Raw genomic sequence first — 54720 nt, forward strand, 5'->3', positions numbered from 1 at the left:
GGTGCGCACCGACGACCCGGAGAGCCGTTTCGCCCCGGGATCCGCTCTTTCCACCGACCCGGCGTCCGCCGGCCCGCTCGTCGTGGAGTCCCGGCGCCGGCACGCGGGGATCCTGCTGGTGAAGTTCCTGGGCGTGGCCGACCGCGACCGGGCCGAGGAGCTTCGCGGCACCATGCTCGTCATCGACTCGGAGGAGATCCCGCCGCCCGAGGACCCCGACGAGTTCTACGACCACCAGCTCATCGGCCTCGCGGTGGTCACCCCCGACCGGGAGCGGGTCGGCGAGGTGACCGACGTGCTGCACCACGGCCAGGACCTCCTGGTGGTGCGGCGCGACTTCGGCGAGGTCTACGTCCCGTTCGTCAAGGCGCTCGTCCCGGTGGTCGACCTGGACGAGGGTTTCCTGGTCGTGGACGCCCCCGAGGGCCTGCTCGACCCCGACGCGGCCGTCTGACGGCCATCCGAACATGCGCATCGACATCATCTCGATCTTCCCCGAGTACTTCGCCCCGCTCGGCGTCTCCCTCATCGGCAAGGCGCGCGAGCGCGGCATCCTCGACGTCCACCTCCACCAGCTCCGCGACTGGGCCCACGACGTGCACCGCACCGTCGACGACACGCCGTACGGCGGCGGCCCCGGCATGGTCATGAAGCCCGAGCCGTGGGGGGAGGCCATCGACGCCGTCCTCGCCGCCGACCAGGACGCGCGGCCCAGGATCATCGTGCCGACCCCCAGCGGGGTGCCGTTCACCCAGCGCCTGGCGATGGAGTACGCCGCCGAGCCCTGGCTGCTGTTCACCCCGGCCCGCTACGAGGGCATCGACTCCCGCGTCATGGCCGAGTACGGCTCCCGCCTGCGCGTGGACGAGGTCAGCATCGGCGACTACGTGCTGGCCGGCGGCGAGGCGGCGGTGCTGGTGATGGTCGAGGCCGTCGGCCGGCTGCTGCCCGGCGTGCTGGGCAACGCGCGCTCGGCCGTGGACGACTCCTTCGCGCCCGGGGAGATGGAGAACCTCCTCGAAGGTCCCGTCTACACCAAGCCGCCGGAGTGGCGGGGGCACGAGGTCCCGGAGATCCTGCTCTCCGGGCACCACGGGAAGATCGCCCGGTGGCGGCGGGACGAGGCGCTGCGCCGTACCGCACGGAACCGGGCCGAACTGCTGGCGGCGCTCGACCCGGCGACCCTCGACAAGCACGACCGGCGGCTTCTGGCGGAGCTCGGCCTGCTCCCCTGAGGGGCCGCGGCCGGTTCCCCGGGCGTGTTCCGCGTGGTCCGCCCGCGCGGCGGGCGGTTCCGCGTGGTCCGCCCGCGCGGCGGGCGGTTCCGCGTGCCGGTTCCCGCTGCCGGCTCCGCCCGGTCCGTTCCGCGTGGCCGTTCCGCGTGGCCGTTTCGTGTGGTCAGGGTGGTTGATTTCCGGTCGGTCGCCGGGATATGGCAGACTGAAGCGTTGCCGCCGACTGCCTGCAGGCCGGCGCGCTGTCGGGCAGACGGGTCCGGCTCCGCGGAAACAGGCGTGGAGGCGGGCACAGACGCATCCATTCCAGCACGCGTGTCCACCGCGACGCCGCCTCACCGTGGCCGGGTGAACCTCCGCGTGCTCGCTCAGATGAGGTACCACTGTCATGCACACGCTGATCAGCGAGCTTGAGAAGTCCACGCTCCGTTCCGACGTCCCGGCCTTCCGCCCCGGTGACACGCTCGAGGTTCACGTCCGAGTGATCGAGGGCAACCGCTCCCGTGTCCAGGTCTTCAAGGGCTTCGTCCTGCGCCGCCAGGGCGGCGGCGCCCGCGAGACCTTCACCGTCCGCAAGGTCAGCTACGGTGTCGGCGTCGAGCGCACCTTCCCGGTGCACAGCCCGGTCATCGAGAAGATCGTCCTGGTGACCCGCGGTGATGTCCGTCGCGCCAAGCTGTACTACATGCGCGACCTGCGCGGCAAGGCCGCCCGCATCCGCGAGAAGCGCGAGAGCCGCTGACGCCCTTCCGCGTCCCGGCGCATCCGGCCCGCGTCCCCTCCCGGGGAGGCGGGCCGTTCGCGTCCGTACAGGCTTGACCGCCTTTGAGGAAACGCATGGCATGAGGTAACCGGACTGGCGAACGTCCGGTCCCCTCCATCATTTAGGCTCATCACCGATGAGTAGCGAAGACCGGGAGTCCGGCGCAGCCTCGCGTCGACCTGTCGAGGACGAGGTGCACGTGGTCGCCGAAGACACTCAGAAGACCGCCAAGGGTGACGAGGGTAAGAAGAAGGGCTCCTTCTGGAAGGAGTTGCCCGTCCTGGTCGTCGTCGCGCTGGTCCTCGCACTGGTGATCAAGACCTTCGTGGTCCAGGCGTTCTACATCCCCTCGGAGTCGATGGAGAACACCCTCCTGGTCAACGACCGCGTCCTGGTGAACAAGCCGGTCTACCGGATCCGCGACATCGAGCGGGGCGACGTGGTGGTGTTCTCGGGCGTCGACTCCTGGGACGGCGAGGTGGAGATCCCCGAGCCGTCCAACCCCGTCTCCGGGTTCTTCCACTGGGTCGGCGGCGTGTTCGGCATGGTGCCGAACGAGAAGGACTACATCAAGCGCGTCATCGGCGTCGGCGGCGACACGGTCGAGTGCTGCGACGTCAAGGGCCGGGTGACGGTCAACGGCGTCCCGCTGGACGAGACGTCCTACCTCTACCCCGGCGACGTGCCCTCGCGGGAGCCCTTCAAGATCAAGGTCCCCGAGGGGCGGCTGTGGGTGATGGGCGACCACCGCTCGGTCTCCCTCGACTCCCGTTCCCACATGGGCGACCCCGGCGGCGGGACGATCCCGGTGGACAAGGTGATCGGCCGCGCGTTCGTGATCGTCTGGCCGTTCTCCAGAGCGAAGATCATCTCTATTCCGGACACCTTCGGCCAGAAGGGCCTCCAGCCCGCCGCCGCGGCGGCCGTCGGGGCCGCCCCGCTCCTGGGTGGGTTCGCGCTGGCCACGCCGCTGGTGCTCTGGCGTCGGCGCAGGCGCTCCCGGGGCTGACGGCCTCTCCGGCGCGGGGGACCGTACGGAGGCCGTACGGGGCCCGGACACCGGCGGCCCGGCGACGACGGCCTTTCCGGGCGGGAAAGCCGCGCCGTACCGGGCGCCGGTGGCCTTACCCTCATGGGTGTGGAACCTGACAGTAAAGCGGCGGAGCCCGGAGAAGGCGCACCCGGGGAAGACGCGGCCGGGGACAGCCCGGTCGTGAAGGGCGCGGCCGGGGACGGTGCGGCCGAGGAGGGCACGGCCGGGGACGGCGCGAAGGGCGAGAAGAAGTCCTCCGGCAAGGGCGGCGGTCTGCGCGAGTCGGTCCTCCTGGTCGTGTCCGGCGTGGTGGCGGCGCTGCTGCTGAACATGTTCGTCATCCAGTCCTTCGACATCCCGTCGGAGTCGATGGAGAACACCCTGAAGCGTGACGACAAGGTGATCGTCAACAAGCTGCACGGCGAGACCGAGCGCGGCGACGTCGTCGTCTTCACCGGCTGGCGGGACGAATACACGATCAAGCGGGTCATCGCGGTCGGCGGGGACACCGTCAAGTGCTGTGACGCCCAGGGGCGGATCACCGTCAACGGCGTCCCGCTCGACGAGAAGCCCTACCTGCACCCCGACGACTTCCCCTCGGGGGACAAGTTCGAGAAGGTCGTCCCGAAGGGGCGCCTGTGGGTGATGGGCGACCACCGCTCCGCCTCGGCCGACTCCCGCGCCCACGAGGAGCAGGAGGGTGAAGGCACGATCTCCGAGGACCAGGTCATCGGCCGGGCCTTCGCGATCTACTGGCCGTTCTCCAGGGCCACCGTGCTGTCGACCCCCGACACCTTGGCCCGGACCTTCGCCAACACGCGATAGCGGTACCGAACGGGCCGCACAGGGCGTAACCTCTGCCCATGGTCGCTATGTCTGCCGTGGTGCCGTGACGGGCACGTTCCGTCCCACGCCCTGCGTGGTCCGGCGCGACTCGGGGCTGTACGGCTACGAGCGGGCCCTGGCACGCCGCGGGCTGGGGCCGGTGGCCGGGGCCGACGAGGCGGGCCGGGGCGCCTGCGCGGGGCCCCTGGTGGTCGCCGCCGTGGTGCTCGGCCGCCGGATCGAGGGCCTGGGCGACTCCAAGCTCCTGACCGCCGCCCGCCGGGAGTTCCTCTACGAGCGCATCACGGCGACCGCGAAGGCGCTCAGCGTGGTGGTGATCCCGCCGGCCGAGATCGACGCGCGCGGCCTTCACCGCTCCAACATCGACGGCATGCGCCGCGCCGTCGCGCGGTTGCCGTGCGCTCCCGGTTACGTGCTCGTCGACGGCTTCGCCGTACCCGGCCTGCCCGCGCCGTCCCTGGCCGTGTGGAAGGGCGACCAGGTGGCGGCCTGCGTCGCGGCCGCCTCGATCGTGGCGAAGGTGACGCGTGACAGGATGATGATCGCCCTGCACGAACGTCACCCGGATTACGGTTTCGCCGCGCACAAGGGGTATGGGACCGTGAGCCATCGCAGGGCGCTGGAGAGACACGGCCCGTGCCCGGAGCACCGGTTCTCCTTCGTCACGGTGGCGAGGGCGGGGCCGGGGCCGGTGATGGGTGAGAATGAAATGGGGGCCGGTGTCGCCTGATCGGGCGGGCCGGGCAAGGCCTTTAACAGGAGGACCGGTATGAGCGCAGAGGATCTCGAGAAATACGAGGCCGAGATGGAGCTGCAGCTTTACCGCGAGTACCGCGACGTCGTCGGGCTGTTCACCTACGTCGTCGAGACCGAACGGCGCTTCTATCTCACCAACTCCGTCGACCTGGACGTCCGCACCGCCGAGAACGGCGACGTGTTCTTCGACGTGAAGATGCAGGACGCCTGGGTGTGGGACATGTACCGCCCGGCGAGGTTCGTCAAGAACGTCCGCGTGGTCACCTTCAAGGACGTCAACGTCGAGGAGCTCGCCAAGGCGGACCTGGAGATGCCCAAGGAGGGTTTCTCCGGCTGATCCCCGGCCGTCCCGGCTGATCCCCGGCTGTTTTCCGGCTGCCTCCCGGTGCTCCGCCGTCCATCCGCGGGCGGCGTGCCGTCCGGTCCGCGGGCGGTGTGCCGTCCACCCGCGGGCGGCCCGTCCCGCGGTCGTGATGCGGTTTCGTGGTTCGACCGCGGTGGTGATCCGGGTCCGCGGTCCGTCCCGCGGACGCGCCTCCGGCCCCGGGGCTCGTCCACAGGCATGCTCGGCTCTCGCCGTCTGTCCACAGAACCGCGTTCGGCTCTCCGGGACGGGGCCGGTCTGGGCGAAGGTCTGGGACCGGAGGTGGTTCCATGGCCGCGAAACACGAGCTGGGCCGGTACGGCGAGCAGGTCGCCGTCGACTATCTGCTGGCTCAGGGCATGCAGATCCTTGACCGCAACTGGCGGTGCCCGGACGGAGAGATCGACGTGGTCGCCCAGGAGGGGCGGACGCTCGTCGTGGTGGAGGTGAAGACCCGCTCCGGCCAGAGCCACGGCACCGCCTTCGAGGCGGTGACCGAGGCCAAGCTGGCCCGTCTGCGCCTGCTGGCGGTCAGATGGCTGGGGGCCCGGCACCGGCGGTTCGACGCGATCCGCGTCGACGTCGTGGCCCTGGAGCGGTTCGCCGGAGACTTCGCCATCCGGCACGAGCGGGGGGTGTGCTAGATGCGCGCCACGCCGTCGCGCGCCGCCCGCCACCGGGGGGTGGTGTGAGTGGCCGTCGCGCGCACCCGCTGCGTCGCCCTGATCGGGGTGAGCGGTCATCCCGTCGACGTCGAGGCCGACGTCGGAGCCGGTGTGGCGGGGCTGCACCTGATCGGCATGCTGGACACCGCGCTGAGCGAGGCGCGCGACCGCGTCCGCTCCGCCGTGGTCAACAGCCGGCATCCCTGGCCCGACACGCGGATCACCGTCAGCCTGTTCCCCGCGAGCCTGCCCAAACGCGGGAGTCTGTTCGATCTCGCGATCGCGGTCGCACTCCTCGCGGCGGCGGGAGTCGTGCCGGCCGCCAAGGTGGCCGAGCCGTTCTTCCTCGGCGAGCTCGGCCTTGACGGCTCGGTGCGGCCGGTGCGGGGCGTGCTGCCCGCCGTGCTGGCGGCGGTCGCCGCCGGGGCCCGCACCGTCGTCGTCCCCGCGCGCAACATCGCCGAGGCGTCCCTCGTGCCGGACGTGACGGTGGTTCCAGCCGTCACCCTGTCCGACCTGGTGAGCCGGCTTCGCCACGACGGGCCGGCGCCTCCCGGCGGCCCGCCCGGCCCGGCCGGTCTGATCGGTCCGGCCGTTCCGTACGGCTCACCCGGCTCGCCCGCGGACGGAGCCGGAGCCGGAGTGGGAACGGGAGCGGGAGCCATCGAGGGCGAGGTGGCGGCCGGACCGGGAGGCGCCACAGGCGATGGGGCGGGCGGGGCGGAGGGCATCACGGGCATCAGAGGCATCACAGACGACGCGGGCGCCACGGCCGACGGGGCGGGAGGCGCCGTTCCCGATCTGGCCGACGTGGCCGGTCAGCCCTTCGCCCGCCGCGCCCTGGAGATCTGCGCGGCCGGAGGGCACAACTTCTGGATGCTCGGCCCTCCGGGCACCGGCAAGACGATGCTCGCCGAGCGGCTGCCCACCCTGCTGCCGCCGCTGGAGCGCGACCAGGCGCTGGAGGTGACCGCCATCCACTCCGTGGCGGGCGTCCTGCCTCCCGACCGTCCCCTGCTGACCCGCCCGCCCTTCGTCGCGCCCCACCACACCGCGACCGTCGCGGCCATCGTGGGCGGGGGAAGCGGGGCGGTCCGCCCGGGCGCCGTCTCGCTCGCCCACCGCGGCGTTCTGTTCCTCGACGAGGCCCCCGAATATCCCGCGAGCGTTCTCGACTCGCTCAGGCAGCCTCTCGAATCGGGCCGGGTGACGGTCTCCAGGGCGCAGGGCACGGTCACGTTCCCGGCCCGGTTCGTGCTCGTACTGGCCGCCAACCGCTGTCCGTGCGCGCGGCCGTCCCGGCCGGACGACCCGTGCCGGTGCTCACCGGCGGCCCGCCGTCGCTACCTCGCCAGGCTCTCGGGCCCGCTGCTGGACCGCGTTGACGTCAAGGTCACCCTTTACCCCTCGACCCGGCGGGAGTTGCTCGCCGACCGGCGGTTCATCGAGCCGAGCCGGGTGGTGGCCGAGAGGGTGCTGCTCGCCCGCGAGCGCGCGGCCAGGCGGCTGGCGGGCACACCCTGGCGGTGCAACGCGGAGATCCCCGCCCGGGCGCTGCACACCGTCTACCGTCCGCCGTCCCGGGCGATGGCCCCGCTGCTCACCTGCCTGGACGTCGGCGCGTTGAGCGCGCGGGGGCTGGACCGGGTGCTCCGGCTGGCCTGGACGCTCGCCGACCTCGCCGGGAAGGCCGGTCCCGAGGTCGCGGAGACCAACGCCGCTCTCGGCCTGTGGCTGGGGGAGGAGCGGTGAACGACCGGCTCGCGCGGCTCGCGCTGATGCGGTCGGCGGAACCCGGCGACGCGTTGATGGGCGGGCTGGTGGCCTCCCTCGGCGCGCAGGCCATGGTGGAGCGGGTGCGCGCCGGTCGTCCCGACCCGGCGCTCGTCCGTCTGCTGACCGGGAGCGACGACGATGACGGTGGCGGCACCGGCGGGGAGGGCGGCGGTGCCGTTGTGAACGGTGGCGGTGTCGGCGGTGCCGTTGGGGACGGTGGTGCCGACGGGAACGGCTGTGGCGGTCATGGCGGTCGCGGGGCCGGTGAGGGTGGTCACGACGCCGGTGGAGGCGGTGCGGGCGGGTCACGGGAGGAGCGGATCGCGGGCCGGCTCCGGCGTGCGTTCGCCTCCTGGTCGGCCCGGCTGGAGCAGGCCGATCCCCGGCGGGACCTGACAGAGGGCGAGCGGAACGGGGCCCGGCTGGTGATCCCCGGAGATCCGGAGTGGCCCACCCAGCTCGACGACCTGGGGCGGGCCCGCCCCTACGCCCTCTGGCTCCACGGCGACGCCGACCTGCGATTCTCCTGCCTGCGCTCCGTCGCGCTCGTGGGCTCACGGGCCGCCACGCCGTACGGCGCGCACGTGGCGGCGGAGTTCGGCGCCGGGCTGAGCGGGCGCGGCTGGACCGTCGTCTCGGGAGGCGCCTACGGCGTCGACGGCGCGGCCCATCGGGGGGCCCTCGCCGGGGACGCGCCGACCGTCGCGGTGCTCGCCTGCGGTGTCGACGTCGCGTACCCCAGCGCGCACCACCAGCTCTTCGCCGCCGTGCGCGGCCACGGCGTGCTGGTGAGCGAGTGCCCCATGGGCTCGCATCCGACCCGGCCGCGTTTCCTGATCCGCAACCGGCTCATCGCCGCGCTGTCCAGGGGCACGGTGGTCGTGGAGGCGGCCGTGCGCAGCGGGGCGCTCAGCACCGCGAGGCACGCGCTGTCACTGAACCGCGTCCTCGGGGCGGTGCCCGGGCCGGTGACGTCGGAGACGTCGGCCGGATGCCACCGGCTGATCCGCCAGGGGGCGGCCGTCTGTGTCACCACCCCCGAGGAGACGATCGAGCTCACCGGCGCGCTGGGAGCCGACCTCGCCCGCGAGTCGCGCGGCCCGGTGCTGCCGCGTGACGAGCTGGAGCCCGAGACCCGCCGGGTGCTGGAGGCCGTGCCGGCCAGGGGTGGGGCGGGGCCGGCGGCGATAGCGGTGGTGGCGGGCGTCGGCATGGACACCGCGCTGGCCTGCCTCGGCGGTCTGGCCGCCGCCGGTTACATCGAGCGGGTCTCCCGAGGCTGGCGCCTGCGCCCGGAGGGACCGCGGAGCCCCTCCGGGCGGTGACTCCGCCACCAGGCCGCCTTGAGGGCGGGCCGGAGTACAGAGCGTTGACGCCGCGGGTCGCCTCGGTGACGGCCGCGGCGTCCCGCAGATCGACGTCGCGGGCGTCGACGAGGCCGCCTCAGCTCGCGCGGGTCTGTCCGGGGTGGCGGCTCAGCAGCCGCGGGCGGACACCGGCGCGGACGAGGTGCCCGACCAGGAAGCGGCCGACATCGCCGACGGTGCGGTGACAGCGATCTTCATATTTCGACCGTGCGCGGAGACGAGATCGGATCCTGCCCGCGATAGCGGCCGACGCGGCGGGGTCATCGGTCCCGGCGCGCCGGCCGGGAGGGCAGCAGCCGTACCTGCCCCCGGCCCAGCAGGAGCAACGGGTCGAGGTACAGCCGGTCGCGGAGCAGCCCCCAGTGCAGGCAGCCGGCGGGGCAGTGGCCGGGGACGTCCTGGAGGGCGCCGATCACCTGGTTCCGCTCCACGGCCTGGCCGCGCCGTACCGAGGGGGTGACGGGAAGGTAGGTCGTCCGCAGGCCGTCGTCGTGGAGAACGGTGACCACGTCTCGCCCGGCGAGCGGCCCGGCGTAGCCGACCGTGCCGGCGCCGGCGGCGCGGACCTCCGTGCCGGGCGGTGCGGCGAGGTCGGTTCCCCGGTGCCCGGCCAGCCAGGGCCGCGCCGGGGGCGCGAACCCACGGAGCACATGGAGCCGTCCGGTGAGCGGTGGATCCCACCGGGGGGAGGGTCCGGTGACCCGGGGATGAGGCGGGAGCTCCGCCTCGGAGTGCGGCGGGGACGCGGCTTCCGGGTGCGGGGAGGGCCGGCGGGGGCCGGGATGGAGAGATCCGGGCCGGGGGACGACGGTTTCCGGGCGGCCCGTCGGGTCTTCCCGATCCCGGTCCGGGGCGCCCGCGGCTCCCGGTGCGGTCATCAGCAGTGCCGGTAGCAGGAGATGCGTCCCGAGGGTGCGGAAGGAGCTCATCCGCCCAGCATGGGGATCGCGGCGCGGGCCGGGCCGAGCCGAACGCGGTTCTGTGGATGGCCGGCGCGACATCGCGGACGGCACGCGCCCCCGGAAAGCGGCGTGACGTCAGGGCGGCACGTGTCACCGGGGAGACGGCGTGACGTCAGGGGCGGCACGTGTCACCGAGGAGACGGCGTGGGGGAGTGGCGCAGCGGGGAGAGCCAGACCAGCGGGACGGTGAGGAGCGCGATGCCCGCCGCGCCGCACCACAGCACCGGGCGCAGGCCGAACAGCTCGCCGGCCACGCCGCCCGCCAGGCCGCCCGCGGCGACGACGCCGTGGATCCCGAAGGTCATCGTGGCGTTGACCCGGCCCCGCAGTTCGGTGGGGGCCTCCCTGAGGGTGATGGCTCCCATGCAGGTGGCGAAGGCGACGATCGCCACGCCGCTGACGAGCCCGCTGGCCGCCATGACGGCGAACCGGGCCCAGATCGGGCCGGAGGCGAGCGCCGTCACCACGTAGTCGAGCGGGAACAGCAGTACCGCGTAGCGGAGCATGCGGTTCTCTCCCATCCGCCCGATGAGGCGCGTCGTGGCCAGGGCGCCGAGCAGGCCGCCCACGCCGAAGCACGCGCTGACCGCGCCGACCATCCCGGCGGGCAGGTCGAGGACGGTGACGGCGTAGAGGACGAAGATCGCCATGTACGCGCCGCCGAAGAAGTTGATCGTCATCCCGGAGCCGCAGAGCGCGCGGAGCGTCGGGGCCGCCACCACGGCGCGCAGTCCCTCGCGGATCTCGGTCCACATGCCGCGCGGGGCCGCGGGCACGTGCTTCTCCGGGGCCCGGATGCCGCGGATCAGGAACGCCGAGGCGAGGAAGGACAGCGCGTCGGCGAGCAGCGCGAACGGCGCGGTGAAGATCTGGACGAGCAGGCCGGACAGGCTCGGCCCGCCGATGACCGCCAGGGAGTTCGCCGTCTGGAAGCCGGCCAGGGCCTGGGGCCGCTGGCTCTCGTCGACCACGGCGGCGATATGCGGGAAGCTGCAGGCCCGGAAGAGCACCGAGCAGAGGCCGACGGTGAACGTCACGGCGATCAGCCACGGCACGGTCAGCCATCCGGCGAGCCAGGCCACCGGGACGGTGGCGGTCGCCGCCGCCGCGGTCAGCTCGCAGCCGATCATGACGGGCCGGTGCCGCCGCATCCGGTCGGCCAGCGCGCCCGCCTGGAGCCCGGCCAGCAGGTAGGGGAGGGCGCCGGCGGCGGAGAGGACGCCCATCTGCGCGGGGGAGGCGCCGAGGAGGGCGGCGGCGGTCAGCGGCACGGCCAGCCGGGAGACCTCGGCGCCGGTCTCGGAGACGGCGCGCGCCGACAGCAGCAGCCGGTAGTCACGCTGCCGGCGGAGGGGGACGGGGCGGGTCTCGGAGACGGCGTCGTCGGTCTGAAGGGAATGCTTCACATATATGAAAGTATCCCTTCACAGATCTGAAGGCAATCTTTCAGAGCTGAGCGGGTACGGTTTCCCCATGACCCAGGAGGCGCGCAGGCAGCTCACCGACCCCGTGGCGATGCGGGCGCTCGCCCACCCCGCGCGGCTGGCGATCCTGAACCGGCTGCAGGCCGAGGGGCCGGCCACCGCGACCGAGGTGGCCGAGGTCGTCGGCATCACGCCCAGCGCCGCCAGCTACCACCTGCGGATGCTCGCCAAGTACGGCTTCGCGGAGGACGCGCCCGCGCGCGGCGACGCCCGGGAGCGCATGTGGCGGCACAGCTCCGGAGGCATGGTCATCAGCCCTGAGGCCGGTGACCCGCCGGAGGTGCGGGCCGCCAAGGAACTGCTCATCAAGGCGGTGCGCGACCACGCCGCCGACGAGGCGACGCGCGCGCTGGCGAACTTCGACCGCGAGCCCGCCGAATGGCAGGAGGCGTCGGTCTTCTACCGGGCCGCCCTGCTGGTGAGCGCCGAGGAGCTCAAGGAGCTGCACCGGCGGATCGACGAACTGCTGGACCCCTACTCGATCAACCGGCGCGACCGGGCGGGGGTCCCGCTCGGCGCCCGGGTCGCGGAGGCGCATGTGAACCTCTTCCCCCGCGCCGAGCGACGCCCGCACGGGCTCCCGCAGGAGGGCACGCACCCCGGCCCCCTCGACGGGTAGGCATTTCCGCCTCCCCCGTCGGCGGGGCGCCGTTCCCCCGCGGGCGGAGGGCGGTTCCCCCCGCCGGCCCGGGGACGGTTTCCTCGCGTGCGGTCAGGATGGCTGACGCGCCGGGGTCGGGCGAAGGTCCGGCTGAGGGTACACTTTTCGATGGCCTGCACCGCGCGGGCCGACTTCGCATGTCCCGCTGAGAACCATCTCCCTCGGTCCGGGCGAGAGCCCGGCTGGAGCCGGTTCGGGGCATCAGGGCGGTGGCCGAGGGCCGCCGCGTCAACCGAGAACAGCGCCCAGCGATGGGCGCCCCGACCTGGAGGACAATCACATGTCCACCCCCGTCGTCACCATGCGACAGCTGCTCGAGAGCGGCGTTCACTTCGGCCACCAGACTCGTCGCTGGAACCCGAAGATGAAGCGCTTCATCTTCACCGAGCGCAACGGCATCTACATCATCGACCTCCAGAAGTCGCTGTCCTACATCGACCGGGCCTACGACTTCGTCAAGGAGACCGTCGCCCACGGCGGCACGATCATGTTCATCGGCACGAAGAAGCAGGCGCAGGAGGCCATCGCCGAGCAGGCGTCCCGCGTCGGCATGCCGTACGTCAACCAGCGCTGGCTGGGCGGCATGCTCACCAACTTCTCCACCGTGCACAAGAGGCTCCAGCGTCTGAAGGAGCTCGAGGAGCTCGACTTCGACAACGTCGCCGGCTCGGGGCTCACCAAGAAGGAGCTCCTCATGCGCCGCCGCGAGAAGGAGAAGCTGGAGCGCACCCTCGGCGGTATCCGCGACATGGCCCGTGTTCCGAGCGCGGTGTGGGTCGTCGACACCAAGAAGGAGCACATCGGGATCAGCGAGGCCCGCAAGCTCAACATCCCGGTCGTCGCGATCCTCGACACCAACTGCGACCCGGACGAGGTCGACTACCCGATCCCGGGTAACGACGACGCCATCCGCGCCGTCGACCTGCTGACCCGCGTCGTGGCCGACGCCGTCGCCGCCGGTCTCATGGCCCGCGCCGGCGCCAACCGCGGTGACGACAAGCCGGCCGTCGCCGGTGGCGCCGAGCCGCTCGCCGAGTGGGAGCAGGAGCTGCTCGCCGGTTCCGAGAACGAGGCCAAGGCCGAGGCCGCCCCGGCTGAGGCTCCGGCCGCTGACGCCGCCCCGGCCGCCGAGGCCGCCCCGGCTGAGGCTCCGGCCGCCGAGGGCGACGACCAGCAGGCCTAGTCCTCATCTCGTACGGCTCGCCGTACGAACCCGCAAGGCTCTTTTTCGGGTGGGTACGCCTCTTGGAGGGGCGTACCCACCCGGTCCACGACGATTCCGACGAGGAAAAGACAATGGCTTCCGTGAACATGGCCGACGTCAAGCGGCTTCGCGAGCTGACCGCCGCCGGCATGATGGACTGCAAGAAGGCCCTGGAGGAGTCCGAGGGCGACTTCGACCGCGCCATCGAGATCCTGCGACTCAAGGGCGCCAAGGACGTCGGCAAGCGCGAGGCCCGCACCGCCTCCAACGGCCTGATCGCCCTGAAGCAGGACGGCGACTCGGCCGCCGCGCTGCTGGAGCTCAACTGCGAGACCGACTTCGTGGCCAAGGGCGAGCGCTTCCAGGAGCTGGCCGCCCAGGTCGTCGAGCACATCCTGGCGACCCGTCCGGCCGACGTCCCGGCCCTGCTGGAGTCGGAGTTCGACGGCAAGACCGTCAAGACCCACCTCGACGAGGCCAACGCCGCGCTGGGTGAGAAGATCGAGATCCGCCGCTTCGCGGTCCTCGAGGGCGGCTACATCGGCGCCTACATGCACAAGACCGACCCGCAGCTCCCGCCGGCGGTCGGCGTGCTCGTGCAGCTCGACGCCGCGAACGCCGAGGTCGCCAAGGACATCGCCCAGCACGCCGCCGCGATGGCTCCGAAGTACCTCAACCCGGACGCCGTCCCCGCCGACGTCATCGAGAAGGAGCGCGCGCTCTTCGAGGAGATGACCCGCGAGGAGGGCAAGCCCGAGGCCGCCATCGGCAAGATCGTCGACGGCCGCATCAACGGCTGGTTCCGTGACTTCACCCTGCTGCAGCAGGCGTTCGTCAAGGACAACAAGAAGTCCATCGGCAAGTACGCCGACGAGAACGGTGTCAAGGTCGAGGCCTTCGTCCGCTTCAAGGTCGGCCAGGCTTAGTCTTAACCCAGCTTCTCTCAGCCACAGCACTACAACGAGGAGGCCGCCGTCGTGCAGGAGAACTCAGAATCCGCTACGCCGGCGGTTTCTTCGTACTCGGGCCCGCTTCGCTGGAAGCGGGTCATGTTGAAGCTGTCGGGCGAGGCGTTCGCCGGCGGAGAGCCGCTGGGCATCGACCCCGGGGTCGTCGGCCACCTGGCCGACTCGATCGCCGAGGCCGTCCGCAAGGGCGTGCAGGTCGCGGTCGTGGTCGGCGGCGGCAACATGTTCCGCGGCGCCGCCCTGTCCGAGCGCGGCATGGACCGCGCCCGGGCCGACTACATGGGCATGCTCGGCACGGTGATCAACTGCCTGGCCCTCCAGGACTTCCTGGAGAAGCGGGGCATCGACACCCGCGTCCAGACGGCGATCACCATGCAGCAGGTCGCCGAGCCCTTCCTGCCCCGTCGCGCCATCCGTCACCTGGAGAAGGGGCGCGTGGTCATCTTCGGGGCCGGGCTCGGCTCGCCGTTCTTCTCCACCGACACCTGCGCCGCGCAGCGCGCGCTGGAGATCGGTGCCGAGGCGCTGCTCAAGGGCACCCAGGTGGACGGCGTCTACGACGACGATCCCCGGAAGAACCCCGACGCCGTACGGTTCGACCACCTCGAATATGGTGAGGTCCTGACCCGTGGCCTCGGTGTGATGGACGCCACGGCCATCAGCCTCTGCATGGACAACGGCCTGCCCATCGTGGTCTTCGACCTCATGGGTGAGGGCAACATCCTGCGGGCGGTGCGTGGTGAGAAGATCGGCACGCTGGTGAGTCCGGCAGGGAAATAGGGAGCGAGCCTGACGAGCGAGCGGAGCGGTGCGCGACGTAGGAGTGTCCCGCGAAGTGAGTGAGGATGGTGAGCGACCCATGAGCGGGGAGCGAGCCTGACGAGCGAGCGGAGCGGTGCGCGACGTAGGAGTGTCCCGCGAAGTGAGTGAGGATGGTGAGCGACCGAGAAGAAGGAGTCGCTGTGATCGACGATACCCTCCTCGAAGCCGAGGAAAAGATGGACAAGGCCGTGTCGGTGGCGAGGGACGATCTCGCCGGCATCCGTACGGGCCGCGTCACCCCGTCGATGTTCAACAAGATCACCGCTGAGTACTACGGGACGCCCACTCCCATTCAGCAGCTGGCCTCGTTCCATGTTCCCGAGGCTCGCATGGTCATCATCCAGCCCTTCGACAAGGGCTCGATGGCCGCGATCGAGAAGGCGATCCGCAACTCCGACCTCGGTGTCAACCCCGGTAACGACGGTCAGGTCATCCGCGTGGCCTTCCCCGAGCTGTCGGAGGAGCGCCGCAAGGAGTATGTGAAGGTCGCCCGGAACAAGGCGGAGCAGGCCAAGGTCTCCACCCGCAACATCCGCCGCCACGCCAAGGAGACGCTCGACAAGCTGATCAAGGACGGCGAGGCGGGCGAGGACGAGGTGCGTCGCGCGGAGAAGGAGCTCGACGAGCTCACCCAGAAGCACGTCGCTAAGATCGATGAGCTGCTCCGGCAGAAGGAAGCCGAGCTGCTCGAAGTCTGATTCGTGGTCCTTGTCCCGTCCGGGTCTCCGGTACGGGACAAGGATTTTGTGTACGGAAGTGGGACCCCTTGGAAGCTGCGGCGGGCGGTAGCCGTACCGGCCGGAATCTCCCCGCCGCCATCGCGGTGGGCGTCGGCCTGGGAGCGGCCGTCATCGGCTCCCTCTACTTCGTCAAGGTGCTCTTCCTCGCCGTGGTGATCGCGGCGGTGGGCGTCGGTGTGACGGAGCTGGTCAGGTCGTTCGCGCAGAGGGACATCCGGGTTCCGCTGATCCCGTCGATCGCCGGGATGGCCGCCATACTCGTCGGCGCCTACTACGGCGGGCCCGCCTGGATGATCGGCCTCTTCGCGGCGACGGTCCTGGTGCTGATGGTCTGGCGGATGTTCCAGGGCACCGAGGGGTACGTCCGCGACGTCTCCGCCACCGTCCTGGTCACGGTCTATCCGTCGTTCCTCGTCGCGTTCGTGGCACTGCTGCTCAGCCACCCGGTCGACGGCCCGGACCGGGTGATCACCTTCATCGCCACGACGGTCGCGAGCGACATCGGCGGGTACGCCGCGGGAGTCCTCTTCGGCAAGCACAAGATGTCCCCGCTGATCAGCCCGAAGAAGACCTGGGAGGGCTTCGCCGGCTCGGCGCTCGCCTGCATGGCCGTGGGCGGCTGGCTGGTCTCCTGGCTGCTGGAGGCCGAGATCTGGAAGGGCGTCCTGATCGGCGCGGTGGTCGTGGTGTTCGCCACGCTCGGGGACCTCGTCGAGTCGGTGATCAAGCGGGACCTCGGCGTCAAGGACATGGGAAGCGTGCTGCCGGGCCACGGCGGCCTGATGGACCGGCTCGACTCTCTCCTCGCCGCGCTCATCCCGGTCTGGGCGCTGCTCACCCTGCTGATCTGACCGCCCGGTGCCCGGGCGGGCCGCGCCGGCCGGGAAACCGGACGCCGGGTCAGCCCGTCCGGGTGATCCGGTCGGCCGGCAGCCGGGGCAGCAGCGCGCGGTAGCCGTTCGCGGCGGACAGGCGCAGCTCGTCGTCGGTGAGCGGCACCAGCCAGAGCCACCGTACGGCGTCGCCGCCGAAGGTGAAGCCCGACAGGTCCGGCAGGCCGGGCGGCCCGGCGAGCATGATGACGCCGTTGTAGGCGGAGCCGAGCGGGAACGTCTCCGGCCGGTGATACCACTTCGCCGTGTGCCCGTGACCCAGCCAGGTGACCGAGTGCCAGGGGTACTGCGCCAGCCACAGGAACAGCCGGGCCGCCTCCCGGGCGTCGCCCCGGGTCGCGACGGCGAGCTCCACCCGGGCGTAGGCCTCCGGCCGGTCGATGTACTGCTCCACCGTGGGCATCCGCTGGCAGCTCATCCCCACCGTGGACAGGATCGTGTGCTCCCGGTCCCGCTCCGGCGGCCGCTCGGTGATGCCGACCGTGGGCAGCCGTCCGCCGCCGGCGTCCCAGAACCTCCCCGCGGTGCCGACCGCCCGGTCCAGGTGGCCCATCACGAACTGCTGGAAGGTGGCCCAGGAGCCTTCACTCCCGCGCCACTCCCAGTAGGAGCGGGCCTTGGCCAGCCGCGGGGCCAGGGCTTCCATCGCGTCCTCCAGGGACCAGGCGAACGGCGACTCGCCCACCGCGTCGCGGGAGTATCCCGGCATGCCGCGGCTCACGTCGGCCCAGCCAGGAATGACCGCCAGCAGCTCGTCGTTCTCGTACAGGGCGACGCCGTCGCCCTCCTCGAACCACAGCGACCGCAGGGTGCCCAGCGGTCGCCTGCCGCCGGGGTGCCGGGTGTTCGCGCGGACGGCCACCGGCGGGAGTTCGGAGTTCAGCCGATCCAGGTCGGTCGTCTCCGGGGCCGGAACGTGGTTGGCCAGCCACACCGCTCCGTGGACCTCGCCCTTCGGCCCGCACAGGTAAGCTACCGAGGAAGTCTCGTCGCGTTCGACCACCAGGGTGCGGCTTCCGTAGGGGCTGGCGTCGCTGAGCAGGATCTCGATGCCGTCTCCCCGCTCACCCGCGGACCGGATTGTCGCCATATCTCCGGACTTTAGATCAGAGTCGAGTGTCGCTTCGAGTAACCGTTGAGAGAAGGCGTTGGACGTGTCGACTGCCAGCCAGCCCGGGACCCCCGCACCCGGCCAGCTCACCTTCGTGGCGCCCCGCAGGGCCAAGCCCGCGCGCCACCTGGCCGATCTGACCATGGCCGAGCGCCGCGAGGCCGTCGCCGAGCTCGGCGAGAAGCCGTTCCGGGCCGACCAGCTCTCCCGGCACTACTTCGAGCGGCTCACCGCCGACCCGAGCCTGATGACCGACCTGCCGGCCGCGGCGCGCGACAGGTTCGCCGCCGCGCTGTTCCCCACGCTGCTCACCCCCGTCCGGGAGCTGACCACCGACGGCGGCACCACCCGCAAGACGTTGTGGCGGCTGTTCGACGGCGCGCTGGTCGAGTCGGTCCTCATGCGCTACCCCGACCGCGCCACCATGTGCGTCTCCTCCCAGGCCGGCTGCGGCATGAACTGCCCGTTCTGCGCCACCGGCCAGGCCGGCCTGACCCGCAACATGAGCACCGCCGAGATCGTCGAGCAGGTCGTCGCCGGGGCGCGGGCCCTGGCCGCCGGCGAGGTCCCGGGCGGCCCCGGCCGGGTCAGCAACGTGGTCTTCATGGGAATGGGCGAGCCGCTGGCCAATTACCGGGCCGTGGTCGGCGCCGTGCGCCGGCTGGTCGAGCCCGCCCCGGGCGGCCTGGGCATCTCCGCCCGCGGCGTCACCGTCTCCACCGTCGGGCTGGTCCCCGCGATCGGCAAGCTCGCCGACGAGGGCCTGCCGGTGACGCTGGCGCTGTCCCTGCACGCTCCCGACGACGAGCTCCGCGACACCCTGGTGCCGATCAACACCCGGTGGAAGGTCGCCGAGGTCCTCGACGCGGCCTGGGACTACGCCGCCCGGACCAAGCGCCGCGTCTCCATCGAGTACGCGCTGATCAAGGACGTCAACGACCAGGAGTGGCGGGCCGACCTGCTCGGCAAGCTCGTCCGGAACAAGCTCGTGCACGTCAACCTGATCCCGCTCAACCCCACCCCGGGGTCGAAGTGGACGGCCTCGCGCCCGGAGGACGAGCGGGCCTTCGTCCGCCGTCTGCAGTTCCACGGTGTCCCGGTGACCGTCCGCGACACCCGCGGCCGTGAGATCGACGGCGCCTGCGGCCAGCTCGCCGCCGCCGAGTAGCACCCGCCCGGCAGGCCGCGATCGCCGGCCTCGCGGGGTTCGTCGCGTTTCCGGATCTCATGGTGATCGATGAGATCCAGCGGGCGCCGAACCTACGGTCTGGTACGGCGGAGCCGTACGTAGGCTGCCAGGCCCGCGGCGGACCAGAAGAGGGCCGCGGCGGTGACGGGGAGCAGGACCGTGTCGAGGGCGCCGTCGTTGGCCGCCCGCATCCACGGCATGACCGGCACCGTGAACCGGCCCACCGGGGTCAGGCTGACCAGCAGCAGGGCCACGTAGCCGCCGAACAGCGTCAGCATCGAGGCGGCCGGGGACTGCATGATCGGATGGCTGGTCAGCGCGCCCAGCGCCGTGCCCGCGCTCAGACCCAGCAGGTGCAGGACGGCGCCGCGCGCCACGTCGCCGGGCGCGGGGGTGGCGGCGAAGCCGTGCAGCAGCGGCGTGACGACCGCGATCGCCGCGAACATGAGGTTGACCGTGAACGCGGCCAGCAGCCCCGCGCCGATCTCCCTGCCCGGCCCGTCGGCCGCCGTCATCGAGACCAGCCGCTGCGCCGCCGGTTCGGTGTCGAGCAGGCTGCGCGCGGCCCAGGCGAAGACGACGATCAGCAGGCCGGCCGAGTCGGCGTAGGCGGACAGCTCCTTGCCGGGCGGCGTCAGCGTCGAGTAGAAGACGCCCAGCATCAGGAGCAGCCCGATCGCCGGCTGGAACAGCCGGTGGGAGCGGGCGTAGGCGCTCAGCTTGAACCGGGTCAGACGCGTCAACGGTGCCTCCCGCCGTACGGCATGCTCTCGGGGGTCACAGGATCCGCCGGGCGGTGTAGCCGTCGGCGCGGAGCTTCTGCTCGACCTCGTCGGCCTCGTCGGGGTCCACCAGCACCTCGATGACCGCCCGGCGGTCCGTGGCGGGCCCCTGCCCGGCTGCCCGCCCGGCGTCCCGTTCGGAACCGGAACCGGAACCCAAACCGGCACCGGAGCCGGAGCCGGAGCCGGGGTCGGGATCCGGTTCTGCCGGTCGCCCGAGCACCCACTCGGTGTCCCGTTCGGAGCCGGGTCCGGGGTCCGGTTCGGAGCCGGGTCCGGGGTCCTGTTCGGCCGGCCGGGCGGCGGGGTGGACGGTGACCGCGCGGTCGGCGACGAGACAGTGGTCGGCGCCGGGGAACTCCCGGAGCTGGTTCTGGTGGTCGCTGACCACGACAATGCCGCCGCGGGCGGCGATCTCGCCGATGACGGCGGGGAGTTCGGCGCGGGTCTGCTCGTCCAGCCCGGCGAACGGCTCGTCCAGGATCAGCAGGTCCGGCGGGCCGAGCAGCGACTGGATCAGCCCCACCTTCTGCGCGCTGCCCTTGGACAGGTCGCCGAGCGGCAGGTCGAGCAGGTGGACGGCGTTCAGCCGCCGCGCGAGGTCGCCGGCCGCGGCGGGGGAGGCGCCCCGGACGCGGGTCATGTGGGCCAGGTAGGCGGAGACGGTGAAGGGCTGGCCGGTGGGGAAGACGTCGGGGGCGTAGCCGACGACGCGGGGCCGACCGGAGACCGAGCCGCGGGTCGGCGGGACGAACCCGGCGAGCAGTCGCAGCAGCGTGGACTTGCCGGCGCCGTTGCGGCCGGTGACCTCGACGACGGACCCCGGGCGGAGCGCGAGCTCGACGTCCTCAAGGATCCAGGGGCCGCGGCGGGAGTACCGGAAGGACACCTGGGAGAGCCGCATGCACCGCACCCTACCGGGATCATCCTCGCCACGTCCCCGCCGCCGGAATCCGCCCCGGTCGCGGGCCGGCGAGTCCGGGCGGCTCGAAGCCGTCCGGGCGGCCCGGCCCTCCGTTGAGATCACGGGCCGGTGAGGCCGCGCCGCCCGGGGGCGTGCGGTCGGCCGGTGGGGGCGGGTGGCCCGGGGGCGTCCGGTCAGCCGGTGAGGCCGAGCTGCCCGGCGGCCCGGACTGCCAGCCACACCTCGGCGAACGCCCCCGTGGACGAAAGATCCCGGCCGGTGAGCGCGGTGAACCGGCGCAGCCGGTAGGCCAGCGTGTTGGGGTGGACGTGCAGCGCCGCCGCCGCGTCCTCGGTGCGGCGGTCCCGCTCCATCCAGGTGCGGACCGAGGCCAGCAGGTGGGAGTCGTGGGCGGCGTCGTACCGGATCACCTCGCCGAGCACGTGCTCGACCAGCGCCGAGAGCACCGCGGGGTCCTCCGGCAGCCACCGCCCGGCGGTGTCGTCGCCGTAGCGGACGAGCGCCTGGCCCGACTCGGCCGCCCGGGAGACGGCCCACACCGCCTCCCTGCGGGCCACCCGCAGGGACGTCCCGGCGGCGAACGGCCTGCTCATCCCGGCCGCGACGCCCGGTACCCCGGCGACGGCGGCGGCCGCCTCGGCGGTGCCGAGGACGTAGCGGTCGTCGCCCCTGCCGAGCATGAGGAACGGGCGGTCGTCCAGGGCGCGCAGCAGGCCGTCGTCGGACACGCCGCGGACGGCCAGCAGGACCAGCTCGTCGTCGGGCAGGCCCAGCCGGATCAGCCGCCGCCGGGCCGTGGCCGGGTCGAGCACGTCCTGCAGCAGCTCGGCCAGGATCTCCGCGCCCTCGCGGCGCAGGGTCTCGCGCTCGTGGCGGGTCATGGCGACCTGGAGCGCGGCGACGGTGGCGATGTGCTGGGCCACCGCCAGCCCGGCCGGGCGGGCGCCCTCCCGCTCCAGGGCGACGAGGAAGCCGGCCGGGCCGCCCGGGGCGGGCACCGGGAGGACGAACCCGCCGGGGATCGTCGGGGGCGCCTCCGCCGTCCTGGGCAGCAGACCCGGGTCGGGCACGGGGACGCCGGGCAGCAGCGGGCGGCCCTGCGGCGTGCACAGGTACACCGTGTAGCCGCTGAGCCGTTCCAGGCGGCGGAACAGTGTCGCGGTGCCGAGGTCCTCGGAGGTCATCCAGCGCAGCGCGCCGAAGACCTGGAGCTGCGCGCCGAGCCGCTGGCGGGCGTCCTCCTGTACGGCCGCGGCGACCTCCTGGGCGACGGCGATGAACGGGACGGCCAGCGGCACCTCCAGGACCGGCATGCCGCGTTCCTCGGCGGCGGCGAGGAACGCCCGGTGCAGCGGCGGCACGTGGAGCTGGGCCGACAGGGCCAGCGCGGACACCCCGGCGTCGTCGAGCCGCTCCAGGTAGGCCCGCTGGCGGGCGGCGGAGCGGGGGATCGCGATTCCGGTCGTCATGATCAGTTCGGCGCCCAGCAGCCAGGGCGTGGGGTCGTCCAGCTCGCTGACGTGCGCCCAGGACACCGAGCGGCCGAGCCCGGCGTGCCCGGCGAGGACGCGCAGCTGCAGGGCCGGGAAGCGGATCAGCTCCTCGACGGTGAGCCGGTCGGCGGAACCGGCGGTGTGATTGTGGTCGGCCACAGGAAACCCCGTCGTAGTTCGTTCTCCCCACAGTACCTAAACCGTCACAAAGCTCCCAGACTGTACGGATAGCCTGCTCAGAGCCGGGTTCTCCGCGCCCGGCCCCCACCACCCCACGCCTCCCGAAAGGACGGTGCGGCATGACCGAACCCCGGGGTCCCGTCGACTCCTCCCGCGTCCCCCGCTTCGCGGGACCGGCGACGTTCGCACGGCTGCCGCGCCTGGACGAGGTCGGGCGCTGCGACGTGGCCGTGGTGGGGGTGCCGTTCGACAGCGGCGTCTCCTACCGCCCCGGCGCCCGCTTCGGCCCCTCGGCGGTCCGCGAGGCCAGCCGCCTGCTCCGGCCGTACCACCCCGGCCTGGACGTCTCGCCGTTCGCCGCGGTGCAGGTGGCCGACGCCGGCGACATCGCCTGCAACCCGTTCAACATCGGCGAGGCCGTCGAGACGATCGAGGACGCCGCGACCCGGCTCCAGGAGGACGGCGCCCGCCTGGTCACCATCGGCGGCGACCACACGATCGCGCTGCCGCTGCTGCGCTCCCTGGCCAGGCGGCACGGCCCGGTGGCCATGCTGCACTTCGACGCCCACCTCGACACCTGGGACACCTACTTCGGCGCCGAGTACACCCACGGCACGCCGTTCCGCCGGGCCGTGGAGGAGGGCATCCTCGACACCGAGGCGGTCGGCCACGTCGGCACGCGCGGCCCGCTGTACGGCAAGCAGGACCTCGACGACGACCGGCGCCTCGGCTTCGGCATCATGACCTCGGCCGACGTGATGCGCCGCGGCGTGGACGAGATCGTCGACGCGCTCCGGCAGCGGATCGGCGACCGGCCGCTCTACCTGTCGATCGACATCGACGTGCTCGACCCCGCGCACGCCCCCGGCACCGGAACCCCCGAGGCGGGCGGCCTCACCAGCCGCGAGCTGCTGGAGATCCTGCGCGGTCTGGCCGGATGCAACCTGGTCGGCGCCGACGTGGTCGAGGTGGCCCCCGCCTACGACCACGCGGAGATCACCGCGGTGGCCGCCTCCCACGTCGCCTACGACCTGGTCAGCCTGCTGGCGCTGTCCGGCCCCGCGCGGGAGGCCCGGTGAGCCGGGCGGATCACGCCGCGGCGGGCGCCTCCGACCGCGCGCCGTCCGTCATCGAGGTCGAGCAGCACGGCGTCGAACGCATCCCGGACGCCGACCGCACCGCCCGCCCGCTGGACCTGTTCCGGCTGGCCTTCGGCGGCGCGAACACCTTCGCCACGTGCGTGCTGGGCTCGTTCCCCATCCTGTTCGGGCTCTCCTTCTGGCAGGGGCTCGCCGCGACGGGGCTCGGCCTGGTGGTCGGCGCGCTGATCCTGGCGCCGCTGGCCGTCTTCGGCCCGGTGAACGGCACGAACAACGCCGTCTCCTCCTCGGCCCACCTGGGCGTGCACGGCCGGGTCGTCGGCTCGTTCCTGTCCCTGCTCACCGCGATCGCGTTCTTCTCGATCTCGGTGTGGTCCTCCGGCGACGCGCTGGTCGGCGGCGCCCACCGGCTGGCCGGGCTGCCGGAGTCGAACCTGTCGTACAGCGTGGCCTACGCGCTGTTCGCCGTGCTGGTCCTGGTGGTCTGCGTCTACGGCTTCCGCTTCATGCTGCTGGTCAACAAGATCGCGGTGGCCGCGGCCTCGCTGCTGTTCGTGCTGGGCGCGTTCGCCTTCGCCGGGGACTTCGACCCCTCCTACGCCGGGGCGTTCGCCTCCACGGCCGCGCCGGGGTTCTGGCCGTCGTTCATCGGCGCCGCCCTGATCGTGCTGTCCAACCCGATCTCCTTCGGCGCCTTCCTCGGCGACTGGTCCCGCTACATCCCGGCGGAAACCCCGCGCGTCCGGGTGATGGGCGCGGCCTTCCTGGCCCAGCTCGCCACGATCCTGCCGTTCCTGTTCGGCCTGACCACCGCGTCGATCATCGCCGCCAAGGCGTCGGAGTACGTCGACCCGGCCGCCCCCAACTACGTCGGCGGGCTGCTCGCGGTCTCCCCGGCGTGGTACTTCCTGCCGGTCTGCCTGATCGCGCTGATCGGCGGCATGTCCACCGGCACGACCGCCCTCTACGGCACCGGCCTGGACTTCTCCAGCGTCTTCCCGCGCTTCAACCGGGTCCAGGCGACGGTGTTCATCGGCGTGCTGTCGATCGGCTTCATCTTCCTCGGCCGCTTCACCCTGAACCTGACGCAGAGCATCTCCACGTTCGCCACGCTGATCGTCACCTGCACCGCCCCCTGGATGGTGATCATGATGCTCGGCTACGTGACCCGGCGCGGCTGGTACGACGCCGAGGCGCTGCAGGTCTTCAACCGCCGCCAGCGCGGGGGCCGCTACTGGTTCACCCACGGCTGGAACTGGCGCGGGATGGCCTCCTGGCTGCTGGCCGCGATGACGGCGATCCTGTTCGTCAACATCCCCGGCCAGTTCGTCGGGCCGCTCGGCGGCCTCGCCGGGGGCACGGACATCTCGCTGCCGCTGGGCCTGGCCGTCGCGGCCGTGCTCTACCTGGCCATGCTGGCGGCCTTCCCCGAGCCGCGCGGCGTCTTCGGCCCGGAGGGGCCGCGCCTGGTCCGCTCCCGCGACGTCCCGGTCCCGCCCATCGAGGGACCGGGCGCCACCGCCGCGCCCGCCGCGGCGACGACCGCCCGGGTGTGATCCGTCCGGGCGTGCTCAGGCGTCCGCCCGCCGTACGGCCCGGACCGGCCGTACGGCGGGCGAGCGCCGGCGGGCGAGCGCGGGGGTGCACCGGGGGATGATCCCGGAGGGCGTCAGCGGGTGCCCCAGGAGTAGGTCTGCTTGTGCAGCTTGAGGTAGACGAACGTCTCGGTGGCGCGGACCGTGGGGATGGCCCGGATCTTGCCGAGGATGTCCAGCAGGTGCGTGTCGCTCTCGCAGACCACCTCGACCATGATGTCCACCGAGCCGGCGGTCAGCACGACGTAGTCGATCTCCTTGATGGCCGACAGCTCGTCGGCCACCATCTCCAGATCGCCCTCGCACTTGATGCCGATCATCGCCTGGCGGGAGAATCCGAGGGTGAGCGGGTCGGTGACCCCGACGATCTGCATGACCCCGGCGTCGAGCAGGCGCTGGACCCGCTGGCGGACGGCGGCCTCGGACAACCCCACCGCCTTGCCGATGGCGGCGTAGGGCTTGCGGCCGTCCGCCTGCAGCTGTTCGATGATCTGTTTGGAGATCTCGTCGAGGACGACCGTCCCGTGCTTCGCGTCGTTGTCGCGGCGTACCTTGGGCGGCGTCGTCATCCGCGCTCCCTGGCGTCGGTGTTACGGGGTCTGTTACGGGGTCGTCGCGGGCATCTCACGCCCTGCCGACATGTTGCGGCTCGCTGCGACATGCTGTCAGTTTTTACTGCTCTGTCAAGCGATTTCGTCGCGATTTGGTATCTTAACAACGAAATCCCTTGTCGCGTAGGCTCTCCTCTGTAAGAGTCCCCATAACCAAGCCACCTCACAGGAGGTCAACGGTGACCACCCGTCTGCAGAACTATGTCAACGGTGAGTTCGTGGACGCCAAGAGCGGCCGTTTCTCCGACGTCATCGACCCCTGCACCGGAGAGGCCTACCTGCAGGCGCCGATCTCCGGGGCGGAGGACGTCGACGCCGCCTACGCCGCCGCGGCCGCCGCGTTCGAGTCGTGGAGTCTGCTGACCCCCGGCGAGCGGGCCAATCTGCTGCTCAAGGTCGCGGACGCCATCGACGCGCGCGCCGACGAGATCAACGAGGCCGAGTGCCGCAACACCGGCAAGCCCCGTGCCCGGATGGCCGAGGACGAGACCCCGATCGCGGCCGACCACTTCCGGTTCTTCGCCGGAGCCGCCCGCACCCTGGAGGGGCCGACGTCGGGTGAGTTCCTCGCCGACCACACCTCCGTGATCCGGCACGAGCCGATCGGCGTCATCGGCCAGGTCACCCCCTGGAACTACCCGATGATGATGGCGGTCTGGAAGATCGCCCCCGCGCTCGCCGCGGGCAACACCATCGTGCTCAAGCCGTCCGACACCACCCCGGTCTCCACCCTCAAGATGGCCGAGATCCTCGGTGAGGTCCTGCCGAAGGGCGTCTTCAACGTCGTCACCGGCGACCGCGAGACCGGCGCGCTCGTGGTGGGCCACCCGACCGCCCAGATGGTCGCGATCACCGGCTCGGTCGGCGCCGGCATGGCCGTGGCCAAGACCGCCGCCGAGGACGTCAAGCGGGTCCACCTGGAGCTCGGCGGTAAGGCCCCCGTCATCGTCTTCGACGACGTCAAGGATCTGAAGGCCGCTGCCGAGGCGATCGCCACGGGCGGCTTCTACAACGCCGGCCAGGACTGCACCGCGGCCTGCCGGGTGCTGGTCCACGAGGACGCCCACGACGAGTTCGTGGCGGCCCTCGTCGAGGCGGCCACCGCCACCGTGACCGGCGACCTGTCCAACGAGGACGCCCTCTACGGTCCGCTCAACAACGCGGACCAGCTGGCGCGGGTGACCGGCTTCATCGAGCGGGTGCCCGGCCACGCCAAGGTCCTGACCGGCGGGCAGCGGGTCGGCGACACGGGGTACTTCTTCGCCCCGACCGTCGTCGACGGCCTCCAGCAGGATGACGAGATGGTGCAGAACGAGGTCTTCGGGCCCGTCATCACCGTCCAGACCTTCTCCGACGAGGCCGACGCCGTGGCCAAGGCCAACGGCGTCCGGTACGGCCTCGCCAGCTCGGTGTGGACCTCCGACCACGGCCGGGCGATGCGGGTGTCGAGGCGACTCGACTTCGGCGTCGTGTGGGTCAACACCCACATCCCCTTCGTGTCCGAGATGCCGCACGGAGGCTTCAAGCACTCCGGCTACGGCAAGGACCTGTCGGTCTTCGGGCTCCACGACTACCTCCGCGTCAAGCACGTCATGCACTACATCGGCGAATAGCCGCGAAACAAGAGGGATAGCCTGGTATGACCGAAACCCAGGCGGATGTGGAGGCGGTGGCCCCCGCCGCCTCCGGCCCGCCTCCGGTGCCCGCCATCGAACTCGACGGAGTCGTCAAGGAGTACCTCGCCCACGGTGAGGTCGTCCAGGCGGTCAAGGGCGTCACCCTGACCATCGCCGAGGGCGAGTTCTTCTCGCTCCTCGGCCCCTCGGGGTGTGGCAAGACCACCACCATGCGCATGATCGCCGGGTTCGAGGACCCGTCGCGCGGCACGGTGCGGCTGCACGGCCAGGACGTGACCGACGTCCCCCCCAACAAACGCGACGTGAACATGGTGTTCCAGTCGTACGCGCTCTTCCCCCACATGAACGTCTGGGAGAACGTCGCCTTCGGTCTGCGGCGCAAGAAGGTGCCCGACGCCGAGATCAGACGCCGCGTCGGTGAGATGCTGGAGATCGTGGACCTCGGCGGGCGCGAGAAGCGCCGCCCCCGCGAGATGTCCGGCGGCCAGCAGCAGCGGGTGGCCCTGGCCCGGGCCCTGGTCAACCGGCCCCGCGCCCTCCTGCTGGACGAGCCGCTGGGCGCCCTCGACCTCAAGCTGCGCCAGGCCATGCAGATCGAGCTCAAGCGCATCCAGCGCGAGGTCGGCATCACGTTCGTCTACGTCACCCACGACCAGAGCGAGGCGCTCACCATGAGCGACCGCATCGCCGTCATGAACGACGGCCTGGTCGAGCAGCTCGCCTCCCCCCGCGAGATCTACGAGCGCCCCGCCACCGCGTTCGTCGCCGGGTTCATCGGCACCTCCAACCTGATCAGCGGGACGGTGGACCGGGTCGAGGACGGCTGCGCCGTACTGCGGCTCGGAGACGACGGCCGGGTCCTCGCCGAGGAGGGCGCGCACCGGGCCGGGGACGCGATCGCGGTCACCGTACGCCCGGAGAAGGTCATGATCTCCACCGACGAGCCCGCGGCGGGCCTCAGCGCCGTGCGCGGCACCGTCGCCGAGGTCGTCTACCTGGGTCTGTACAACAGCTACGCGGTGCGCCTGCCCGGCGGCACCGAGGTCACCGTCTTCCAGCAGAACGCGCTCGACAGCACGAGCACGGCCGAGCGCGGCGACGCGGTCTGGCTGTCGTGGCGGCCGCAGCATTCTTACGTGATCGGAAGTTGAGCCACCCCATGCACCAGGACTCCTCCCTCGACGCCGCCCTGCTGCGCGGCATGACCCGGCCCCGCTCGGTGACCCGCCGCGACGCCTTCCGCCTCGCCGGCCTGTCGGCCGCCGGGCTCGCCCTGACCGCCTGCGGCGTGCAGGGCAAGAAGGCCGCCCCGCCCCAGAAGGACGCCGTCGCCGACTACTGGGCGTCCAAGAAGAAGAACGGCACGCTGCGGTTCGCCAACTGGACGCTGTACATCGACAAGGAGGACGGGCGCTCCCCCTCCCTGGAGAAGTTCACCGCCGACACCGGCATCAAGGTGACCTACACCGAGGCCATCCAGGACACCCCCTCCTTCTTCGGCAAGATCCAGCCGCTGCTCGCCTCCGGCACCGACATCGGCTACGACGTGATGATCATCACCAACGGCATCCACCTCAGCAAGGCCATCGCGCTGGGCTACCTGGTGCCGCTCGACCACTCCAAGCTGCCCAACTTCGCGGCCAACGCGGCGGAGAAGGTCAAGAACCCCACCTGGGACCCGAACAACACCTACACGATCCCCTGGACGGCGGGCCTGACCGGCATCGCCTACAACCCCAAGTACGTGGACGAGGTCACCAGCGTCAACGACCTGTGGAACCCCAAGTACAAGGGCAAGGTCGGCATGATGCTCGACCCGCAGGAGGTCGCGAACTTCGGGATGTTCGCCGAGGGCATCGACCCGGACAAGTCCACCGAGGCCGACTGGCGCAAGGCCGCCGCCCGGCTGCAGAAGCAGCGCGACGACGGCCTGGTGCGCAAGTACTACGAGAACGACTACGTCGACGCGCTGGCCCGGGGCGACATCTGGATCACCATGGCCTGGTCGGGCGACATCTTCCAGCAGGTCGCCGAGGGCAAGGACATCAAGTTCGTGGTCCCCCAGGAGGGCGGCACGATCTGGACCGACAACCTGTGCATCCCCAAGACCGCGCAGAACCCCCTCGACGCGCTCACCTACATGGACTACGTCTACCAGCCGAAGATCGCCACGATGCTGGTGGAGGCCATCAACTACATCACCCCGGTGCCGGCCACCAAGGACCTCGTCCTGGCCGACGCCGCCAAGGCGAGCGGCGACGACAAGAAGTCGCTGGAGCAGCTCGCGAGCAGCCCGATGGTCTACCCCGCCGAGGCCGACATGGCCAGGCTGCGGTCCTACCGGGCCCTCACCACGGCCGAGGAGAAGGTCTTCGAGTCCATCTTCCAGCCCATCACCCAGGGGTAGGCGAGCGATGAAGCGCTTCGCCCCCTACCTGCTGATCCTCCCCGGCGGGCTGTGGCTGGCGATCTTCCTGGTGGTGCCGATGGTCTTCATGGCCTCGGTGTCCACCCAGGAGGGCGACGTGGTCAACGGCTTCGTCCAGACGTTCAACCTGTCGATCTACGGCGACGTCCTGTCGCAGTACGGCACGCAGTTCCTGCGCTCGGCCGGGTACGGCCTGGTCGCCACGGTCGTCTCCATCGTGCTGGCCTACCCGATGGCCTACTGGATCGCCTTCAGGGGCGGCTCCCGCAAGTCGACCTACCTGCTGCTGGTGCTGCTGCCGTTCTTCGTGTCGTTCGTGCTGCGCACCGTGTCATGGAAGTTCCTGCTGGCCGACAACGGGCTGCTGCTGTCGCCGCTGAAGTCCCTGGGTCTGGTGCCCGCGGACTTCCACGTGCTGCAGACGACCGTGGCGGTGATCGGCGGCCTGGTCTACAACTACCTGCCGTTCATGATCCTGCCGATCTACGTGGCCCTGGAGCGGGTGGACCCCCGGGTCGTGGAGGCCGCGCAGGACCTGTACGCGGCCCGGCGGCAGGCCTTCACCAAGGTCGTGCTGCCGCTGTCGCTGCCCGGCGTGTTCGCCGGGGTGCTGATGACGTTCGTCCCGATGACCGCCGACTACGTCAACGCCGAGATCCTCGGCGGCCCGGCGAACACGATGATCGGCAACATCATCCAGTCCAGGTTCCTGGTCAACAACGACTACCCGTCGGCCGCGGCGCTGTCGTTCGCGCTGATGGCGGCGATGCTGATCGGCATCTTCGCCTACGCCAGGGCGCTGGGCACCGAGAACGTGCTGGAGGCGGCGGCCCGATGAGCACTGCCACCACGTCCGCGCCCGTCACGGCGCCGTCCGCCGGCGCCCCGGCGCCCGCCCGGCCTCGCCGCCGCCTCCTCGACCGGCTGCTCAAGGTCTACGTCTGGCTGATCCTCGCCTGGCTGTTCCTGCCGATCGTGGTCATGATCATCTTCGGCTTCAACGACACCAAGAGCAAGTCGAACGTGACCTGGCAGGGCTTCACCTTCAAGTGGTGGGGCATGCTCGACCAGGACCCCAAGCTGATCGAGGCGGTCGTCAACTCCCTGGAGATCGCCGTGCTCGCCACGGTGATCACCACGGTGATCGGCACCCTCATGGGCCTGGCGATGGGCCGCTACAGGTTCCGCGGGCTGGGCGCCGTCAACCTGGTGCTCTTCGCCGCCATCGCCTCGCCCGAGCTGGTCATGGGCTCCTCGCTGCTGTCGCTGTTCGTCAGCGCCGGGGTGCAGCCCGGCTTCGTGACCGTGGTCATCGCGCACGTGCTGTTCTCCCTGTCGTTCGTGGCGATCACCGTACGGGCCCGGGTCGTCGGCCTCGACCCCTCGATCGAGGAGGCGGCGCGCGACCTCGGGGCGTCCACCTGGGTGACGTTCTGGCGCGTCACGTTCCCGATGATCCTGCCCGGCGTCATCTCGGGCGCGCTGCTGGCGTTCGCGCTGTCCATCGACGACTTCGTGATCACCCAGTTCACCAGCGGCGCCCTCCAGACGTTCCCGCTGTGGATCTGGGGCGCCACCCGGATCGGGGTGCCGCCACAGGTCAACATTCTCGGAACCCTTATATTCGCGGTAGGCGTGGTGATCGCCGTGGTGAACACGGTGACCGCCCGCCGCCGGACCTAGCGTCGTCAGGCCCCGTCCCGCCCGCGGTGGGTGGAACGGGGCTTCGGCGTACCCGAAAGAGATCTCCGGCACAGAACAGGGAGGCGAGATCGGATTCAGGCGGGGGGAACCCGCGTGTGACCACCGAGGTCACGCAATACCTACACAACGAATTTTTTGACTCACCGTAGGGAAGTGAGATTTGTGGATCCGCTGAAGGCTCTTGCTGACGCGGAGCGCAAGCCGTACTGGCTCGACAGTCCGGCGAAACCCGAGCCGCTGCCGCGGCTCCTCAAGGACACGACCGCCGATCTCGCGGTGGTCGGCGGAGGCTTCTCGGGGCTGTGGGCCGCCCTGATGGCCAAGGAACGCGACCCGTCCCTCGACGTGGTCCTGCTGGAAGGACGCGGGATCGGCTGGGCGGCCTCCGGCCGCAACGGCGGGTTCGCGGTGGCGTCGCTCACCCACGGCCTCGCCAACGGGCTGGAACGCTGGCCCGAGGAGATCACCACCCTGGAACGGCTGGGCCGGGCGAACCTCGACGAGATCGGCGAGGCCGTCAGGCGCTACGGCATCGACTGCGCCTACGAGCGCACCGGCGAACTGCACGTCGCCACCGAGCCCTGGCAGCTCGACGAGATGCGCGAGAGCGTCCGGGCGGCGCGGGAACTGGGCCTGGGCTACGACGTCCTCGACCGCGACGAGGTCCGGGCGGAGGTGAACTCGCCCACCTACGTCGGCGGCTACTGGGAACGCGACGGCTGCGCCATGATCGACCCCGCCCGGCTGGCCTGGGGGCTCCGGCGGGCCTGCCTGGAGCTGGGCGTGCGCGTCTACGAGGGCACGCCGGTCCGCCACATCAGGGACAGCCGGGCCACCATGGACCTGGTCACCCCGCGCGGCACCGTCAGGGCCGCGAAGGTCGCGCTCGGCACCGGCGTGTTCCAGCCGCTGCTGCGCAGGCTGAAGCACTTCCTGGTGCCGGTCTACGACTACGCCCTGATGACCGAGCCGCTGTCGGAGGAGCAGCTCGCCTCCGTCGGCTGGCGCAACCGCCAGGGCGTGGGCGACTCGGCCAACCAGTTCCACTACTACCGGCTGACCGCCGACAACCGCATCCTGTGGGGCGGCTACGACGCGGTCTACTACAACGGCGGCCGCATCAGGCCGGAGTACGAGCAGCGCGACGAGACCTTCGCCAAGCTGGCGGAGCACTTCTTCACCACCTTCCCGCAGCTCGACGGGGTGCGCTTCACCCACCGGTGGGGCGGCGTCATCGACACCTGCAGCAGGTTCAGCGCCTTCTACGGCCACGCCCACGGCGGGCGGCTCGCCTACGCCGTCGGCTACACCGGCCTGGGGGTCGCCGCCACCCGCTTCGGGGCCAACGTCATGCTCGACCTGCTCGCCGGGGAGCCGACGGAGCGGACCGAGCTGCGGATGGTCCGGGAGAAGCCGATCCCCTTCCCGCCGGAGCCGGTCCGCTCTGCGGGGATCCAGATGACGCGCTGGTCGCTCGCCCGGGCCGACCTCCACGAGGGCCGCCGCAACCTGTGGCTGCGCACCCTGGACCGGATGGGCCTCGGTTTCGACTCCTGAGGCGTCTTCTGGGGCGTCTTCTGAGGCGTCCCGTCCCGCGGGAACGCGGCCGGTCCCGGCCCCTCTCCCGCGGGACGCGGAGTCCGGAGCGGCTCCTCGGTGAGGCGTCGCCGGCCGGTAATCCGATTGCGGCGCCCGGCCGGTCCGGCGCAGGGTGGGCGGATGATCGTTCGCCGTGAGACCCCCGCCGACATCGACGCCGTCCACCAGGTGACGGCCGCCGCCTTCGCCAAGCCCGACCGGCCCGGCGAGACCCCCGTCGAGGACACCCTGCTGCGCGAGCTGCGCGACTGCGACGGATGGATGCCCGCGCTGTCCCTCGTCGCGACCGGCCCGGACGGGCAGGTCGTCGGGCACGTGCTGGGCAGCCGCGGCCACGTCGAGGGGACTCCCGTCGTCGCCGTCGGCCCGGTGAGCGTCCGCCCCGCCCACCAGCGGCGCGGCGTCGGCCTCGCCCTGGTGCACACCCTCCTCGGCGCCGCGGACGCCACGGGCGAGCCGATGGCGGTGCTGGTCGGCTCGCCCGCCTACTACTCGCGCTTCGGCTTCCGGTCCGGCGCGGAGTACGGCGTCGTGCCCCCGGTGCCGGAGTGGGAGGTGTTCTTCCAGGTCCGCACCCTGTCGGCGTACGACCCGGGCGACCCGCGCCTCCGCGGCGCGTTCGCCTACGCCGAGCCCTTCAACCGGGTCTGACCCCTCCCGCCGGGCCAGGGGCGTTCCGTCGGGGCCGCCCCGGACCTTTCCCGGCCCTTTCCCGGCCCTTTCCCGGCTCATCCCGAGTCACCGGACGGGCTCGCATCGCCGGGCCGGCCGTTCTATCGGGCCGGGTCCGTCCCGCCGGGCATTCCGCCGGCCTCCCTGAGCCGGGCGAGCGCGGCGGCGTCCATGTAGTCGCGGCAGTGGACCACGCGGCCGTCCCTGACCCGCAGGACCAGCAGGCCCGGGACCGTGAAGGGGCGTCCGGTCGTGCCCAGGGTCCCGGCGGTCTCGTGCTCGACCACCACCACCTCGGGGTCGGCGGTCTCGTGGACGACCACGCCGCGGATCTCCTCCACCCGCACCGGACTCGCGTCCCACATGGCCCGGTATCCAGCGCGGATCGCCTCGCGGCCCGTGAGATCCGGGAGGAAGCCCGGGACGGCGAAGGGGAACTCGTGGACGGCGTCCTCGGCGTAGAGGTCGGCGAGGGCGTCGGCCGACTTGCCGCGCATCGCGTCGTGGTAACGAGCGACGATCGCACTCGGGCGCATGGCTGCTCCATTCATCTCGTTCAAATCGCTCAACGATTGTTGAGTGTACGGCGCGGCCCATGTTCGATCAACGGTTGTAGAGCGAAAGGGCGGCCACCGTCCGCGCCGGTAAAGTGACCGGATGACCATCACCCGCGCCGAGCGCCGTCTCCGCTCCGAGCGGCGCATCCTCGACGCGGCCCGCGCGCTGTTCGCCGATCGGGGCTTCGAGCGCACCACCATCCGCGCGGTCGCGGCGGCGGCGGGCGTCGACCCGGCGCTCGTCATGCAGTACTTCGGATCCAAGCAGGAGCTGTTCAGCCGGGCCGTACAGGCCGTTCCCACCAAGGAGGGGGAGCCCGGCGAGGCCCGCGATCTGGCCGGGCGGATGCTGGAGACGCTAGGGATGAAGCTGGGCGGCCTTTCACCGGCCTCGCTGGCCATGCTGCGCTCCATGCTCACCCACCCCGAGGCCGCCGACGCCGCCCGGACCGCGCTCGGCGGACAGATCGATCGGGTCGGCGCCGAGCTGCCCGGCGACGACGCCCGGCTGCGCGCCGCGCTGGCCACCTCGGTCCTGCTCGGCGTCACCGTCGGCCACCAGCTCCTCGGCCTGGACCCGCTGCGCGACGCGCCCCGGGAAGAGATCGATCGCCTGCTGCGCCCCGCGCTGCTCGCGCTCCTGGGCGAGAGGGAGTGACGCCGCCGCCCTGGGGCGGGGCTCCGGCAGGCGCGGTGCCGACGGGTCGTACGGCCCCCTTTCCAGAGCCGGCGCTCCACTCCGATGAGAGCGGGCCGGAGGAGTGGCCGCCCGCCTGGTTCGGGTCCGTGACCACCGATCGGGATGACATCGCCGAACGCACCGAAGAGATCTTTCGCGATGGCCGTGGCCACGAATCGGGATCGTTCAGGGGCGGGAGTCGTCCAGACTGGGACGCATGACCGAGAGGGTTGAGTTCGAGGCCGACGGGATCACGCTCGTCGGCGACCTGCGGGCGCCGGACGGTCCCGGCCCGCACCCGGCGCTGGTCCTCACCGGGCCGTTCACCGGCACCCGCGACCAGGTGACCGGGCTGTACGCCGAACGGCTGGCCGCCGCCGGATACGTGACGCTGGCCTTCGACCACCGCAACTGGGGGGAGTCCGGCGGGACGCCGCGCCGGCACGAGGACCCCCAGGGCAAGCTGCACGACCTGCGGGCGGCGGTCTCGCTGCTGCGCTCGCGGCCCGAGGCCGACGGCGCCAGGATCGGTGCGGTCGGGATCTGCCTGGGCGCCGGCTACGCGCTGAAGTTCGCCGCCTTCGACCCCCGGGTGCGGGTCTTCGCCGGGATCGCCGGCGCCTACAACGACCCCTACACCGCGCGTGCCCGGATGTCACCGGCCGGGTACGAGGAGGCGCTGGCCTCCTTCGCCGAGGTCCTGGAGCGCCAGGACCTCGGCGGCGAGGTCGAGTACGTCCCCGCCGTGGCGACGGAGGGGGAGGCGGCCATGCCGGGTGACGAGCCGTACGCCTACTACGGCACCGGACGCGGCGCGTCCCCGCACTGGCGCAACCAGGTCACCCGGGCCTCCGTCCGCGAGCTGGTCACCATGGACAACATGACCGGCGCCGACTTCCTGTCGCCCAAGCCCGGCCTGGTGGTGCACGGCGTCGTGGACCGCCTCTGCTCCCCGGAGGGCGCGGAGGAGGTCTACAAGCGGATGGACGAGCCCAAGCGGCTCGTCTGGCTGGACACCCGGCTCCACATCGACCTGTACGACGCCGAACCGCACGTGAGCCGGGCCGTGGAGGCCGTCACCGCCTTCCTCACCGAGCACCTCTGACGTCCCGGCGTCATTCCGGTTCCACGTGCATGGCGGCCTCCTCGGCGGTGTAGCCGCCGAAGTCAGGGCCGACGTCCTCGGCGATCATGTCGGGCTCGGTGTCGGTCGCGGCGCCCTGGTCGGGCTCGACCAGCCGGCCCGCCTGGCGCGGCTCGTCGCCGCCGTACCCGCCGACCGGCCCCGACGGCTGCGACTGGTAGCCGACGTCGGTGTCCTCGTCACGCTCGTAGTCGGTGTTGAGGTCCGAGCCCACGCCGAGGCCGCTGGTCTCGGTCACCTGCTCGTCGAGGTTGTCCGGGATGTCCGGGTCGAGGCCGTCCTCGCCGGTGGCCGCCTCGTCCTCGCCGCGGCCGGTCCCCTCTCCCTCCTCCACGCCGAACACCGGCTGGGGCTCGGGCTCCTCGCGGCTGAGACGGCCGTCGAGGGGTTCCCCGGCGCTCCACTCCTCGGCCGTGGTCCCGTAGTCGTCCAGCGCGCCCGGCTGGTCGGCGGGCAGGGGCTCCTCCTGCGGGTCCACCGCCCACTGCTGTTCCGGTGTCCCCTCCTGCAGGTCCGGGATCCCCTCGTCCTCGAACCGCGAATACGGATCGTCCGGCGTGTTCCGCCTGTCCACAGCGATCCCCCTCCGATCATCTCGCCGTCCTTGCGGTGTTCCTCCTGCCACCCGTGCCCACCTCGTCGCGGACATAACAGGACGCATTCCCCCGTCCTTCACCTTTACCTGACCGCTGGGAAACCCCTCCCTGACCGTGGGGACGGACCGGGCGCGGTCAGGGGCGGCGGGTGGAGCCGCGCCGGACCAGCCGCCAGTGAGGAGGCTCGGCGTCCCCGGCCGCGGGGGGCGCGCCGAGAGCCACCCGCGCGCAGCGCGCACCCTGGTCGCGCAGGGACTGGGCGATGGTGGTCAGCTCCGCGGCGGCGGCCGCCTCGGTGTCGTCCCACCCGGTGACCGCGAGGTCGCCGGGGACGTCCACCCCCAGGCGCGCCGCGGCGCGGAGGGCGCCCAGGGCCAGCTCGTCGCTCATCGCCGCGATCGCGTCGCAGGGGTCCGGGCCGGTCAGCAACCCGGTCGCGAGCGCGTCCGCCTCGCGGGCGTTGTTGGTGGAGCAGACAGCCACCCTGACCTGCTCCCACGGCTCGCCGGTGGCGGTCCAGGCGTCCCGGAAGCCGTGCAGGCGCTGCCTCGTGACACGGAAGGTCGCGGCGGCGGGGGCGATGCCGGGGAAGACGCCGGTGGCCCTGGTGCGGTCGAGCGGGAAACCGAGCACCGCGGGCCGGTGGGCGCCGGAGAACGCCTCGCGCCCCGCCGTCTCGGCGGCGGCCCGGTCGTCCGCGGCCACGAAGGGGAGGTCGTCCCGGAACGGGCCGCCGTGCACCACCGCCGGCAGCCCCAGGGCGGCGATGGCGTCGATGACGGGGTCGTCGTCCGCGGTGGTCCAGACGACGAAGCCGTCGACGGCCGCTTCGGCGACGCGGTTCGCGTCCCCCGGTCCTCCGGTCACCGGGACGAGGGTCAGCCCCATGCCGTGGTCGGCGCAGACCTGGGCGACTCCCGCGAGGAAGCGGGCCGCCTGCGGGTCGTCGAAGGCGTAGGTGAGGTGCTCGCCGAGGACGACGCCCAGATTGCCGGTGCGGCCGCGGCGCAGCGACCGCGCCCCGGGGTGCGGGCCCGGGTAGCCGAGACGTTCGGCGGCCTCGCGGACCCTGGCCCGCGTGTCGGCCGAGACCCGGTCGGGGCGGCCGTAGGCATAGGAGACGGTCATCACCGACACCCCCGCCTCGCGGGCGACCTCGGCCATGGTCGCCCGCCGTCCGCCTGCCGTTCCCGCCATGGGGGAAGGATACCTGTGTAACGATACACATCTCTTGTGTATCGTTACACACATGTCGGGTTCCGAAATCGTCTCCGGGCGGCGGGCCGCCTACGCGGGCTTCGTGGTCTTCGGCGCGTTCTGGGGAGCCTGGGGGGCGTCGGTGCCCGCCATCCGCGACCAGGCGGGTCTGGACGACGGCCGGCTGGGCCTCGCCCTGCTGTTCGTCGGCGCCGGGGCGCTGCCCGCCATGCCCGCCGCGGGCGTGGCCGTCGACCGCTGGGGACGCCGGCCGGCCGCCTTGCTGCTCGTGCTGCTCGGCGCGGTGGGAACGGCGGTGGCGCTCACCGCGCGCGACCTGTGGAGCCTGTCGGCGGGCCTCGCCCTGCTCGGCGCGGCCTCCGGGGCGGCGGACGTGGCGATCAACGCGGCCGCCGGGGCGGCGGAGCAGGCCGCGGGACGGCCCGTCATCACCCGCGCGCACGGGTTCTTCTCCGCGTCCGTCGTGCTCGCGAGCCTCTCCACCGGGCTGCTGGCCGGCGCGGGGGCGCCGGCCTTCCTGCCGTTCCTGCTGGTCGCCCTGGTCGCCGCGGGACTGGCACCGGTGATCGCGGCGGGCGGGCGGGCCGGCGCGGCCGATCGTGCGGCACGGCGTGGTACGGGCACGCCGGGGGAGCGGGCGGACGGGGGCGGCGGTCCGGCGCGGGCACGGCCGGCGGGGGAGGCGGCTCCGGAAGGACGCGCGGGGCGGCCCGCCGTACGTCTCGCGCCGCTCCTGCTGTTCGGCGGGCTGGGCGCGCTGGCCTTCGCCGCCGAGAACGCCCACCAGAGCTGGGGGGCGGTCTACCTGGCCGACGTGCTCGGCGCCGGGCCGGTGCTCGCCGCGGCCGCCCCGGCGGTCTTCGCGGCCGTCGTCGCCGTCACCCGTTTCTCCGCCGGCCGGGTGGCGTCCTGGCGCGCCGCGACCGTGCTCGTCTGCGGCGCCGTGACCGCCGCCGCCGGGAGCTCGGCGGTGGCCGCCGCTCCCTCCGCACCCGTGGCGCTGGCCGGGCTCGTCCTGGCCGCGGCGGGGACCGCGGTGCTGTTCCCCACATTGCTGGCCGCGGCGAACGACGGTGTCGGTCACGCCGTGCGCGGCCGGGCGACGTCCGTGGTGACGGGCGTCGCCTACCTGGGCTTCCTCGCCGGGCCCGTCTACGTCGGATGGTGGGCCGACGCGACCGGCCTGCCGGGGGCCATGGGCGCCGTGGCGGCGCTGTCGCTCGCCCTCGCGCTTGCGGCCTGGCCGGTCCTGCGGGCGGTCCGCAGGCCGACGGGAAATAAGGGATGCACCTTTTAGGGTAAATTGTCTGCTTGGTGTGCCCGAAAGGGCGCGCCCGTAATGACCGCACGGCGGCCGCGATCCCGCGGTATCTACCCCGGTCGAAGCCCACCACGACGGTGCGGCTCGCCCCGGCCGGGCGATGCCCTCCGTCTGGACCCTGGACGGAGACCCGTTGAAGTCCTACCTCGCCGTTCTCGGCCTGCCGGGAGCCTGGCGCTTCCTCGCCCCCGCGTTCGTCGCCCGCCTGCCGTACGCCATGCTGCAGATCGGCATCCTGCTCCTGGTGCAGTGGTCCACCGGCTCGTACGGCGCGGCGGGGATCGCCTCGGCCGCCGCCGCCGTCGCCCAGGCGCTCGTCGGCCCGCAGACCGGACGGCTGGCCGACCGTCACGGCCAGCCCAAGGTGCTCGTCCCGCAGGTCGTCCTGCACGCCGCCGCGCTGGGCACGCTGCTGGCGCTGGCCGCCTCGCACGCCTCGCCCGTCACGCTCACCGCTGTGTCGGCGCTGGCCGGCGGGTCGATGCCGCAGGTCGGCTCGATGGTGCGGGCCCGCTGGGCGCACGTGCTGGGCGGCTCCGGCAGGCTGGGCACGGCCTTCGCGCTGGAGTCCATGACCGACGAGCTGACCTTCACCCTCGCGCCCATGCTCCTGGTCGCCCTGTCCACCGGCTTCTCGCCCGTCTGGGCGCTGCTCGCGGCCCTGGTCATGGTGGTGGTCGGCACGCTCGTGTTCGCCGGGGTCCGCGAGGGCGCCCCCGAGCCGGTACCGGTCCACGCGCGCTCCCGGGGCGGGGTGCTGCGGCTGCGGGGCGTGGCCCTGCTGGCCGTCGCCTTCGTCGCGCTCGGCACCGTCTTCGGCAGCCTCCAGGTCGGCATCACCTCCTCGACGGCCGCGCTCGGCCAGTCCGCCGCGGCCGGGCCGGTCTACGCGACCTTCTCCGCCGCCAGCCTCGCCGGCGGGCTCCTCTACGGCGTCGTCCGCTGGCGGGTCGGCGCCCCGGCCCGGCTGGCCGCCGCCCTGACCCTGCTCTCGGCGGCCACCGTCGCACTGTGCTTCGCCGGGTCCGTCCCCATGCTGTACGGCGGAGCCGCCGCGGCCGGCCTCCTCATCGCCCCGGCCGTCATCACCGGCTACACCCTCGCCGAGGGCCTCGTCCCGGCCGAGGTGCGGACCGAGGCGTTCACCTGGCTCAACGGCGGGATCGGCCTGGGCATCGCGACCGGCGCCGCCGTGGCGGGCCAGCTCGTGGACCGCTTCGGCGCGTCCCTGGCCTTCCTCGTCCCGCCGGTCACCACGGGCCTGGCCGCCCTGCTGGTGCTGCTCTCCCTGCGCCGGCTGCGGCCCGCCCCCGACCCCGCCCTTCCCCGCGAGCCGGCCCTGACGGCCTGAGCCTCCGTCCGGCGATCCGTACCGGCCGGGCGCCCGCGAACGGCCGGTACGGGTGACCGCCCGGGAACTCCGGAGAACCCGGCCGGCCGGTACGGCTGTTCGGACACGGATCATGCGGCTGATCGGACACGGGAGGTACGGCTGATCGGACACGGATCATGCGGCTGATCGGACACGAACCGCCCCTCCAGCCGGTCGGCCAGTGGCATCATTGAGGTATGTCTGAGCCGGTCACGCCACTCGGAAAGGTGATCCGCCGCAACGCGGAGCGTCTGGTCCGTGAAGCACTCGCCGACACCCGCGTAGTCCTCGTCAACGGAGCTCGTCAGTCAGGCAAGAGCACGCTGACCGCTCTCATCGCGAGCGGTCACGAGAACTCCCTCACCCGGAACCTCGACCGTCCGGACGTGCTCGCCGCCGCACAGGAGGATCCGAACACTTTCGTGAAGCATCCCGGCCTGCTCGTCATCGACGAGATCCAGTACGCGCCGGGGCTCCTGCTTCCCATCAAGTACCAGGTGGACACCGACCCTCGTCCCGGGCGCTTCCTGCTGACCGGATCGGCGAGAGTGCTGGGCCTGAAGTCCCTACCCGACGCGCTGCCCGGGCGGATGGAGACCATCGAGCTGTGGCCTTTCTCGCAGGGAGAGCTCGAAGGCGCGGTGGACGGCTTCGTCGACTCCGTCTTCCGCCTGGCGGACAGCCCGCTCCCGGCCCTGCCCGGCGACAGCCGACGGGCCCTGGCTCTGCGCATCGTGCGAGGGGGCTTCCCGGAGGCGATCGCCCGTTCTGATCCGCGACGCAGGCGGCGTTTTCTCGGGTCGTACGTCAACACGTTGATCGAGCGGGACATCCGGGATCTGGCCGACATCTCCAAGCCCGCGGATCTGAAACGGCTGCTCCAGATCGTGGCGGCACGGACGGGGCAGCTGCTCGTCGCGGCGAACATGGCTTCGGAGCTGAGCGTGTCGGCCAGGACGGTGCAGCGGTACCTCGATCTCTGCGAGGAGATATTCCTGATCAAACGGATTCCCGCCTGGTCGGGTAACCTCGCCACTCGCGCGGTCGCGACCCCGAAGGTCGCGTGTGTGGATTCGGGGATCGCCGCTTACCTCCTCGGGCTCGACGAGAACAGGCTGGCGACGGGTGGGGACCTGTTCGGCCCGCTGCTGGAAGGTTTCGTGCTGATGGAGCTGTCACGGCAGCTCAGCTGGGCAGAGGAGGACATCCGCCTCTTCCACTACAGGACCAGGGACCAGGTGGAGGTCGATGCCGTGCTCGAGACCGCCGACGGGCGCGTCGCCGGTGTCGAGGTGAAGGCGAGCGCCACGGTCAGAAGCGAGGACTTCCGGGGACTCCGGCTGCTGGAACGCCAGACGGGTGACGCGTTCGCCGCGGGCGTCGTCCTCTACACCGGTGATCAGTCGCTGAGTTTCGGTCCCAGGCTGAAGGCATTGCCGATCAGCGCGCTCTGGCGGATGCGGTTCTGACAGACGGTCCATGAGACCGTGCTCCGGCGCTCTTTCGGGAAGACGGCCCGGGTCCGCCGGACTCTCCACCGCCGAAGAACGTCATCCGGCCACGGACGGCCCCGGAGGTCCGGCGGTTCCGTGGCCGTCCCGCGGTCCGGGGCGGCCACGGACGGAAGGCGTCAGGCGTCGGCGGCCTCGCGGGCGCGGCGGGCCTCGCGGCGCTCGACGAAGCGCGAGGCGGTCACCTCAAGGCGGTCGAGGAACTCCACCAGCTCCTCGCGGGCCTTGTCGCCCTCGGCGCCCAGGCCCCCCCGCTCGAACACCGACCACTGCCGCAGGACCGGCATGATGACGTCGTCGAGGTGCAGGCGCAGGTCGTAGATGCCGGCGTGGGCGATGGCCATCGCCTTGCGGCTGAAGCCCTGGATGCCGGTGCCGGGCATCTGGAAGGTGGTCACCACGTCGGTGACGGCGCGCATGGTCTGGTCCGGGTTCAGCTCGAAGGCCGCGCCGAGCAGGTTGCGGTAGAAGAGCATGTGCAGGTTCTCGTCGGCGGCGATCCTGGCGAGCAGCCGCTCGCAGTTCGGGTCTCCCGAGACCTTGCCGGTGTTGCGGTGGGCGATGCGGGTGGCCAGCTCCTGGAAGGAGACGTAGGCCAGCGAGTGCAGCACGCCCTCGTAGGAGTTGCTGAACCCCTCCTCCATGTGCGACATCCGGGCCCGCTCCAGGGCGACCGGGTCGACCGCCCGGGTGACCGTCAGGTAGTCGCGGATGGCGGTGCCGTGACGGGCCTCCTCGGCGGTCCAGCGGTGCACCCAGGTGCCCCAGGCGGCGTCACGGCCGAAGGCCGTGGCGATCTCGTAGTGGTAGCTGGGGAGGTTGTCCTCGGTCAACAGGTTGACGATGAGGGAGGTCCGCGCCACCTCGGGAATCGTGGAGTCGGTCTCGGACCAGGCCTCGCCGCCGAAGATCCCGTCGTAGTCGCGGCCCTCGGACCACGGCACGTATTCGTGCGGGAACCACTCCTTGGCCATTTTGTGGTGCCGGTCCAGTTCTCCGGCGACGACGGGCTCGAGTTCGAGCAGCAGCTCGGTCTGGCTGAACTCCCGCATAGGACCTCTTCCTCACTCTCTACGGTTCCGTAACCTACGTTAGCGTAGGTAAGGACGGGTCCCGCAGTAGGGATATGTCTCTTTTGTTACTGTCCGGTAGGTTTCATTTCGCGCTCAAGAAGGACCGGCCCCGCTTCGAAGGAAGCGCCCAGCGGCCGGGTGGCGCGAGCCGGGGCGTCCCGCCCGTCCGCGCACCGGGCCGCCAGGAGGACCACGGCCATGTCGGCCAGCAGCGCCAGCCGCTCCAGCAGGCCGTGGTAGCCCGAGCCGCCGACGATCTCCGCGACCGGCGATCCCGGGCGAGCCGCGAGGAACGCCACCAGCGCCGCCACCGACAGGCCGGCCGCCAGCGACAGCGCCGGCTCGCCGAACCGGCGCCCGAGCAGGCGGCCCGCGCAGGGCAGCGCGGTGAGGACCACGGCCGCCGCCCAGTGGTGAACCTCCCCGCCGCCGGAGGTGACCCCGGGCGGCGCGTCGGTGGGGAACACCGCGGTGAGCAGCAGTCCCAGCGCCGCCGCGACGAGCAGGACGCGCGCCGCGGCGCTGCGCGCCGGGTCCACCCGGGTCAGGCCGTAGGCCGTCCACACGCAGCTCACCGCCAGCGCGATCGCGGCGACGGCCATCGCCCAGCCGCTCGGGCCGAACAGGGCGTAACGGCTGGTCAGCTCGGTCATCGGGTCAACCGAACCGGTCGCCGCCAGATGGGCGTAGGCCATCGCCGCCGCCGCGACGCCCACGCAGGCCATCGCGGGCCGGCGCCACACCGTGCCCTCTCCGTCCGCGCCGTCCGCACTGTCCGCGCCGTCCGCTCCCACCGGGGCCTCCCTCATCGCGCCGCTCCTGCCCGCGGCGCTCTTCCCGCCGCAACGCTTCCTTCGCCGGGTCGCACCCGGACGTGCGCCTCCAGGTCCGGACCTTCCCGGACGGAGCCCCTCCTCACCGCGCGGTCCTCCGCCGGCCGCGCCGCACTGTCCCCCGGCCGTCCCACCGCGTGGCCCCCCGGGGTCCTCACCACGCGGTCTCCCGGTGACCTCGCCGGGCGACCTCCCGGTAGATCGCCTCGAACCGGGCGAGGGACACCTGGTGGTCGTGGGTGAGCGCGATCATCCGGCTCGCCGCGCCCATGGCGGCCCGCCGCTCGGGCGCGCCCAGCACGTCGCCCAGGCGGCGCGCCAGTTCCCTCACGTCCCCGGGCCGGTACAGGTGGCCGTTCCCGCCGGGCCGTACCAGGTGGGGCAGGGCCATCGCGTCGGCGGCGACGACCGGCAGCCCGGACGCCATGGCCTCCAGCGTCGCGATGCTCTGCAGTTCCGCGACACCCGGCATGGCGAAGACGTCGGCGGCGGCGTAGGCGTCCGGGAGCGTCTCGTCCGGGACGAAGCCGAGGAAGACGACCCGGTCACCGACCCCGATCCGGTGCGCCAGCCGGGTGAGCGGCTCGCGCTGCCCGCCCGTGCCGGCCAGCGCGACCTGCACGTCGTGGTCGTTGAGCATGTACGGCAGCGCCCGGATGAGCTCGTCCAGCCGCTTCTCCTCGTCCAGCCGCCCGACGAACAGCACCGTGTGGCGGTCCGGCAGGCCGAGCGCCTCGCGCGCCAGCGACCTGAGACCGCCGCGCGGCTGGAACCGGCGCAGGTCGATGCCGCACGAGACCGGCTCCACCGGGTGGGCGAAGCCCTTGCCCGCCAGCAGCTCGGCGGCGATCCGGGTCGGCGTGGTCACCCGGTCGGCCCGGGAGAAGACGCGCCGGAAGTCCCGCCACGCCAGTTCGCCCACCCGGTCGCGCAGCGCGCCCGGGACATGGGCGAACTGGAAGAGGTTGTCCGGCATGAAGTGGTTGGTGGCCACCACCGGGACGTCCGCGCGCCCGGCCGCCGAGATCGCGGCCCGGCCCACCACGAAGTGCCCCTGCACGTGGACCACGTCCGGCGAGAGGGCCGCCACCAGATCGTCCAGCCGGGACGGCACCGAGATCCGCATCGTCGGGTGCACCAGCACGGGCACCGACCGCAGCCGGTGCACCGTCACCCCGTCCACGTGCTCGGTCCTGGCCGGCCCCTCGTCGGAGGCGCAGGCCACGTGGACCTCGTTGCCCCGGGCGGCCAGCCCGCAGGCCAGCCGGTGGGTGAAGGAGGCGGCGCCGTTCACGTCCGGCGGGTAGGTGTCGGTGGCGATCAGCACCCGCCGCGGCCGTACGGCCGGAAGCGCACGGGCCGGTACGGTGGCCGGCGCGGCGGGGGCGGGCGCGAGAGCGGTGGTCATCGGTGGTACTCCGTTCAGCGGAAGGTCGGGGGCGGCTCGCGGAGGCGGGGAGCCGGGACGGCCGGGTGGGGTTCGCGGCGGGGCCGGGGACGGACGGGGTGGTCGGGGCGTGGCGCCCGCGAGGTCGCGGGGCGGGGCCCGCGGGGCTCAGCGGACCTGGGGGACGTGCACGGCGGGCGGCGGGCCGGTGCGGGCCAGCGCGACGGTGCCGCAGGCGGCCAGCAGCGCGGCGGCCAGCGCGGTCAGCGTGGCCGTCGCGCCGGTAGGCAGCGGCTCACCCAGCAGGACGGCTCCGAAGACGACCGCGGTCAGCGGGTCGGCCACCTGCAGGGAGGCGAAGGCGACACCGAAGTGACCGCAGGCGTAGGCGCGCTGCAGCAGGCCCAGCGCGGCCAGGGCGGGCAGCGGCGCGGCGAGCAGCAGCCACGGCTCCCACGCGCCGTCGACCAGCACCCGGGTCAGCGTGGCGGTCGCGCCGTACAGCACGCCCGCCGCCATCGCCAGTAGCCCGGCGCGGGCGGTGGGGGAGACGCGCCGGGAGACGGCCAGCAGCCCCAGGGCGACGGTGGCCGCCCCCGCGAGCAGGGCCACCGCCCCCCAGGGGCCGAGACGGGGATCGCCGGTGTGCTCCGGCACGGTCAGCACCAGCCCGGTCAGCCCGGCGGCGACCGCGGCCGCGGCGGCCAGCTCGCGCGGCCGCGGCCTGCGGTGCCGCAGGGCCGCCGCGCAGGGCAGTGCGAACAGCAGGCTCGCCGCTCCCAGCGGCTGGACCAGCGTGAGCGGCCCGTACCTCAGCGCGAGGACGTGCAGCGCGGTGCCGGCCCCGACGGCGAGGCCGCCGAGCAGCCAGCGCGGCCGCCTGGCCAGGTGGCGCAGCGCGACCCGGTCCGGCCCCGTCTCGGACTGCTGCAGCGCGGCGCCGAGCGCGAAGAACAGGGACCCCAGCAACGCCAGGCCGACGGCCGCCACGCTCATGAGCCCTCCCTCGTCACGCTCTCCCGCCCCCGCCGTCCGGCGGGACACGGTCCTCTCCCGATTCCGGGTTCTCCCGATCCGGGTTCCTTCCTCCGATCACGACACGGCGAGATGGCCGGGACGTCTCAGCGAGGCGTCCGGAGGGACGTCCTCCGGCGAACCTCTGGCAGCCTCCCGCGCTCGCGGCGCCCCGATCCATCGGGGTTGTCCCTGACTTCGGCGCGGATTTCCCCCGGGGGACGGGTCGGGGCCGGACGGTCAGTCGTCCGAGACGGCGAGGGCCGGCTCCCGCCCCGGAGCCCCGGCGGCCCGGCGTCGCCGTACGTGCCGGATCGTCTCGGCCACCGCGGTGACCGACAGGGCGATGCCGAGGCCGAGCAGCAGCCCCTTGAACGGGTCGTGCTCGAACGCCGCGCCGCCCACGTAGCCGATCAGCACCGAGTAGACCGCCCATGAGACGGCCGCGACCGCGTCGAAGAGGGCGAACGAGCGCCGGGGGTAGGCGACCGCGCCCATGGTGAGGGTGCAGGCCGTACGGCCCCCGGGGATGTAGCGGGCCGCCACCAGGACGAGCCCGCCGCGTTCGGCCAGCGCGCGCCGCGCCCAGGTGAAGGCCCGGCCGCCGCGTCCTCCCCTTCGCAGCCTGCCGTTCGCCGAGCGCCCGATGGCGTAGGAGATGTGGTCACCGGCGAAGGCGCCCAGCGCCGCCACCGCGATCACGGCCGCGACGTCGGGCGCGCCGGTGGAGGCGGCGAACACGCCCGCCGTGATGACGGACGTCTCGGCGGGCACCACGGGGAAGAACCCGTCGAGCATGGCCAGCGCGAACAGCGCCAGATAGATCCAGGGGGAGGTCATCGCCTGCTGTACGGCGTCGAGAATGGCCTGCGTCACGGCCGTGCTCCTCATCGGTGGGGGTCGGGTGTCCGGACGGCTCCTGCCGGGTCCGGGGGATCTCCCCAGCACGCTGAAGGACCGCCGGGCTCCGGGCATCAGGGAGGGACCCCGGGCCTCGGGGTGGTGTCCCTGAGATCTCCCGGGGACACCGCCGGAACTCGTGCGCCACCGACGCTAGGTGCCGGGCCGCGGCCGGCACATCGGACGTTCAGCCCGTGCCACCCCCCACTTTCGGCGGGGGTCGTGCCGCCCTCGGGGAGGAGTCGCCCGGTATCCGCGCCTTGTAACGTCACGAAGGTGATGAAAAGGATGAGTCGGCCGGACCGGCGGGAACTTGTGACGATCCTGCTGCTCTGCCTGCCGGCGGTCCTGGCCCCCACCCTCCCGGCCTGGTGGGAACCGGCCACCGCCTGGGCGCGGCTGTGGACCACGGCCGCCGAGGTGATCGTGATCTGCGCCGCCGTGCTCGCGAGCCGCCGCGCGCCGGTGCTCCCCATGCTGGCCGTCCTGGTCGCGGGGACATGGAACGTCAGCGAGGGGGCGGCCAGCTTCCAGTTCTGGGGCCTGGACCTGCCTTCGTTCAAGGTGCTGCCGCTGAACGGCCTCACCCTCGCCGTCATCGTGCTGAGCCACCGGGCCGGCCGCCGTGCGCCGGACCCCCGGCCCGCGCTCAGGGCGTTCGCCGCTCTCCTGGGCACGGGCGCCGCCGCGGTCCTCGCCCTCTCCCTCCTCGGCGGCCCGCGGCCCGCCCCGGCCGTCACCGCCTTCTGGCTGCCCGCCCTGTCGGGCGTCCTGCTGTCCGGCCTGCTGCCCTGGAGCGTCGGCCTGCTGTTCCGGCAGCGGGCCGAGCAGCGCCTGCGCGAGCGGCGGCTGGCCGCCGGCCAGGCCAGGCTGCGCGAGCGCAACCGCATCACCCAGGACATGCACGACTCCATCGGCCACGACCTCGCGCTCATCGCGCTGCGCGCCGCGGCCCTGGAGATGGCGCCCGACCTGCCCGTACGGCACCGCCGGGCCGCCGGGGAGCTCCGCGAGGCCGCGGCCGACACCACCGAACGCCTCCACCGGATCATCGGCGTGCTCCGCGAGGACGACCCGGCGCCGCTGACCCCGTCGGAGGAGAGCGTCTCCGACGTGGTCGAACGGGCCGTCGCCTCGGGGATGCGGGTGGAGCTGCGCGGCGACGGATCGCTGCGCGACCCCACCGCCCGCAGGGTCGTCCAGGAGTCCCTGACCAACGCCGCCAAACACGCCCCCGGCGCGCCCGTGACCGTGGAGGTGCTCGGCGGGCCCGCCGAGGTCACGGTCGAGGTGACCAACCCGGCGCCCCGGGCGACGATGGGCCGCCCGCGTGGCGGCCCGTCAGGTCCGTCCGGTGGGATGGGCCTGGCCGGGCTGCGCGAGCGGGTACGGCTGGCGGGCGGGGTGTTCGAGGCGGGCCCGTGGAATGGCGGCTTCCGGGTCACGGCCCGCCTTCCCCGCACCGAACGGTCCGATGCGGAGCGGTCCGACGCGGAGCGGCCCCGCGCGGAAAGGCCCGGCGCGGAAGCCACCCGGGAGGAGGATCCCCGCTCCCCCGGAGGGACCGGAGAGACCGGAGAGACCGAAGAGGATATGGACGTGAACATGGACGTGGCGGACGGAGTGCGATGATCAAGGTGTTGCTGGCCGACGACGAGGCCATGATCCGGGCCGGGGTGCGCGCCGTACTGGCCGTCGACCCGGAGATAGAGGTGGTGGCCGAGGCCGCCGACGGCCGGGAGGCGGTCCGGCTCGCCCTCGCCCACCGCCCCGACGTCGTCCTCCTCGACATCCGGATGCCCCGGATGGACGGGCTGGCGGCCGTCGCCGAGCTGCGCCGGGTCGTCCCCGGCACGGCCGTGGTGATGCTCACCACCTTCGGCGAGGACGACTACATCGCCCGGGCACTGGGGGAGGGCGCGGACGGGTTCCTCCTGAAGTCGGGGGACCCGCGCGAGCTGCTGGCCGGCATCCACGCCGTCGCCGAGGGCGCCGCCTGCCTGTCGCCGCGCGTGGCGAAGCGGGTCGTGTCCGCGCTCGCGGACGGCAGGATGACCCGCGAGGCGTCCGCCCGCGAGCAGGTCGCGGCGCTCACCCCCCGCGAGCGCGACGTGCTCGCCCTGCTCGCGGCGGGGCTGTCCAACGCGCGGATCGCCCGCAGCCTCCACCTGGTGGAGGGGACCGTCAAAGCCCACGTGAGCTCGATCCTCACCCGGCTGGGGGCCGAGAACCGGGTCCAGGCGGCGATCGTCGCCCACGAGGCCGGCCTGACGGCCGGGACACCCGGGGCGGGAGTCAGCTGAGCCGCCAGACGGCGAAGTTCAGCGCGGCGGCGAAGGTGACCCACAGCAGGTAGGGGACCAGGAGCCAGGCGGCCGCGCGGCTGATCCGGCGGAAGGCGACGATGGTGGCGACGATCGACGCCCAGAGCAGGACCACCTCCGCGAACGCCACGCCGTACCGCCCGGCGCCAGCGAGCCGGCGACCGCCACCGGCACGAGGATGACGACGAAGACCGGAAGCCCCGCCCACCGTTCCGGTTGGTGCGTTGTGACCATGTCCGCCTCCCTGCCCTCTCCTTCGCGCTCCTACCGGCCGCCGGTTTCCCCCGCCGGAGAAGCGGTCCGGCGGTCATCGGTCCTCCCTGCCGGGGGCCGGGGTTTTTCCCGGTGTACGCGGCGACCGGGGCCGCCGACCCCCCTGCCGGAAAGCTGGACCGGCGTCGCGGGTTCCCCCTGCCGGGGGAGGCGGATCACCGGCCGGTGGGAGGGACGGCGCGGCCGGAACCGGGAGGGTCGGGGTATGACGTACACGATCGACGCGGCCGACGGCCCGGCCGGCACCGCGAACGGCGGGACGACGGCGAGGGCGCTCCGGCTGACGGCCGCCGCGGTGGCCATGGCGGGTATGACGCCCTACATCACCCTCAAGGTCATCTGGCTGACCGGCGGCTCGGTCGGCATCGGAGACCCCGCCCTGCTGCGCGACGGCGGCTTCTTCGGCCTCAACCTGCTCACCCTGGGCATGGACGTGGTCGCGCTGCTGATCGCGCTGGCCTTCGTCCGGCCCTGGGGCGCCAGGATCACCGCGGGGGCGATCCTGGCGCCCATGTGGGCCGGCACCGGCCTGCTGGTCCCCATCGCGGTCCAGGCTCCACTGGGCGGGCTTTTCTCCCTGGTCAGCGGGGAGGAAGCGATCGGCGCGGACAGCCCGGTCGCCGGGTGGGTCTACCTCGTCGTCTACACCGGCTTCACCGCCCAGGCGTTCGGGCTGACGGCCGGGTTCGTCCACCACGCGCTCCGGCGCTGGCCGTGGGTGTTCACCGCGCGAACCTCGGACGGCAGGCCCGGCCCGGCGCGCGAGGCACAGGTGTTCGTCGCCTGGGCCGCCCTGGCCGTCGCCGTGGTCATCGCGGTCCTCGACCTGGTCCTGCTGCCCGGCGCGGTCCGTCACCTCCCGGCCGGCGTCTCCTTCACCACCGGCATGCGCGGCCTGGTGGACGCGCTGCTGCCGGTCCTCGGGGCGACCGGCCTGCTGGTGATCGTCCGCGGCCGGTCCGGGCGGCCGCTGTGGAGGCCGGTGGTCCTGGCCTGGCTCGGCTCGGGCGGCATGTTCGGCTGGTCGATGTGGTCCCTGATCGTCGCCCTGACGCCGAGCTCCCTCAACCCCGGCTCCGGCGGCCCGGCCGCCCTGATCAGCCTGTTCACCGCGCTGACCGGCCTCGCCATCGGCCTGACCGGCATCCTCACCCTGACCGGTGCCTTCACCCCGCCCGCCGGCTCTGACGGGCCCGCCGTCCCTCGGCTTCGCGCCCGCTCCGCCGTACGGCCCGCGTCCGCCTTCCCGTACGCCGGCGCCGCGCCGCCGTCAGGGCGCCGCGGGGAGCGCGGGGGCGGAGGCGGAGTGGAGGCGGTGCAGGACGCGGCGGAAGGCCCAGACGGAGAAGGCGATCGCCGCGCCGCTGATCAGGGCCACGACCGAGGTGCGCACCAGGAGGTAGGCGCCGATCGACTGGTGCAGCAGGAGCCAGATGCTCACCGTCGAGTTCGCCAGCAGCACGAACCCCCACAGCAGGGTGATCCGGGCGAAGAACCGGCGGACCCGTTCGTGCCCGAGCACCGCGGAGGGCAGGTGGATGTAGTCGAGCGTCAGCTTCTGCGCCATCGGGCGGTTCAGCCGCACCGAGGCCAGGAAGACCACGCTGATGCAGATCGTGCCCAGCTCGGGCTGGAGGAAGTAGAACACCATGCTGCCCGTCCACAGCCCCAGCAGCGTCCGCACGGTGATCGCCACGGTGGCGAGGATCATCGTGGCGGGCACCGGGACGCGCCGCAGCAACCGCCACCCCACCCCGATATAGACCCAGCTCAGCACGGCGATGAGCGCTCCGCGCTCGCCGAGGACGGCCAGCGCGGCGTAGAAGACGGCCAGCGGGGCGACCACTCCCTCCAGCAGCTTCGGGGCGGCCTGGCGGGCGAGGACGGTGAGGCGGGGCAGGGCGACGGACGTGTGGCTCATGGCGCGCTCCACGGGAAGGTGGAATGACCGGCGGTGAGGCTTGACGCCTACCCGGACAGCCGGTGAACAGACATGACGGGTCGTCGTTCCGGGGTATCGAGGATCACCCGGTATCGGGAAGCGGTTTACCGTACCCGACCCCGGAGCATGCCTTCGCTTTAACCGACCGATGCCGTATGGGTCGCGGCGGATCGGCCGATGCTCGGAGTGTGTCCAGGCGGTAACGGTTCGGAAACGTGACTTTTCTGAACCCTTACGGTTCGCGACGATTCGCGTATGGCAGTGCACGCGCGCACGTCCAGCCGGCCGACCGAAGGTGTCGCGCACGTCGCGACCCAGCTCTCCCACTGGCCCGCCCTCGCGCTGAAACGCACCCGCAGGGGCATCGGCTTCAGGTCCGGAGGCCGGGAGATCGTCAGAATGCGCGGGGACCACACCGCGGAACTGCTGCTCACCACCGGCGTCATCGACCGCTGGGCCAGGGTCCTCACCGACTGCCGGCGCGTCGTCCCGGGCAGCGGGGACGGCTGGGTGTCCATGGCCATCGACGGCAGGGCCGACGCCGAGCTGTTCCTCTCGCTGGTCAGCGTGGCGATCAAGGCGAACCAGGACGGCGCCGGCCCGGCCTGATACCGACCGCCGCCGCGCGACGGCGGTCCCGGCGTGACCGCCGTCCCGGCGCGGCGAAGGCGGTCACGCGCGCCCGGCCGTACGGCGTCCCGTGCCCGGCCGGTACGGCCCGGCGTGGCCGTACGGCGCGTCAGCCCAGGGTGGCCGTGGCCAGCCGCGCCCCGAAGCCGATGAACAGCGCGCCCACACCCGAGGTGAGCCCGGCCGACAGCCTGCGGCGCGCCCGGAACTGGGAGGCCAGGAAACTCCCGGCGAAGATCAGCGTCGAGAGGTACAGCACGCTGAAGACCTGGCAGATCGTCCCCAGGATCAGGAACGACAGCACCGGGCTGCCGTAGGAGGGGTCCACGAACTGGATGAAGAAGGAGATGAAGAACAGGATCGCCTTCGGGTTCATCAGGCTGATCGTCAGCGCCTTGCGGAACGGGTCCCTGGCCGGACGTCCCGCCCGCTCCTCCGCCGGCGCGGCCCCGGAGACCTCGGCGTCCCCGTGGTTCCGCCACGAGCGCCACGCCCCGCGCAGCATCTGCACGCCGATCCACGCCAGGTAGGCGCCCCCGGCGTACTTGACGACGTTGAACAGCATCGGCTCGGCCCGCAGCGCCGAGGCGGCCCCGGCCGCCGCGAGGACCATCAGGACGGTGTCGCCGAGGAACACCCCCACGGCCCCCCGATAGCCCTGGCGCACCCCGTGCTGCGCGGCGGTGCTGAGCACGTAGAGGGAGTTCGGGCCGGGCAGCAGGACGATGAAGAAGGCACCGATGACGTAGGTCCAGATGTCGGTGATGCCGAAGAACATGGGAGCGCTCCAGGGGGCCAAAATAGACAAACCCACGGTACTCCCATCGAACAATCCCTAATCACCTCTCCCGATCACCCGAGCGAAGCCATGTGCACTCTGCGTGATGTTTCATGTGCGGATAGAAACGACGGATGGGAGTATTGCTCCATGGGTATGGGGGCCAATATGAAGACGACCGTCGACATCGCGGACGGCTTGCTCCAGGAAGCCCGGCAGCTCGCCAGGTCCGAGGGGACGACTCTGCGCGCCCTCGTCGAGGAGGGATTGCGGTCCGTTCTGGCACGTCGGTCGCGAGAGGCGGGGTATACGCTGCCCGACGCGTCCGTGGGCGGTCAGGGGATGCAACCCTCCGTGAGAGGCGCCTCATGGGAGGACATCCGGGCGCTGGCCTACGAGGATCGTCTGTGATCGCCGTCGATACCAACGTCCTGGTGTACGCACATCGCAGCGACAACGAGTTCCACGACAGGGCGATGGCGAAGATCAGGGAACTGGCGGAGGGGCGGTCGGCCTGGGCGATTCCATGGCCGTGTGTCCACGAGTTCTTCTCGGTCGTGACCCATCCCCGCATCTACGCACCGCCGAGCACCTCGGCGCAGGCCATCGCCCAGATCGACGCCTGGCTGACGTCACCGTCTCTTGTCATGATCGGTGAGACGAAGGACCACTGGAAGACGCTCCGGTCTGTGATCGAATCAGGCAGGGTGCTGGGCCCGATGGTCCACGACGCGCGCATCGCGGCAGTGTGCGCGGCGAACGGAGTCCGTGAGCTGTGGACTTTGGACCGTGATTTCAGCCGCTTCCCGGCGCCCGTCATCCGCAACCTCCTCAAGGACTGACGGGCGCGGAGGCAGGCGGATCGCGGCGTGGGCGGATTCAGTCGTCGGCCAGGGGCTGGACCCGGTGGGCCACCACGGTGGAGAGGGTGATCACCGTGCTGCTGCGCCGTACGCCGGGGATGCCCAGCATCCGGTCGATGACCCGCTGGATGTGCTCGTGGTCGTGGCCGGCGATCCGGCACCAGACGTCGCCGGGGCCGGTGACGATGTGCGCCTCCATGACCTCGGGGATCACCTCCAGTGCGGCGGAGATGTCGGGCCGGGAGACCTGCTCGACCTCCAGCGTGGTGAACGCCTGCACCGGGTAGCCGAGGGCGCGCGGGGAGAGGTTGGGCCCGAAGTCGACGATCACCCCGTCGGCGACCATCCGGTCCAGCCGGGCCTGGACCGTCCCCCGGGCGACCCCGAGGATGCGGGAGATCTCCAGCAGTCCGGTGCGCGGGCGTTCCCTGACCAGGCGGAGCACCCTGCGGTCGAGATCGTCCAGGCCGTTCCGGCCGGCTCTTCTGGCTGCCAATCTGCTCACCTCCGCGGACCCCGCGACGGCGGAAACTGACGATCTGGCAGTGTTCCGGGCGGGGTGTTGCCCTATTTTTCACCGCCATTCAGACTACGCGCGCACATATGGCGAAAAAGGAGGCATAGTGCCGCGCGAGCACAGCTACCCGTTCATCCCCTACCGGCCCACCCGCTACCTCGAAGACGAGATGCTGGCCCGGGGGCGGGATTTCTACGAGCACATGGACCGGCGGCGGAGCGTG

At 72.4% G+C, this 54720-nt stretch carries 59 protein-coding genes (2 of these 59 only partly in view); 37 read left to right on the forward strand and 22 right to left on the reverse strand.

From position 1 onward, the window contains the following. The 10 genes from rimM to dprA form a co-directional block, all read left to right on the forward strand. Positions 1–454 carry the 3' portion of a ribosome maturation factor RimM gene (gene rimM, locus IEZ10_RS09360; RefSeq protein ID WP_189246066.1) on the forward strand. Its footprint begins 62 nt before the window's first position, so the window shows 454 of its 516 coding nt (coding positions 63–516); its start codon lies beyond the left edge, outside the window; its stop codon occupies positions 452–454. A gap of 13 nt (positions 455–467) precedes the next feature. Next, positions 468–1235, forward strand: coding sequence for a tRNA (guanosine(37)-N1)-methyltransferase TrmD (gene trmD / locus IEZ10_RS09365; protein ID WP_189246067.1), 768 nt, complete (start codon positions 468–470; stop codon positions 1233–1235). Between the two features lie 388 nt (positions 1236–1623). Beyond that, a complete protein-coding gene (rplS, locus tag IEZ10_RS09370) occupies positions 1624–1977 on the forward strand; it encodes a 50S ribosomal protein L19 (protein ID WP_189246068.1) in 354 nt (117 codons plus the stop codon). 157 nt (positions 1978–2134) lie between these two features. After that, on the forward strand, positions 2135–3007 hold the full coding sequence (lepB, locus tag IEZ10_RS09375) for a signal peptidase I (protein WP_189246069.1): 873 nt from the start codon (positions 2135–2137) through the stop codon (positions 3005–3007). 123 nt (positions 3008–3130) lie between these two features. After that, a complete protein-coding gene (gene lepB / locus IEZ10_RS09380; protein WP_189246070.1) occupies positions 3131–3856 on the forward strand; it encodes a signal peptidase I in 726 nt (241 codons plus the stop codon). A 64-nt stretch (positions 3857–3920) separates the two neighbouring features. Beyond that, entirely contained in the window at positions 3921–4607 is a 687-nt protein-coding gene (locus IEZ10_RS09385; RefSeq protein WP_189246071.1) for a ribonuclease HII, read from the forward strand. Positions 4608–4646: 39 nt separating this feature from the next. Next, positions 4647–4970, forward strand: coding sequence for a DUF2469 domain-containing protein (locus IEZ10_RS09390; protein ID WP_179819085.1), 324 nt, complete (start codon positions 4647–4649; stop codon positions 4968–4970). 317 nt (positions 4971–5287) lie between these two features. Beyond that, entirely contained in the window at positions 5288–5641 is a 354-nt protein-coding gene (locus tag IEZ10_RS09395; protein ID WP_189246072.1) for a YraN family protein, read from the forward strand. Positions 5642–5689: 48 nt separating this feature from the next. Then, positions 5690–7414, forward strand: coding sequence for a YifB family Mg chelatase-like AAA ATPase (locus tag IEZ10_RS09400; protein ID WP_189246073.1), 1725 nt, complete (start codon positions 5690–5692; stop codon positions 7412–7414). Then, entirely contained in the window at positions 7411–8763 is a 1353-nt protein-coding gene (gene dprA, locus IEZ10_RS09405) for a DNA-processing protein DprA (protein WP_229811089.1), read from the forward strand. Before IEZ10_RS09400 ends, dprA begins: the two co-directional genes overlap by 4 nt. 302 nt (positions 8764–9065) lie before the next feature. Here dprA and IEZ10_RS38815 read toward each other — a convergent pair whose 3' ends face one another. Both IEZ10_RS38815 and IEZ10_RS09415 read right to left on the reverse strand, forming a co-directional pair. Then, positions 9066–9455 (reverse strand): M23 family metallopeptidase, encoded by a 390-nt coding sequence (locus IEZ10_RS38815; protein ID WP_229811090.1) that lies wholly within the window; start codon positions 9453–9455, stop codon positions 9066–9068. 440 nt (positions 9456–9895) lie between these two features. Further along, entirely contained in the window at positions 9896–11173 is a 1278-nt protein-coding gene (locus IEZ10_RS09415) for an MFS transporter (protein ID WP_189246074.1), read from the reverse strand. Positions 11174–11240: 67 nt separating this feature from the next. On the opposite strand from IEZ10_RS09415, the gene IEZ10_RS09420 reads away from it, so the two are divergent. The 6 genes from IEZ10_RS09420 (at position 11241) to IEZ10_RS09445 (ending at position 16497) form a co-directional block, all read left to right on the forward strand. Next, a complete protein-coding gene (locus IEZ10_RS09420; protein WP_229811091.1) occupies positions 11241–11870 on the forward strand; it encodes an ArsR/SmtB family transcription factor in 630 nt (209 codons plus the stop codon). 322 nt (positions 11871–12192) lie between these two features. Further along, positions 12193–13095, forward strand: coding sequence for a 30S ribosomal protein S2 (rpsB, locus tag IEZ10_RS09425; RefSeq protein WP_189246076.1), 903 nt, complete (start codon positions 12193–12195; stop codon positions 13093–13095). A 113-nt stretch (positions 13096–13208) separates the two neighbouring features. Continuing rightward, positions 13209–14042: a translation elongation factor Ts gene (tsf, locus tag IEZ10_RS09430; protein ID WP_189246077.1), complete on the forward strand. Its 834-nt coding sequence runs from the start codon at positions 13209–13211 to the stop codon at positions 14040–14042. Between the two features lie 123 nt (positions 14043–14165). Further along, positions 14166–14864, forward strand: coding sequence for a UMP kinase (gene pyrH / locus IEZ10_RS09435; RefSeq protein ID WP_218911649.1), 699 nt, complete (start codon positions 14166–14168; stop codon positions 14862–14864). Positions 14865–15046: 182 nt separating this feature from the next. Next, positions 15047–15604, forward strand: coding sequence for a ribosome recycling factor (gene frr, locus IEZ10_RS09440; RefSeq protein ID WP_189246079.1), 558 nt, complete (start codon positions 15047–15049; stop codon positions 15602–15604). Between the two features lie 68 nt (positions 15605–15672). Further along, on the forward strand, positions 15673–16497 hold the full coding sequence (locus IEZ10_RS09445) for a phosphatidate cytidylyltransferase (RefSeq protein ID WP_229811092.1): 825 nt from the start codon (positions 15673–15675) through the stop codon (positions 16495–16497). 49 nt (positions 16498–16546) lie between these two features. Here IEZ10_RS09445 and IEZ10_RS09450 read toward each other — a convergent pair whose 3' ends face one another. Beyond that, positions 16547–17629 (reverse strand): suppressor of fused domain protein, encoded by a 1083-nt coding sequence (locus tag IEZ10_RS09450; protein ID WP_189246080.1) that lies wholly within the window; start codon positions 17627–17629, stop codon positions 16547–16549. Positions 17630–17693: 64 nt separating this feature from the next. Between IEZ10_RS09450 and rlmN the strand changes: the two genes are divergently transcribed. Next, positions 17694–18818: a dual-specificity RNA methyltransferase RlmN gene (gene rlmN, locus IEZ10_RS09455; RefSeq protein WP_189246081.1), complete on the forward strand. Its 1125-nt coding sequence runs from the start codon at positions 17694–17696 to the stop codon at positions 18816–18818. 92 nt (positions 18819–18910) lie between these two features. Here rlmN and IEZ10_RS09460 read toward each other — a convergent pair whose 3' ends face one another. From IEZ10_RS09460 to IEZ10_RS09470, 3 genes are all read right to left on the reverse strand, one after another. Next, on the reverse strand, positions 18911–19582 hold the full coding sequence (locus IEZ10_RS09460; RefSeq protein ID WP_189246082.1) for a hypothetical protein: 672 nt from the start codon (positions 19580–19582) through the stop codon (positions 18911–18913). Positions 19583–19616: 34 nt separating this feature from the next. Further along, entirely contained in the window at positions 19617–20525 is a 909-nt protein-coding gene (locus tag IEZ10_RS38820; protein ID WP_308426256.1) for an ABC transporter ATP-binding protein, read from the reverse strand. A 194-nt stretch (positions 20526–20719) separates the two neighbouring features. After that, positions 20720–22198: a PucR family transcriptional regulator gene (locus IEZ10_RS09470; RefSeq protein ID WP_189246083.1), complete on the reverse strand. Its 1479-nt coding sequence runs from the start codon at positions 22196–22198 to the stop codon at positions 20720–20722. 140 nt (positions 22199–22338) lie between these two features. Here IEZ10_RS09470 and speB point away from each other — a divergent pair, with 140 nt between their 5' ends. Continuing rightward, positions 22339–23298, forward strand: coding sequence for an agmatinase (gene speB, locus IEZ10_RS09475; protein WP_189246084.1), 960 nt, complete (start codon positions 22339–22341; stop codon positions 23296–23298). Then, the gene (locus IEZ10_RS09480; RefSeq protein WP_189246085.1) at positions 23295–24875 is read left to right on the forward strand and encodes a purine-cytosine permease family protein; all 1581 of its coding nucleotides are present in this window, start codon (positions 23295–23297) and stop codon (positions 24873–24875) included. The genes speB and IEZ10_RS09480 overlap by 4 nt, the downstream gene beginning before the upstream one ends. A gap of 113 nt (positions 24876–24988) precedes the next feature. On the opposite strand, the gene IEZ10_RS09485 is transcribed toward IEZ10_RS09480, so the two are convergent. Beyond that, positions 24989–25483: an Lrp/AsnC family transcriptional regulator gene (locus IEZ10_RS09485; protein ID WP_189246086.1), complete on the reverse strand. Its 495-nt coding sequence runs from the start codon at positions 25481–25483 to the stop codon at positions 24989–24991. A gap of 221 nt (positions 25484–25704) precedes the next feature. On the opposite strand from IEZ10_RS09485, the gene IEZ10_RS09490 reads away from it, so the two are divergent. The 7 genes from IEZ10_RS09490 (at position 25705) to IEZ10_RS09520 (ending at position 33544) form a co-directional block, all read left to right on the forward strand. Next, positions 25705–27138, forward strand: a complete 1434-nt coding sequence (locus IEZ10_RS09490; protein ID WP_189246087.1) for a gamma-aminobutyraldehyde dehydrogenase — start codon at positions 25705–25707, stop codon at positions 27136–27138. Positions 27139–27164: 26 nt separating this feature from the next. Next, positions 27165–28313, forward strand: a complete 1149-nt coding sequence (locus IEZ10_RS09495) for an ABC transporter ATP-binding protein (RefSeq protein WP_189246088.1) — start codon at positions 27165–27167, stop codon at positions 28311–28313. 8 nt (positions 28314–28321) lie between these two features. Further along, positions 28322–29569, forward strand: coding sequence for an ABC transporter substrate-binding protein (locus IEZ10_RS09500; protein WP_189246159.1), 1248 nt, complete (start codon positions 28322–28324; stop codon positions 29567–29569). Positions 29570–29576: 7 nt separating this feature from the next. Further along, on the forward strand, positions 29577–30428 hold the full coding sequence (locus tag IEZ10_RS09505; protein ID WP_189246089.1) for an ABC transporter permease: 852 nt from the start codon (positions 29577–29579) through the stop codon (positions 30426–30428). Then, the gene (locus IEZ10_RS09510) at positions 30425–31273 is read left to right on the forward strand and encodes an ABC transporter permease (protein ID WP_189246090.1); all 849 of its coding nucleotides are present in this window, start codon (positions 30425–30427) and stop codon (positions 31271–31273) included. The genes IEZ10_RS09505 and IEZ10_RS09510 overlap by 4 nt, the downstream gene beginning before the upstream one ends. Positions 31274–31456: 183 nt before the next feature. Continuing rightward, positions 31457–32851: an NAD(P)/FAD-dependent oxidoreductase gene (locus IEZ10_RS09515; protein WP_189246160.1), complete on the forward strand. Its 1395-nt coding sequence runs from the start codon at positions 31457–31459 to the stop codon at positions 32849–32851. A gap of 162 nt (positions 32852–33013) precedes the next feature. After that, on the forward strand, positions 33014–33544 hold the full coding sequence (locus IEZ10_RS09520) for a GNAT family N-acetyltransferase (RefSeq protein WP_189246091.1): 531 nt from the start codon (positions 33014–33016) through the stop codon (positions 33542–33544). Positions 33545–33666: 122 nt separating this feature from the next. On the opposite strand, the gene IEZ10_RS09525 is transcribed toward IEZ10_RS09520, so the two are convergent. Next, positions 33667–34101, reverse strand: a complete 435-nt coding sequence (locus tag IEZ10_RS09525) for a nuclear transport factor 2 family protein (RefSeq protein WP_229811093.1) — start codon at positions 34099–34101, stop codon at positions 33667–33669. Positions 34102–34222: 121 nt separating this feature from the next. Here IEZ10_RS09525 and IEZ10_RS09530 point away from each other — a divergent pair, with 121 nt between their 5' ends. Next, the gene (locus IEZ10_RS09530) at positions 34223–34780 is read left to right on the forward strand and encodes a TetR/AcrR family transcriptional regulator (RefSeq protein ID WP_189246092.1); all 558 of its coding nucleotides are present in this window, start codon (positions 34223–34225) and stop codon (positions 34778–34780) included. Between the two features lie 238 nt (positions 34781–35018). Next, complete coding sequence (locus IEZ10_RS09535) at positions 35019–35906, forward strand: alpha/beta hydrolase (protein WP_189246093.1); 888 nt, start codon at positions 35019–35021, stop codon at positions 35904–35906. A 10-nt stretch (positions 35907–35916) separates the two neighbouring features. Here IEZ10_RS09535 and IEZ10_RS09540 read toward each other — a convergent pair whose 3' ends face one another. Continuing rightward, positions 35917–36519, reverse strand: a complete 603-nt coding sequence (locus IEZ10_RS09540; protein ID WP_189246094.1) for a DUF5709 domain-containing protein — start codon at positions 36517–36519, stop codon at positions 35917–35919. 157 nt (positions 36520–36676) lie between these two features. Continuing rightward, positions 36677–37738, reverse strand: coding sequence for a LacI family DNA-binding transcriptional regulator (locus tag IEZ10_RS09545; protein ID WP_189246095.1), 1062 nt, complete (start codon positions 37736–37738; stop codon positions 36677–36679). A gap of 52 nt (positions 37739–37790) precedes the next feature. Here IEZ10_RS09545 and IEZ10_RS09550 point away from each other — a divergent pair, with 52 nt between their 5' ends. The 3 genes from IEZ10_RS09550 to IEZ10_RS09560 all read left to right on the forward strand — a co-directional run bounded on the left by IEZ10_RS09550 (position 37791) and on the right by IEZ10_RS09560 (position 41921). Next, the gene (locus IEZ10_RS09550; RefSeq protein WP_189246096.1) at positions 37791–39056 is read left to right on the forward strand and encodes an MFS transporter; all 1266 of its coding nucleotides are present in this window, start codon (positions 37791–37793) and stop codon (positions 39054–39056) included. A 157-nt stretch (positions 39057–39213) separates the two neighbouring features. Continuing rightward, the gene (locus IEZ10_RS09555) at positions 39214–40431 is read left to right on the forward strand and encodes an MFS transporter (protein ID WP_229811094.1); all 1218 of its coding nucleotides are present in this window, start codon (positions 39214–39216) and stop codon (positions 40429–40431) included. A gap of 218 nt (positions 40432–40649) precedes the next feature. Next, on the forward strand, positions 40650–41921 hold the full coding sequence (locus tag IEZ10_RS09560; protein ID WP_189246098.1) for an ATP-binding protein: 1272 nt from the start codon (positions 40650–40652) through the stop codon (positions 41919–41921). Between the two features lie 161 nt (positions 41922–42082). On the opposite strand, the gene IEZ10_RS09565 is transcribed toward IEZ10_RS09560, so the two are convergent. The 5 genes from IEZ10_RS09565 to IEZ10_RS09585 all read right to left on the reverse strand — a co-directional run bounded on the left by IEZ10_RS09565 (position 42083) and on the right by IEZ10_RS09585 (position 47146). After that, positions 42083–43015, reverse strand: coding sequence for an acyl-ACP desaturase (locus tag IEZ10_RS09565; RefSeq protein ID WP_189246099.1), 933 nt, complete (start codon positions 43013–43015; stop codon positions 42083–42085). Positions 43016–43101: 86 nt separating this feature from the next. Beyond that, entirely contained in the window at positions 43102–43845 is a 744-nt protein-coding gene (locus IEZ10_RS09570) for a DUF998 domain-containing protein (protein ID WP_189246100.1), read from the reverse strand. 178 nt (positions 43846–44023) lie between these two features. Further along, the gene (locus tag IEZ10_RS09575; protein WP_189246101.1) at positions 44024–45277 is read right to left on the reverse strand and encodes a glycosyltransferase; all 1254 of its coding nucleotides are present in this window, start codon (positions 45275–45277) and stop codon (positions 44024–44026) included. 147 nt (positions 45278–45424) lie between these two features. Continuing rightward, complete coding sequence (locus IEZ10_RS09580; RefSeq protein WP_189246102.1) at positions 45425–46252, reverse strand: DMT family transporter; 828 nt, start codon at positions 46250–46252, stop codon at positions 45425–45427. Between the two features lie 258 nt (positions 46253–46510). Beyond that, positions 46511–47146 (reverse strand): DedA family protein, encoded by a 636-nt coding sequence (locus tag IEZ10_RS09585; RefSeq protein WP_189246103.1) that lies wholly within the window; start codon positions 47144–47146, stop codon positions 46511–46513. A 312-nt stretch (positions 47147–47458) separates the two neighbouring features. On the opposite strand from IEZ10_RS09585, the gene IEZ10_RS09590 reads away from it, so the two are divergent. Then, positions 47459–48802, forward strand: coding sequence for a sensor histidine kinase (locus tag IEZ10_RS09590; RefSeq protein ID WP_189246104.1), 1344 nt, complete (start codon positions 47459–47461; stop codon positions 48800–48802). Further along, entirely contained in the window at positions 48799–49473 is a 675-nt protein-coding gene (locus IEZ10_RS09595; protein WP_189246105.1) for a response regulator, read from the forward strand. The genes IEZ10_RS09590 and IEZ10_RS09595 overlap by 4 nt, the downstream gene beginning before the upstream one ends. Here the strand turns inward: IEZ10_RS09595 and IEZ10_RS09600 are convergent. The 5 genes from IEZ10_RS09600 to IEZ10_RS09620 all read right to left on the reverse strand — a co-directional run bounded on the left by IEZ10_RS09600 (position 49466) and on the right by IEZ10_RS09620 (position 51688). Continuing rightward, complete coding sequence (locus tag IEZ10_RS09600; RefSeq protein WP_229811095.1) at positions 49466–49624, reverse strand: TspO/MBR family protein; 159 nt, start codon at positions 49622–49624, stop codon at positions 49466–49468. The genes IEZ10_RS09595 and IEZ10_RS09600 overlap by 8 nt on opposite strands. A gap of 461 nt (positions 49625–50085) precedes the next feature. Next, on the reverse strand, positions 50086–50310 hold the full coding sequence (locus IEZ10_RS09605; RefSeq protein WP_189246107.1) for a hypothetical protein: 225 nt from the start codon (positions 50308–50310) through the stop codon (positions 50086–50088). Between the two features lie 99 nt (positions 50311–50409). Beyond that, complete coding sequence (locus tag IEZ10_RS09610) at positions 50410–50580, reverse strand: hypothetical protein (protein WP_189246108.1); 171 nt, start codon at positions 50578–50580, stop codon at positions 50410–50412. A 39-nt stretch (positions 50581–50619) separates the two neighbouring features. Further along, complete coding sequence (locus IEZ10_RS09615) at positions 50620–50898, reverse strand: hypothetical protein (protein ID WP_189246109.1); 279 nt, start codon at positions 50896–50898, stop codon at positions 50620–50622. Positions 50899–51037: 139 nt separating this feature from the next. Then, entirely contained in the window at positions 51038–51688 is a 651-nt protein-coding gene (locus tag IEZ10_RS09620) for a VC0807 family protein (protein WP_189246110.1), read from the reverse strand. 276 nt (positions 51689–51964) lie between these two features. Here IEZ10_RS09620 and IEZ10_RS09625 point away from each other — a divergent pair, with 276 nt between their 5' ends. Continuing rightward, positions 51965–52318, forward strand: a complete 354-nt coding sequence (locus IEZ10_RS09625; RefSeq protein WP_189246111.1) for a luciferase domain-containing protein — start codon at positions 51965–51967, stop codon at positions 52316–52318. Positions 52319–52448: 130 nt separating this feature from the next. Here IEZ10_RS09625 and leuE read toward each other — a convergent pair whose 3' ends face one another. Next, positions 52449–53117, reverse strand: a complete 669-nt coding sequence (gene leuE, locus IEZ10_RS09630; protein ID WP_189246112.1) for a leucine efflux protein LeuE — start codon at positions 53115–53117, stop codon at positions 52449–52451. Between the two features lie 168 nt (positions 53118–53285). Here leuE and IEZ10_RS09635 point away from each other — a divergent pair, with 168 nt between their 5' ends. Further along, the gene (locus tag IEZ10_RS09635; protein WP_229811096.1) at positions 53286–53528 is read left to right on the forward strand and encodes a type II toxin-antitoxin system VapB family antitoxin; all 243 of its coding nucleotides are present in this window, start codon (positions 53286–53288) and stop codon (positions 53526–53528) included. Then, positions 53525–53959, forward strand: coding sequence for a type II toxin-antitoxin system VapC family toxin (locus IEZ10_RS09640; protein ID WP_189246113.1), 435 nt, complete (start codon positions 53525–53527; stop codon positions 53957–53959). Before IEZ10_RS09635 ends, IEZ10_RS09640 begins: the two co-directional genes overlap by 4 nt. A 37-nt stretch (positions 53960–53996) precedes the next feature. Here IEZ10_RS09640 and IEZ10_RS09645 read toward each other — a convergent pair whose 3' ends face one another. Continuing rightward, positions 53997–54476: an Lrp/AsnC family transcriptional regulator gene (locus tag IEZ10_RS09645; protein ID WP_189246114.1), complete on the reverse strand. Its 480-nt coding sequence runs from the start codon at positions 54474–54476 to the stop codon at positions 53997–53999. 127 nt (positions 54477–54603) lie between these two features. On the opposite strand from IEZ10_RS09645, the gene IEZ10_RS09650 reads away from it, so the two are divergent. Continuing rightward, positions 54604–54720, forward strand: the beginning of a protein-coding gene (locus tag IEZ10_RS09650; RefSeq protein ID WP_229811097.1) for a nitroreductase family protein. 555 nt of this gene lie beyond the right edge of the window; only the first 117 of its 672 coding nucleotides appear in the window; it begins with the start codon at positions 54604–54606; the stop codon falls past the right edge of the window.

Origin of the sequence: Streptosporangium pseudovulgare (genome assembly GCF_014648055.1) — a bacterium.
In the GTDB taxonomy this organism is placed as follows: Bacteria; Actinomycetota; Actinomycetes; order Streptosporangiales; family Streptosporangiaceae; genus Streptosporangium; species Streptosporangium pseudovulgare.

Excerpts from the sequence above, each read along its gene's own strand:
- trmD (WP_189246067.1), top strand. The coding sequence starts at position 468 with ATGCGCATCGACATCATCTCGATCTTCCCCGAGTACTTCGCCCCGCTC.
- rplS (WP_189246068.1), top strand. The coding sequence starts at position 1,624 with ATGCACACGCTGATCAGCGAGCTTGAGAAGTCCACGCTCCGTTCCGAC.
- lepB (WP_189246069.1), top strand. The coding sequence starts at position 2,135 with ATGAGTAGCGAAGACCGGGAGTCCGGCGCAGCCTCGCGTCGACCTGTC.
- lepB (WP_189246070.1), top strand. The coding sequence starts at position 3,131 with ATGGGTGTGGAACCTGACAGTAAAGCGGCGGAGCCCGGAGAAGGCGCA.
- IEZ10_RS09390 (WP_179819085.1), top strand. The coding sequence starts at position 4,647 with ATGAGCGCAGAGGATCTCGAGAAATACGAGGCCGAGATGGAGCTGCAG.
- IEZ10_RS09395 (WP_189246072.1), top strand. The coding sequence starts at position 5,288 with ATGGCCGCGAAACACGAGCTGGGCCGGTACGGCGAGCAGGTCGCCGTC.
- IEZ10_RS09420 (WP_229811091.1), top strand. The coding sequence starts at position 11,241 with ATGACCCAGGAGGCGCGCAGGCAGCTCACCGACCCCGTGGCGATGCGG.
- rpsB (WP_189246076.1), top strand. The coding sequence starts at position 12,193 with ATGTCCACCCCCGTCGTCACCATGCGACAGCTGCTCGAGAGCGGCGTT.
- tsf (WP_189246077.1), top strand. The coding sequence starts at position 13,209 with ATGGCTTCCGTGAACATGGCCGACGTCAAGCGGCTTCGCGAGCTGACC.
- pyrH (WP_218911649.1), top strand. The coding sequence starts at position 14,166 with ATGTTGAAGCTGTCGGGCGAGGCGTTCGCCGGCGGAGAGCCGCTGGGC.
- IEZ10_RS09450 (WP_189246080.1), bottom strand. The coding sequence starts at position 17,629 with ATGGCGACAATCCGGTCCGCGGGTGAGCGGGGAGACGGCATCGAGATC.
- IEZ10_RS38820 (WP_308426256.1), bottom strand. The coding sequence starts at position 20,525 with ATGCGGCTCTCCCAGGTGTCCTTCCGGTACTCCCGCCGCGGCCCCTGG.
- speB (WP_189246084.1), top strand. The coding sequence starts at position 22,339 with ATGACCGAACCCCGGGGTCCCGTCGACTCCTCCCGCGTCCCCCGCTTC.
- IEZ10_RS09485 (WP_189246086.1), bottom strand. The coding sequence starts at position 25,483 with ATGACGACGCCGCCCAAGGTACGCCGCGACAACGACGCGAAGCACGGG.
- IEZ10_RS09495 (WP_189246088.1), top strand. The coding sequence starts at position 27,165 with ATGACCGAAACCCAGGCGGATGTGGAGGCGGTGGCCCCCGCCGCCTCC.
- IEZ10_RS09500 (WP_189246159.1), top strand. The coding sequence starts at position 28,322 with ATGCACCAGGACTCCTCCCTCGACGCCGCCCTGCTGCGCGGCATGACC.
- IEZ10_RS09505 (WP_189246089.1), top strand. The coding sequence starts at position 29,577 with ATGAAGCGCTTCGCCCCCTACCTGCTGATCCTCCCCGGCGGGCTGTGG.
- IEZ10_RS09510 (WP_189246090.1), top strand. The coding sequence starts at position 30,425 with ATGAGCACTGCCACCACGTCCGCGCCCGTCACGGCGCCGTCCGCCGGC.
- IEZ10_RS09520 (WP_189246091.1), top strand. The coding sequence starts at position 33,014 with ATGATCGTTCGCCGTGAGACCCCCGCCGACATCGACGCCGTCCACCAG.
- IEZ10_RS09525 (WP_229811093.1), bottom strand. The coding sequence starts at position 34,101 with ATGCGCCCGAGTGCGATCGTCGCTCGTTACCACGACGCGATGCGCGGC.
- IEZ10_RS09530 (WP_189246092.1), top strand. The coding sequence starts at position 34,223 with ATGACCATCACCCGCGCCGAGCGCCGTCTCCGCTCCGAGCGGCGCATC.
- IEZ10_RS09535 (WP_189246093.1), top strand. The coding sequence starts at position 35,019 with ATGACCGAGAGGGTTGAGTTCGAGGCCGACGGGATCACGCTCGTCGGC.
- IEZ10_RS09545 (WP_189246095.1), bottom strand. The coding sequence starts at position 37,738 with ATGGCGGGAACGGCAGGCGGACGGCGGGCGACCATGGCCGAGGTCGCC.
- IEZ10_RS09550 (WP_189246096.1), top strand. The coding sequence starts at position 37,791 with ATGTCGGGTTCCGAAATCGTCTCCGGGCGGCGGGCCGCCTACGCGGGC.
- IEZ10_RS09560 (WP_189246098.1), top strand. The coding sequence starts at position 40,650 with ATGTCTGAGCCGGTCACGCCACTCGGAAAGGTGATCCGCCGCAACGCG.
- IEZ10_RS09565 (WP_189246099.1), bottom strand. The coding sequence starts at position 43,015 with ATGCGGGAGTTCAGCCAGACCGAGCTGCTGCTCGAACTCGAGCCCGTC.
- IEZ10_RS09570 (WP_189246100.1), bottom strand. The coding sequence starts at position 43,845 with ATGAGGGAGGCCCCGGTGGGAGCGGACGGCGCGGACAGTGCGGACGGC.
- IEZ10_RS09575 (WP_189246101.1), bottom strand. The coding sequence starts at position 45,277 with ATGACCACCGCTCTCGCGCCCGCCCCCGCCGCGCCGGCCACCGTACCG.
- IEZ10_RS09580 (WP_189246102.1), bottom strand. The coding sequence starts at position 46,252 with ATGAGCGTGGCGGCCGTCGGCCTGGCGTTGCTGGGGTCCCTGTTCTTC.
- IEZ10_RS09590 (WP_189246104.1), top strand. The coding sequence starts at position 47,459 with ATGAGTCGGCCGGACCGGCGGGAACTTGTGACGATCCTGCTGCTCTGC.
- IEZ10_RS09595 (WP_189246105.1), top strand. The coding sequence starts at position 48,799 with ATGATCAAGGTGTTGCTGGCCGACGACGAGGCCATGATCCGGGCCGGG.
- IEZ10_RS09605 (WP_189246107.1), bottom strand. The coding sequence starts at position 50,310 with ATGGGGACCAGCAGGCCGGTGCCGGCCCACATGGGCGCCAGGATCGCC.
- IEZ10_RS09610 (WP_189246108.1), bottom strand. The coding sequence starts at position 50,580 with ATGACCACGGCGACGGCCAGGGCGGCCCAGGCGACGAACACCTGTGCC.
- IEZ10_RS09615 (WP_189246109.1), bottom strand. The coding sequence starts at position 50,898 with ATGGCGAGGCCGGTCAGCGCGGTGAACAGGCTGATCAGGGCGGCCGGG.
- IEZ10_RS09620 (WP_189246110.1), bottom strand. The coding sequence starts at position 51,688 with ATGAGCCACACGTCCGTCGCCCTGCCCCGCCTCACCGTCCTCGCCCGC.
- IEZ10_RS09625 (WP_189246111.1), top strand. The coding sequence starts at position 51,965 with ATGGCAGTGCACGCGCGCACGTCCAGCCGGCCGACCGAAGGTGTCGCG.
- leuE (WP_189246112.1), bottom strand. The coding sequence starts at position 53,117 with ATGTTCTTCGGCATCACCGACATCTGGACCTACGTCATCGGTGCCTTC.
- IEZ10_RS09635 (WP_229811096.1), top strand. The coding sequence starts at position 53,286 with ATGAAGACGACCGTCGACATCGCGGACGGCTTGCTCCAGGAAGCCCGG.